The organism is Aliivibrio sifiae, assembly GCF_002954705.1.
GTDB lineage: Bacteria > Pseudomonadota > Gammaproteobacteria > Enterobacterales > Vibrionaceae > Aliivibrio > Aliivibrio sifiae_A.
In genome coordinates this window covers 698,257-755,927 of record NZ_MSCO01000001.1, presented here as the reverse complement: position 1 = coordinate 755,927, position 57,671 = coordinate 698,257, and the positions used below count along the sequence as shown (strand labels likewise).

Sequence of the window (57,671 nt, the reverse complement as noted above, 5' to 3'; positions counted from 1 at the left end):
TTGCGATTAGTATTTGTATTAGTGATAACCCAAAATGGAGTGCCGTTAATTTCACGGGGCTTGGTTGTTTTACCACTTGCAATCAACGTTTCTTGATTGTCTGCAAAATAAACTCGAGTTCTTCCTTTTACTTCAGTCGCTTCAGAGAACGCCTTTGAGTCAATTTTATATAATTCTGATAGCACAGTTAAAAAACGATCAATCGCTTTATCTAATGCGGAAAATTCATCAGAGATTAATAAGGTACGTACCGCTTTAACGCGATCTACAGATGCCTCTTTACCAGCATCTTTACTGACTACTATGCCCTTTTTCTGAACTTCAACAGGTGTTGAAACAGAAATAACAGAGTCTAAAGGTGATGACTGCATTAAGAGACGACGTAAAATATCAGAGGCACTTTCACCGATGTGTTGAGTTTGGCTCGCAATAAAGCGGTATAGTTCTTCGTCTACTTCAATTGTCTTCATTATATGGTTCGTATTCTATAATCTATTTATGAAGGCACGATTATACATTGTATAATCGTGATACTCTACGACAAACCTAACACAACGCAGAAAAATGAAGCTACTTAACTATAAAGAACAAGGAAATGGGGATCCTTTGATCCTAATTCATGGCTTATTTGGGAATTTAGATAATCTAGGTCTTCTAGCACGCCAATTAGAATCATCTTATCGAGTGATCAGTATTGATCTTCGAAATCATGGCCATTCTTTTCATTCAGAAGATCATAATTATCAAACGCTCGCATTTGATATTATAACGCTTCTTGAACACTTATCGATTTCATCTGCGCATCTCATTGGCCACTCAATGGGAGGTAAAGTTGTCATGGCAATATCTGGTCAAAAACCAGAAATCGTCTCTTCATTAGTTGTTTTAGACATGGCTCCAGTTGCTTATCCTGAACATAGACACGATGCTGTTTTTTCAGGTCTTCAACGCATTATAGATACTCCGCCAACAACTCGAAAAGAAGCAAACCAATTACTTGCAACGTCAATCGTAGACCCTGGTGTACGACAATTTCTAAGCAAGTCATTATATAAAGAAAACGAACACTTAAATTTACGCTTTAATGTCCCAGCATTATTAAACAATTATCATCATATTATAGGTTGGGAGCCAATCTCACCATTTACGGGAGATGTTCTGTTTATAAAAGGGGAAAACTCCGATTACATCCAAGCTTCACATCAAAAAGAAATTATGCTGCAATTTCCAAAAGCTAAAGCACATATTGTAAATGGCACAGGTCATTGGCTCCATGCAGAAAAGCCTGAAGTCATTTATCGGGTCATAAGTCGATTTTTAGCCAAAGTTGGTAATAGATAATCCATACCAACAATGTCAAAGCTATGATATAGTTTTGCCAAATTATTCGTTCAGATTTAGGTCACTTACCTAAGATAAGGCTAATTCATGCTATATGAACATTTTGATCTCATTGAATCTATTGGTTTAGATTTATTGTTTGCCTCGATATTCTTTTTTATCGGTATGGCTATTAAAGATGTCTTAAAGCAAGCAAACGTACCTGCTTTTGGCCGAAAAATTGTTTGGCTAGTACTCTTTTTAGGATGTACAGGTTTCATTGCTAAAGGGATTATTCAGCTAAGCTGGGAAGGTGCAGGTCTAGGCTAATCACTGATCTAATAACATCTATTTTTAATTAATACAGACAAATACAGGTATTCATCATATGGCAAGTGTAGGACTCTTCTTTGGTAGCGACACAGGTAATACTGAAGCTATTGGCAAGATGATTCAAAAACAGCTTGGTAAAAAGCTCGTTCATGTTCAAGACATTGCAAAAAGCAGCAAAGAAGATATCGATAACTTCGATCTTCTTCTTTTAGGTATCCCTACATGGTACTACGGTGAAGCTCAATGTGATTGGGATGATTTCTTCCCAGAATTAGAAGGCATTGATTTTTCGACTAAGCTTGTTGCCATCTTTGGCTGTGGTGATCAAGAAGATTACGCTGAATACTTCTGTGATGCGATGGGTAACATCCGTGATATCGTTGAAGCTAAAGGCGGCACAGTTATTGGCTACTGGCCAACTGAAGGCTATGAATTTGAAGCTTCTAAAGCACTCGTTGATGAAAATAACTTTGTAGGTCTTTGTATTGATGAAGATCGTCAACCAGAGCTTACAGAAGAGCGCGTAACTGCATGGGTTAAACAAATCCATGAAGAAATGTGCCTTGCAGAATTAGAAGACTAATTTTGATTCATGATGCTCTTTACTTATCTCTTAAATTAAGAGAGTAGAGAGCATCATCTAAACTCTGGTTTCTTCCTCACATATAATGTTCTATTCACCCTCGCAACGACCTTCCCTTTTTTATCATAAATATACACTTCAAATTTTGGAAAACACTTATCCCCACCTTCAGTAAGCTGCTTAATTTCTTGAATTTTTTCGTTTGAGATAGAAAAGTGTGCATTCAAATCACTAGTTCCAGGGGAAATAAAATCTATTTCAGACTGCTTATCCCAGACGAAATACTCTTCTCTCAAGATCCCCATTAACATTAGCGAAAATACGGGATCTGTCATAGAAAAGATACTGCCTCCATATTGGCTTCTATTCGCATTGCGATTCCAAAATCGATCTTTTAATATCACTCGCACTTCTTGAAAGTCTGGTGCAATTTTTTGGATAGAGATCCCAGCGCCCCAAAATGGAGGCCAAATATTCAATGCCCTTCTGACTATTTTTGGGGTAAAGTATTTATACATATTTATCATCCTTGATTCTGGTCTGACCTCATGATAATAGTTTTATTAACAAAAGATCAACATCTATTTTTTTGTAAGAGATCGTGCAGATAAGGTATCAACTCGATTGAATGTTCCCTATAATTAACTTATTAAAACTGCACAAAAAATCGATGCAGAATGTCAATACAGGAAAAGTCGATGTCAGATAACAACCAAGCACTAAAAAAAGCCGGTTTAAAGGTTACTCTTCCACGCCTGAAAATTTTAGAGGTGTTGCAACAACCAGATTGCCAACACATCAGTGCAGAAGATTTATATAAAAAATTAATCGATATTGGTGAAGAAATTGGTCTTGCTACCGTATACCGTGTATTAAACCAATTTGATGATGCTGGCATTGTGACCCGTCACCATTTTGAAGGCGGTAAATCTGTTTTTGAACTAGCAACTCAGCACCACCATGATCATCTTGTTTGTTTAGATTGCGGCAAAGTAATTGAATTCTCTGATGAAATGATTGAAGAACGTCAAAAAGAGATCGCTAAAAAATACAATGTTCGATTAACAAACCACAGTTTATATCTATACGGCCACTGCATTACTGGTGACTGCATTGATAATGATGACGCTCATAACGGTTAATCGTCAATACCATAAATTTTAGTTATAAAAAAACCAGCATTTCTGCTGGTTTTTTATTATCGATTATTTGAACTCTTAGTCAGGATTAACCTTCCCAAGTATCACGTAATCCTACAGTACGGTTGAATACAAGAGCCCCTGGTGTAGAGTCTTTGTTATCAATACAGAAATAACCTGTACGCTCAAACTGGTAACCTGCTTCTGCTTCTGCTGTTGCTAAACTTGGTTCTACAAAACCATTTTTAACAATCAATGACTCAGGGTTAATACTCTCTGAGAAATCTTCTAAAGCTGCTGGATTTGGCACTGTAAATAGACGATCGTATAAACGGATCTCAGCAGGAACAGCTTTATCTGCAGATACCCAGTGAATAACACCTTTAACTTTACGACCATCTGCTGGGTTTTTACCTAGTGTTTCTGCATCATAGCTACAGAAAATAGTGGTAATGTTACCCGCTTCGTCTTTTTCAATGCGGTCTGCTTGAATAACATAAGCACCACGTAGACGAACTTCTTTACCAAGAACCAAACGCTTGTACTTTTTGTTTGCTTCTTCACGGAAGTCATCTTGTTCAATGTATACTTCACGAGTAAATGGTACATCGCGCTTACCCATTTCAGGTTTGTTAGGATGATTAGCTACGCTAAGTGTCTCAACTTTACCTTCTTCGTAGTTTTCAATTACGATTTTAACAGGTTCAAGAACCGCCATTGCACGAGGTGCATTTTCATTTAAGTCATCACGAATACAAGATTCTAATGAACCAAACTCGATCATGTTTTCTTGCTTAGTCACACCAATACGTTTACAGAATTCACGAATAGAGCCAGCAGTAAAGCCACGACGACGTAAACCAGAAACAGTAGGCATACGTGGATCATCCCAACCATTTACCAACTTCTCAGTCACAAGCTCATTAAGCTTACGCTTAGACATGATAGTGTATTCTAAATTTAGACGGCTGAACTCATATTGATGCGGTTGACAGTCAATCGTAATATTTTCCAACACCCAATCGTATAAACGACGGTTATCTTGGAATTCTAATGTACAAATAGAATGTGTAATACCTTCCAACGCATCCGAAATACAGTGTGTAAAATCGTACATTGGGTAGATACACCACTTATCACCAGTTTGGTGATGAGAAGCGAAACGAATACGATAAATTACTGGATCACGCATTACGATAAAAGAAGAAGCCATGTCGATTTTTGCACGGAGACAAATTGTCCCTTCTTTGAATTTACCATCACGCATTTGTTCAAATAGCGCAAGGTTATCTTCAATGCTACGATCACGGTAAGGGCTGTTTTTGCCTGGCTCTTTAAGTGAACCACGGTATTCGCGAATTTGATCCGACGTTAGCTCATCAACATAAGCTAAGCCTTTTTCAATCAGTTCAACTGCGTAACCGTACAGTTTATCGAAATAGTTTGAAGAATAATGAATATCACCACTCCAATCAAAACCTAACCATTTAACGTCATTTTTGATTGATTCAACGTATTCAATATCTTCTTTTTCAGGGTTAGTATCATCAAAACGTAGATTACACTGTCCCTGATAATCTTGAGCAATACCAAAATTCAAACAGATAGATTTTGCGTGTCCGATATGCAGATAACCGTTTGGCTCTGGCGGGAAACGAGTATGGACACTGGAATGTTTACCTGACTTTAGGTCTTCATCAATAATTTGACGGATAAAGTTGGTAGGACGAGTTTCAGTTTCACTCATCTAAAGCACCTCATTGGTATTAGTAGAAAGAACAGATTGTTCATATCTCCCTATGATCCACAATTATGGACCAATACTCAATATATAGAATCAAATAGTTGCTTTATTTCCATAAAAAAAGCCGCTCTAATTAGAGCGGCTTATTAATTTGAGTTAATTTACTCAATAATTATGGTAATGCAACTGCTGTTAGGTCTTCAGACGCTGGGATTTTTTTCATTTCACCAGCTACGATTTCAGCAAGAGGACCAAGGATAACTTGAACATTGTTAGAACCAAGTTTAACCACACCCATTGCACCTAATGCTTTAAGTTGTTTCTCGCTAATTACGCTAGTGTCTTTAAGAGTTAGACGTAAACGAGTGATACAAGCATCGATGTTTTCTAGATTTTCGTGACCACCTAGAGCTTTAAGGTATTGCTTAGCTAGTTCACCAGTTTCTTTAGAACCACGAACTGAACTTTCTTCTTCGTCGTCGTCTTCACGGCCTGGAGTCTTAAGATTAAACTTAACGATTACAGCGCGGAATACGAAGTAGTAAACTGCGAAGAATACGATACCTTGGATAATTAGCATGTACCAGTTAACAGCTAGTGGGTTACGAGTAGAAAGAACCATATCTACTAGACCTGCTGAGAAGCCGAAACCTGCAATCCATTGCATAGACGCTGCGATGAATACTGAAATACCTGTTAATGCTGCGTGAACTACGTATAGCGCAGGAGCAAGGAACATGAATGAGAATTCTAGTGGCTCTGTAACACCAGTAAAGAATGATGCGAAACCAGCAGCAATCATAATAGATGCAACTTTTTCTTTGTTCTCAACTTTAGCCGTGTGGTAGATAGCTAGTGCTGCACCTGGTAGACCAAACATCATGATTGGGAAGAAACCAGCTTGGTACATACCTGTAACACCAACTGTTGCTGTACCGTTAGCGATAGATTGAGCACCACCTAAGAAATTAGGGATATCATTAATACCAGCAACGTCGAACCAGAACACTGAGTTAAGTGCATGGTGAAGACCTACAGGAATAAGTAGACGGTTGAAGAATGCGTAAATACCAGCACCAACAGAACCCATACCTTGGATTGACTCACCGAAGTGTACAAGGCCACCGTAAATTGCAGGCCAGATGTACATAAGTACGAACGCAATTAAAATACCTGCAAAAGAAGTTAAGATAGGTACAAGACGCTTACCTGAGAAGAATGCAAGTGCTTTATGCAGTTCAACAGTAGAGAAACGGTTGTAGATCTCAGCAGATACGATACCAACTAGGATACCAACAAATTGGTTATTGATTTTACCAAATGCAGCAGGAACTGCAGCAGGATCAATACCTTGAATTTGAGCTACCGCTCCTGGTGAAAGAAGAGTAGTTACAACAAGGAAACCAACAAAACCAGAAAGTGCCGCTGCACCATCTTTATCTTTAGACATACCATAAGCAACACCGACCGCGAACAGTACTGACATGTTATCGATGATAGCCGCACCAGCTTTGATTAAAAACGCTGCTAGTGCACTGTTGCCGCCCCAAGCCACTGGGTCAATCCAGTAACCAATACCCATTAAAATTGCTGCTGCAGGTAATGTAGCAACTGGTACCATCAGTGCTTTACCTACTTTTTGAAAATATCCTAAAATATTCACCTTTAGATTCCCCCTATAAGGATTTTAGATTTTTTTGAATAGCTTAATTTGTCCATTATAAACTTATTTCGCTACTCGTTATTAACAGGGTCAGTGTAAGGGATTAATTTCGCCCCGCAAATTAAAAGCAAGCTAATTGTGATCATTATCACCTGTGGAGGGAATATTTAAGGTATTTTGCTAGCGAGATCATAAAACTTATTTTATCATTCGAAAGAATAAAACATCAGGAATAAAATTTGGTCTATAAAAGACCAAACTTTGTCATTACTGAACGTAACATTTAGGTAACTGAGTGTACCGCTCAGTAAGCAGTTCTATTTTCACTTGCTTAAAAATTTCAACGAAAAAAGTTTATATTTTTTTCGTACCATAAATTATAACTTAAGGATTCAAGCTATGTATGCGCTAACTAACTGTAAGGTTTATACTGGTAACGATGTTCTTGTTAACCATTCTGTAATCATTAATGGAACAGAAATCGAGGCCGTTTGCCCAACATCAGAACTACCAGAAGGTATTGAGCTAAAGGATTTAGATGGCGCAATTCTAAGCCCAGGTTTTATTGATCTTCAACTAAACGGCTGTGGTGGCGTAATGTTGAATGATGAAATTACGGCAGAAACAATGCAAACGATGCATGAAGCGAACCTAAAATCAGGTTGTACTAGCTTCTTACCTACTTTAATTACCTCTTCAGATGAAGACATGCGTACTTCTATTGAAGCAGCTCGTGAATACCACAATAAATATCAAAACCAATCTTTAGGTCTACACCTTGAAGGCCCGTACCTGAATGTAATGAAAAAAGGCATTCATAGCGTTGATCATATCCGTCACTCTGATTCAGATATGATTCAACTTATGTGTGATAACGCTGATTTAATTGCAAAAGTAACGCTTGCTCCAGAACAAAATGATCCAGAGCATATTGAACGTTTATGTAAAGCAGGTATTGTCGTGTCAATTGGTCATACGAACGCTACCTATGCAGAAGCTCGCCAAGGGTTTGAATCTGGTATTACTTTCGCAACTCACCTATTTAATGCGATGACGCCAATGGTTGGTCGTGAACCAGGTGTTGTTGGTGCTATCTACGATACTCCAGATGTTTATGCTGGCATCATTGCGGATGGCTTCCATGTTGACTATGCAAACATCCGTATTGCACACAAAATAAAGAAAGAAAAGCTAGTATTAGTGACGGATGCCACAGCTCCTGCAGGTGCTGACATGGAATACTTTATTTTTGTTGGTAAGAAAGTATATTACAAGGATGGTAAATGTGTTGATGAGAATGGCACATTAGGCGGCTCAGCTCTGACTATGATTGAAGCAGTTCAGAATACAGTTGAGCACGTTGGAATCGCTTTAAATGAAGCATTACGTATGGCTACGTTATATCCAGCTCAAGCAATTGGTGTAGATAATAAACTTGGCCGAATCAAAAAGAACATGGTTGCTAACCTTGCTATTTTTGATCGTGACTTCAATGTAAAAGCGACTGTTGTTAACGGACAATACGAGCAAAGTTAATATGACTGACGGACAAATTGGTAATGTAGACCTAGTAAAACAATTAAACAGTGCGGCTGTTTATCGTTTAATCGACCAAAAAGGCCCGATTTCTCGAATTCAAATCGCAGACGTTAGTCAGCTTGCTCCTGCAAGTGTTACCAAGATTACCCGTCAACTATTAGAGCGCGGCTTAATTAAAGAAGTCGCGCAACAAGCATCAACAGGCGGTCGAAGAGCTATTTCTTTGACCACTGAAACCGCCCCCTTCCACTCTATTGCAGTGCGTTTAGGTCGAGACTATATCCAATTAAGTCTTTTTGACCTTTCAACAAAAGAATTAGCTTCTGAGTATCATGAGTTTAATTACTCACATCAACAAGAGCTATTGGATGGATTACGTCAATTAGTTCAAATGTTCATCACTCGTAACCAAGATACAATTAAACAATTAATTGCTATCGGTATCACCCTCCCTGGTTTAGTTAATCCAGAGACGGGCGTTGTAGAGTACATGCCGAATACCGACATAGATAAATTAGCCTTAGCTGATTTTATTAAAGATACTTTCAATACCCAATGTTTCGTAGGTAACGATGTACGTGGTTTAGCTCTAGCCGAACACTACTTTGGTGCATCTAAAGATTGCTATGACTCTATACTCGTCAGTGTTCACCGCGGTACCGGTGCCGGCATCATTGTTAACGGAAAGGTTTTCTTAGGTCATAATCGAAATGTAGGTGAGATCGGCCACATTCAAATCGATCCAATTGGTGATAAATGTCAATGTGGCAATTTTGGTTGTTTAGAAACCGTAGCCGCAAACCCTGCAATTATTTCACGAATTAAAACACTGCTTGCACAAGGCTACCCTTCAAGTCTTTCGCAGTTAGATAACATAACAATGGCTGATATTTGTCATGCTGCAAATCATGGTGATGAGCTTGCAACGCAAACATTATTACGCGTTGGTAATCAATTGGGTAAAGCGATAGCAATGACGATTAATCTATTTAATCCACAAAAAATTGTTATTTCAGGTGCAATTACTCAATCTGATAAAATTCTTTTTGCTGCTATCCACAACTGTATTAAAAATCAATCATTAACCGCGTTCCACAAAGATCTACCAATTGTTGCATCCGAGCTTCATGAACAACCGACCATTGGTGCTTTTTCAATGGTCAAACGCGCAATGCTTAATGGTGTATTGTTACAAAAATTATTAGATGAATAATCATAAATAATTTCTAACATGTTACTCTAGGGCTGCTTTTGCGGCCCTTTTTTTCGACCACTTTTAGGAATAGTAGTATATGGAGTTACTTTTTATCATTGCAGTATTTGTAATGGGGTTTATAGCACTAAAAATTAATTTACCTCCATTAGTTGGTTTTTTATTAGCTGGATTTGGATTGCATGCACTTGGTTTTCAATCTAATGAAGCGCTATCTACCTTTGCTGATCTTGGTGTCACACTTCTTCTGTTCTCAATTGGCTTAAAGTTAGATATCAAAACCTTACTAGCTAAAGAAATTTGGTTAGGAGCAACACTTCATAATCTATTTTCAACATTATTCTTCACCTTTGCTCTTCTTGGTCTCAAGCTTCTTGGGATCACGATGCTGGCAGATATAGATACAGCACAACTTGTCTTATTTGGCTTTGCTCTCTCTTTCTCTAGTACCGTATTTGCAGTTAAAGCGTTACAAGAAAAAGGCGAAATGAATGCAACTTACGGAACCTTAGCAATCGGTATTCTTGTTATGCAAGATATCTTCGCGGTTGTATTCTTAACGGCTTCCACAGGAAAGATCCCAGAAATAACAGCACTCGCTTTATTTGCTCTCCCCCTCCTAAGGCCTTTATTCTTTAAATTGTTAGATTGGGCTGGACATGGTGAAATGCTGGTACTTTACGGTATTTTCTTAGCACTTGTCGCAGGAGCAGGAACTTTTGAACTGGTTGGAATGAAACCTGACCTCGGTGCCCTTATCTTGGGAATGTTACTGGCTGGTCACTCTAAGGCCTCTGAATTATCAAAATCCTTATTTAATTTGAAAGAAATTTTATTGATTTGTTTTTTCTTAAACATAGGATTATCTGCCGCACCGACATTTGCAGGATTAACGCTTGCTCTACTTTTAATTCTACTTCTCCCTGTAAAAGGGCTCTTATACTTCATTATCATTAACAAGTTTAAGTTTCGAGTAAGAACCTCTCTCCTCGCCTCTCTAACTTTATTCAACTACAGTGAATTTGGCCTAATTGTCGGTGGGTTAGCATTCAAAATGGGCTGGTTGCCGGGTGATACTCTTGTTGCCATAGCTATTGCTGTATCGATTTCCTTTATTATTTCAGCTCCTTTAAATAATTTTGGCCACTCTATTTACCAGCGCTCACGCCATTGGTTAAAAGAACACACCGCAGAACGTTTAAATCCAATGGATAAATTAATTAATCCAGGCAGAGCCCAAATTTTAATTCTTGGCATGGGTCGTATTGGTAGTGGTGCTTATGATGAACTAAAAGAAAAGTACGGTGATATTATTTTAGGTATTGAGCTTCGAGAAGAATCAGCAAAGCAACATCAAGATCTTGGTCGTAATGTGATATCCGGAGATGCAACCGACCCTGATTTTTGGGAACGTATACTTTCAACTTCTCATGTGAAATTAGTATTATTAGCCATGCCAAACCACCAAGGTAATCAGTTTGCATTAGAGCAATTACAATCAAGAAATTACCAAGGTCAAACAGCAGCAATTGCGGCTTATAATGATCAAATAGAAGGATTGGTTGAACAAGGCGTGGATGCCGCTTTTAATATTTATCATGAAGCCGGTAGTGGTTTTGCTCGGCATGTAAGTGAACAATTAAGCCCTCAATTTAATCAACAAAAAGAGTATATGAAACATTGATTCTTTTATTAACAACTTAGTCACTTTAAAAATCAGATTAGAGATTATTTAAATTCTAATCTGATTTTTTATTTATATTCCCTAACTCTCCATTCTTTTTGTTCAAAAAACCACCTCCAATTAACGATTCAAAACCAAAATGGATGAAATATTAAATATTATCTAATTAGGTTGCCTATTTGTAATTTTATTTGTATTTCTTGGTTGCTTTTTTTATCGATCGTGGCAAATTGTAGTTAAGAGAATAATTTATGATAAAAATTAAGAAGAGATTAGAGGGAACTTATGTGCTCAATTTTTGGAATACTGGACATTAAAACCGATTCAACGCCACTACGTAAAGCTGCACTTGAAATGTCAAAAAAACTTCGCCATCGTGGACCTGATTGGTCAGGCATTTATTCATCAGACAAAGCAATTTTAGCGCATGAGCGTCTTGCGATTGTTGGTGTAAATAGTGGTGCACAACCCCTTTATAGCGAAGATAAAAAGCATATTTTAGCAGTGAATGGGGAGATCTATAACCATAAAGAATTACGAGAAAAATACGCTGACGATTACGCATTCCAAACAGATTCTGATTGTGAAGTTATTTTAGCGCTATACCGCGAAAAAGGCACAGATCTGCTAGAAGATTTGAACGGTATTTTCGCATTTATTCTTTATGATGAAGAAAAAGATGAATATTTAATCGGTCGTGACCATATTGGCATTATCCCTATGTACCACGGTTATGATGAACATGGTAACTATTACGTTGCTTCTGAAATGAAAGCTTTGGTTCCAGTGTGTAAATCAATCAGTGAATTTCCTCCTGGCCACTTCTACTCATCAAAAGATGTTGAGCCAACTCGTTACTATTTACGTGATTGGATGGAATATGACGCAGTTAAAGATAATCCAACAAGTAAAGATGACCTTAAGCAAGCATTGGAAGATGCGGTTAAACGTCAATTAATGACAGATGTTCCTTATGGTGTCCTTCTTTCTGGTGGTCTTGATTCATCAATTACATCAGCGGTTGCGAAAAAATTTGCAGCAATGCGTATTGAAGATGACCAACAATCTCAAGCATGGTGGCCACAATTACACTCGTTTGCAGTTGGCTTAGAAGGCGCTCCCGATTTAAAAGCAGCTCGTGAAGTAGCCGATCAAATCGGTACTGTGCATCATGAAATGACTTATACAATTCAAGAAGGTCTTGATGCTATCCGTGATGTTATTTATCACATTGAAACGTATGACGTAACCACCATTCGCGCCTCTACACCAATGTATTTATTAGGCCGTAAGATCAAGGCAATGGGCATTAAAATGGTACTTTCAGGTGAAGGTGCTGATGAAATTTTTGGTGGCTACTTATACTTCCATAAAGCGCCAAACAAAAAAGAATTCCATGAAGAAACAGTTCGTAAACTACTTGCTCTAAACATGTTTGATTGTGCTCGTGCTAACAAATCACTTGCAGCTTGGGGTGTAGAAGGTCGAGTACCTTTCTTAGACAAAGAATTTATTGATGTTGCAATGCGACTAAACCCACAAGATAAAATGTGTGGTAACGGTAAAATGGAAAAACACATTCTTCGAGAATGTTTTGAAGACGATTTGCCTGCTGCGATTGCATGGCGACAAAAAGAGCAATTCTCTGATGGTGTAGGTTATAGCTGGATTGATACATTACGTGAAACAGCAGAAGCAAAAGTAACTGATCAGCAAATGGAGTCTGCAAAATTCCGTTTCCCTTACAATACCCCGGTAACCAAAGAAGGTTACGTGTATCGTGAAATCTTTGAAGAGTTATTTCCTCTTGAAGATGCTGCTAAATGTGTTCCTGGTGGTCCATCAGTTGCGTGCTCTTCAGCAAAAGCGATAGAGTGGGATGAATCATTCAAAAACTGTGTTGACCCTTCTGGTCGAGCTGTTCAAGCCGTTCACAATGAAGCTTATGATTAATTAAAGAGTTAATCACAAAAAAAGCGCCTAATGGCGCTTTTTTTATTTCGAATAATCGATATCGCAATTCTCTACTTTAATTTCAACATTTTTATTAATAAGGGTAATTAATAAAATCGAACGTTTTTCCCCATCCGCTTCTTTATAAATAGCATCAACACCAACGAAGGGGCCTTCTTTTATCGAAACTTTTTGCCCCGCTTCTGGCAAAGTCTCAATTACCTCTTTATTTTGAATGTTATCGTGGTCTAGTAATTTTAATGAATAAATTAAATCACCTGACAATACTTTCGGTTGCCCACCAAAACGAATAAAGTCACTCACTCCACGAGTTGAACGAACGGTCGTAAACGTCGGGCCATCCTTAAAATCAAAACGAACAAACATATAACAAGGGAATAAAGGTTCTTTAACTGCCTTTTTTTTACCTCTCGTTATTTTCTCAACTTCAATCTCAGGGTAAAAGCACTCTACATTTTGATTCTCTAAATGTGCTTTTGCTCGCTGTTGTTCCCCACGTTTACAGTAGAGTAAATACCATTCTTTCATTATTTATATACCTAGCTAACCAGCTAAAGATCATAGCACGCCATAAACAACAACTAAATAAATAGGTTCAATAACTCGACAACTATCTTGTTTCAGATGTTAAATGACAAAAAACAGACAAAAGAAACAAATAATATTAAAAAAACACCAAAAATAAAAATTAAAAACCATAAAATTGAAATTATTTAGAATTTAAAATTAAAAAATAGAAGCAAAACAGAGAGGTAATATGTAACAGTAAATACTTGTTTCTAAACATTTCAATCATTTAAAATGTTAAGCAAATCACATTAATATGTACAACATTGCAGTTGAATCATTCGAGGGGTATAAATTTGTCTTATATAAAGAGAATAAAATTCTATTAAACAGAGAGCATTATGCCAAATAACAACAAAACACTCATGGGACACCCTCAAGGATTGTTCTTACTTTTTGGAACAGAATTATGGGAACGCTTCTCTTATTACGCCATGAGGGCAATTTTAGTCTTATATTTAACAGACAGAACCATTAATGGTGGTTTAGGCTGGACAGTTAAAGACGCCCTTAGCTTATATGGCACTTATACCGCTTTGATGTACATCACCCCTCTTATTGGTGGATGGTTGGCAGATAACTACCTAGGACAACGAAAGTCGCTGCTTATTGGTGGATCTCTCATGGTTGTAGGCCAATTTACACTCGCACTTCCTCATGATTTATTGCCATTCTCTGTTGAGGCTCTTTTTTATGTCGGTTTAGGCTTCCTAATTGCTGGTAATGGTTTATTCAAACCAAACGTATCAACCATGGTTGGTGATTTATACCAAGATGGTGATAATCGCCGTGACGGTGCATTTACCATTTTTTATATGGGCATTAATTTAGGCTCCTTGCTTGCTGGCGTAGTTTCTGGTTCTGTAACAGGCATATGGGGTTGGAAAGCAGGATTTGCTGCGGCCGGTATTGGTATGGTTATTAGTTTAATCATTCAAACTTTATTTGCTCAACGCTTCTTAGGTGATATTGGGGTTCGCCCTGCTGCTCATATAGCAAAAGAAAATGCAAAAGGTAAATCCCATAATGTATTAAGTAAAATTGAAATTGATCGCCTAAAAGTAATTATGGTTATGGGTCTATTCGTTATTGTATTTTGGGCAGGCTTTGAGCAAGCTGGCGGCTTAATGAATATCTATTCTCAACAATACACAGATAGAATGATTGGTTCCTTTGAAGTGCCTGCCGCTTGGTTTCAATCATTGAATCCTTTCTTCATTATTGTATGCGCGCCGTTAATCGCTATGTTATGGGTTAAATTAGGGCCAAAAGAACCAAGCTCACCAATTAAGTTCGCTTTGGCTCTCTTTTTCTTAGCCATTGGTTTTCTTTGTATGGTCGGAGCGGTCATGGAACAAGGTGGCGACTTAACAGTTAAAACATCTATGTACTGGCTTGTGGGAGCTTACTTCTTCCATACGTTAGGTGAGCTATGTTTATCTCCGATTGGGTTGTCATTAGTGACTAAACTCGCACCACTCCGTTTGGCTTCTCTTATGATGGGGACATGGTTTGGGTTCAATGCCATCTCTAATTATATTGCAGGTATCGTTGGTTCACATGTTGAAAGTCTTGGCGCATTAGATATTTTTGCAGGTATCGCTATTGCAGCAACCATCTCTGGAATTTTATTGCTAACAATTTCAGGAACTCTTATTCGCTGGATGCATGGTGCTGAAAAAGCACATTAAACTGAACATATCGAAATAAAAAGGGAGTCTTATATTCTAAGGCTCCCTTTTTTATAAAGAGTAAATTATAATATAATTCTACTGCGATTCTTCTCAACTAATTTAGCGCCAATCCCTTTCACATTAGATAAGTCATCTACCGCTGCAAACTTTCCATTCACTTTACGATAATCAACAATAGCTTGTGCTTTTGAGTTGCCAACACCAATCAGCAATGTTTTAAGCTCCTCAGCTCCAGCCTCGTTGATATTAACGACCACTTCAATACCATCGTGTTTATTTACGCTTTCTTCTTTAGCATGAGCGATACTGCTCGAAAATAAAATAAGAGCAAATAAAAAAGAACTGATTAAGTTTGTTATACGAGTCATTACTATTCCTTGTTCAAGATTTAAATAATAATGTCAGATACTTCAGAAATTCACTCTCTATCTGTCATCCCAAAAAATAGTAAATAAACCAAAGAAGAAATCCCACCGATAGATTTATACTTACCCTAAAAACACGACGGGCCCCAACTAGGGGCCCGTCTATCTTATTTATCAATTACAAATAAATTGATTATTGTTCTAATAATGGATAACTAATATCAGAGTTTGCTTTAAGCGTATCTAATGTTGCCGTTAGATCTTGTTGAGTTTGAGTTCTAAGTAAACGCGTTGACACTTGCTGAGCCATTGCATCATTGCTTAGTTCTAATACACCATCAAGTGCAACTATTACATTGTTTCCCTGACGATCCATCACTTGAGCGTAAGTTGATGCGCCCTTTTCTGGTTTTTGCAAACGATACACATCATTTGCCAACTCATCAGCTCTAGTAATCATTCGTGCTTCAGTAAAGCTTAAACCATTATCTGCTAGGTAATTCGTCTGACCTTTATCCAGTGCATTAATAACACCTTGAGCTAGTTCGACTGCTTTTTGTTCACCTTTTGTTTGAGATAAGCGATCAGTCACTGCTGGTTTAACATCTTCTAAAGGTAATACGGTTTCATCTCGAACATCTTCAACACGAACAACAACAATATGCTCTGGTGCAATTTCAATAACGTCTGAATTTAAACCATCTTCTTTTACTTCAGGGCTATAGATAGCTTGTAAAACTGCAGGATTTGATAGCAGTTCAGGAGCATCTTCTTGAGAGAAGAAGTCAGATGTCATTACTTTAACATTAACGCTTTCAGCTGCGTCATCTAAAGAATCAGGTGATTCAAATGCTTTTTCTGCTAGCTCTGTTTGTAGGCTATAAAATGCATCAGCGGCATGTTCATCGACTAAGAAAGATTTAATTTCTGTACTTACTTCAGCAAGAGGTTTTGTTTTTGGAGCTTCAACACCGTCAAGTTGAATAATATGATAACCAAACTCAGATTTAACTAAACCTGAATGATCACCGACATTAACCAATTGGAAAGCCGCATCTTCAAAAGCAGGATCAATAACACCACGCTCAATCCAACCTAAAGAACCACCTTCTTTTGCTGTTGGGATATCTTGTGAACTTTCTTTTGCTACCGTTGCAAAGTCATCACCAGCATCTAAACGAGCAAGAACAGCTTTAGCATCAGCTTCATCACCTTTAATCAGGATATGGCTTACTTCGCGTTTTTCTTGCGTAGAATACTTATCTTGATTTTCATTATAATACGTTTGAATCTCTTCATCCGTAATTGGTGCTTGTGCTTTTAAAGAGTCGCCAGATAATTCAACATAAGAAACTTTCACTTGTTCTGGACGAACAAATTGTTGTTTATTTGCATTGTAATATTCAGAAACTTCTTCATCTGTCACTGTTGCTTGTTTTGCAAATTCAGCAGTATTAAGAGTAATAGTACGAATTTCACGCTGTTGAGCTTCTAAAGCACCTTGTGCTTTTACTTCGTTATCCAACGTAAATTCTGTTGATTCAAGAGCAAGAACCAATTGATTTCGAACTAAATCTTGACGTAAATATTCTGCAAAGCTATCTGAACTGAAACCCGCACGACGAAGTGAAATATTGAAAATCTCTTCATCGAATTTACCGTCTTTTTGAAATTGAGGCATAGATAAAATAGCTTGACGAATTTGTTCGTCACCAACACGAAGACCTAAATCTTGAGCTTGATTATCTAATAGCGCATCATTAACCATACGGTCTAAAACAGATTTACGAAATTGTTCTACGTATGCTGGGTCGCCAAGTAATGTTGAAAAATACTCACCAAGTTGAGATTGCATACGATTACGTTCATTTTGATACACTTGTTCAAAATCATTGCGCGTAATCTCACGTTCACCAACTTTTGCAGCTAGTGGTTGACCCCCACCGACTAAATAACTACCTACACCTGCAAATACAAATGAGAAAATAATTAGACCGAGAATGATCTTAACTACGAGGCCTGTTGAACCTTCGCGAATTCGATCCATCATAATATGTTTTAACTCCTAATCACCAAGTGGAATACACTATTTATACAAGTAGCGTGTCAATTTCTATTGATAGTGAAAATGTAAAATAGTTCAACAAAAGAAAATTTTAACAATAAAAAAGCGCATCATTGGATGCGCCTATGACTCATTACTCTAGTCTACTAGCCTTACGCTAGCTTGTGTAGAGTTTTATCTATATTTCGCTTAGTTACACGCATCTTTAAGTGCTTTACCAGCTTTAAATGCAGGTACTTTTGCAGCAGAAATCTCAATCGCTTCGCCTGTTTTAGGGTTACGACCTGTACGAGCAGCACGCTCACGAACAACAAATGAACCGAAACCAACAAGCGTTACTTGATCACCACTTTTTAGTGTCTCTGTTACTGTTTCAACTAATGCATCTAGAGCGCGGCCAGCAGCTGCTTTTGAGATATCTGCATTTTCAGCAATTTGATCGACTAATTGAGATTTATTCACGGTATTCCCCTTTAAATTATTCATTCAATGATTAATGAACGAGTCCATATTTTGATTATAAATGTGTGAAGTTATGATCACGCAATAAGGTTTAACTTAGCTGCATCAATATAAAGTGACAAGTCATTTCGACCTGTCAGCCCTGTTATATCAACGTTTTTTGCTACACGTCACTTTTTAGATTGCTCAAGACTAAAACCTTGAGGGTCATTTTGAAGTGCTAAGGTTAAGACTTCATCAATCCATTTAACTGGATGAACCGATAGATCAGCAATTACATTTGCTGGGATCTCTTCTAGGTCGCGTTCATTATCCTTTGGAATGATGACAGTTTTAATACCACCACGATGCGCTGCTAATAATTTTTCTTTTAGACCACCAATTGGTAAGACTTCACCACGCAAAGTAATCTCACCTGTCATAGCAACATCTGAACGAACAGGATTACCAGTTAGGCTTGATACCAAAGCGGTACACATACCAATACCAGCACTAGGGCCATCTTTTGGTGTTGCACCTTCTGGTACGTGAACGTGAATATCACGTTTTTCATAGAAGTCAGGATTAATACCTAATTTATCTGCACGTGTACGCACAACGGTCATCGCAGCTTGAATTGACTCTTTCATTACATCACCAAGAGAACCGGTATAAGCTAACTTGCCTTTACCAATCATTGATTCAGCTTCAATCGTCAATAAGTCACCACCAACTTCAGTCCATGCTAAACCAACAACCTGGCCTACACGGTTTTCGTCATCCGCTTTACCATAATCACAGCGTTGAACTCCTAAGAAATCTTTTAGGTTATCTTGATTAATGGTTACTTTCTTAATCGATTTATCTAATAAGATTTGTTTAACTGCCTTACGACATAATTTAGAAATTTCACGCTCTAAGCTACGTACACCCGCTTCACGAGTATAATAACGAATGATGCCCATAATAGCTGAGTCATCAATTTCAATTTCATGATCTTTAAGGCCATTGCGTTTTACTTGCTTCATCAACAAGTGATTCTTAGCAATATTCAGTTTTTCGTCTTCGGTATAACCAGATAAACGAATCACCTCCATACGGTCAAGCAATGGACCTGGGATATTCATTGAGTTAGACGTTGCAACGAACATGACATCAGAAAGATCGTAATCAACTTCTAAGTAATGATCGCTAAATTTATTATTCTGCTCTGGGTCTAATACTTCAAGAAGTGCCGATGCTGGGTCACCACGCATATCAGATGACATTTTATCAATTTCATCTAATAGGAAAAGTGGGTTCTTTACCTCAACTTTTGATAACTTTTGAATTAATTTACCAGGCAAAGAGCCAATATAAGTACGTCTGTGACCACGAATTTCAGCTTCATCACGTACGCCACCTAGTGCCATACGTGTGTATTTACGACCTGTTGCCTTAGCGATAGATTGACCTAACGACGTCTTACCAACACCAGGAGGACCAACTAAACAAAGGATTGGACCTTTTAGCTTTGTCACTCGGCTTTGAACCGCTAAATACTCAAGAATACGCTCTTTTACACGCTCTAAGCCATAATGGTCAGAGTTTAAAATCTCTTCTGCTTTGGCTAAATCTTTTTTCACTTTAGAGCGTTTATACCAAGGCACAGCAACCATACAATCAATATAGCTACGAACAACTGTTGCTTCTGCTGACATCGGAGACATCATTTTTAGCTTTTGCAATTCTTGTTCTGCTTTTTCTTGTGCTTCTGTTGGCATTTTTGCATCTGCAATTTTCTTTTGCAGTGCTTCAAATTCATCTGGAGCATCATCTAAGTCACCAAGCTCTTTTTGAATAGCTTTCATTTGCTCATTCAAATAATATTCACGCTGACTTTTTTCCATTTGTTTTTTAACACGGCCACGAATGCGTTTTTCGATTTGCAATAAATCGATTTCCGACTCCATCATGCCCATTAAGAATTCTAAGCGTGCAATAACATCCGTAAGCTCTAAAACTTCTTGCTTATCAACCAGTTTAAGTGGCATATGAGCAGCAATAGTGTCAGCTAGACGTGCAGCGTCTTCAATTCCGTTAAGTGACGTTAGCACTTCTGGTGGGATTTTTTTATTTAATTTAATAAAGCCTTCGAATTGATTAATTGCAGAGCGCATAATCACTTCTTGCTCGGCATCATCAATAATTGGAGTCAGCAAAAACTCAGCATCTGCTGTAAAGAAATCAGCCTCTAAAAACTGATGAATTTTTGCACGTTGTTGACCTTCAACTAATACTTTAACTGTGCCATCAGGCAATTTTAATAATTGTAAAATTGTCGCAATTGTACCAACACCGTGTAAATCATCTAATTGTGGCTCTTCTTTAGCTGCTTCTTTTTGTGCCACAAGTAGGACTTGTTTATTCTGCTCCATTGCCGCTTCTAGACAACGAATCGATTTTTCACGGCCCACAAACAGTGGAATTACCATATGCGGATACACCACTACATCACGTAATGGTAGAACTGGTATCTCAATGCGCTCGGAACGCTCCAGGTTCATATTCTTCTCTCTTTCCGTCAGTATCTATAGAAATAATATGGGGGCAAGTCGCTAAGAATCAACATTATTTTCAATTAAAAATAAAAAAGGAGGCCAATGCCTCCTTTTTGTCTATTTATTAGCTAAATACACTATTCTGCAGATATTGCTTTTGATTCTGTATTTTCAAACATTAATAGCGGTTCTGATTCGCCATTAATTACAGATTCGTCGATAACTACTTTAGAAACGCCTTCTTTTGATGGCAATTCATACATAGTATCTAATAATATCGCTTCTAAAATTGAACGAAGACCACGAGCACCCGTTTTACGATTCATTGCTTTTTTCGCAATCGCTCTCAACGCATCTTCACGGAATTCTAGTTCTGCACCTTCTAAATCAAATAACGCAGCATATTGCTTAGTTAATGCATTTTTAGGCTTACTTAGAATTTGAATCAACGCTTCTTCATCTAATTCAGTTAATGTTGTTGTTACTGGTAAACGACCAATAAACTCAGGGATCAAACCAAATTTAACTAAATCTTCAGGTTCAATTTGCTTCAATAAGTCACCGACAGTTGCTTTATCATCTTGAGAACGAACATCAGCAGCAAAGCCGATACCAGTTCCTGTTGCAACACGTTGCTCGATTACTTTATCTAAGCCTGCAAACGCACCACCACAGATAAATAAGATCTTAGAAGTATCTACTTGTAAAAACTCTTGTTGTGGGTGTTTGCGACCACCTTGAGGTGGTACTGAGGCAATTGTACCTTCAATCAATTTCAGTAGTGCTTGCTGAACACCTTCACCAGAGACATCACGTGTGATTGATGGGTTTTCAGACTTACGAGAAATCTTGTCAATTTCATCGATATATACAATGCCACGCTCCGCTTTCGCTGGATCGTAATCGCATTTTTGTAGTAGCTTTTGAATGATGTTTTCTACATCTTCACCTACATAGCCCGCTTCTGTCAAAGTGGTTGCATCCGCCATAGTAAACGGAACATCCAAGAAACGAGCTAGCGTTTCAGCAAGTAATGTTTTACCACTACCTGTTGGACCGATAAGTAGAATATTACTCTTACCTAATTCAACGCCATCTTTTGTAGTATCGCCATTACGTAAACGCTTGTAGTGATTATATACCGCTACTGCTAATACTTTTTTCGCGTGCTCTTGGCCGATAACATAGTCATCTAAGTGCTCACGAATATTTTGCGGTGTTGGTAATGCTTCACTACTCTCTTTTGGAGACAGAGTATTATCTTTTAGCTCTTCGCGAATAATGTCGTTACATAAATCAACGCACTCATCACAAACATAAACAGAAGGACCTGCAATTAGTTTACGAACTTCATGCTGGCTTTTTCCGCAAAAAGAGCAATATAGTAACTTTCCACTATTTTCGTCTTTACGCTTGTCTGTCATTTGCTAACCTCTTAAACGTTGCCTTTATGCTGTAAGTTTATACTAACTTACCTTCTTTGCTGTAAACGTTACTGCTTTTTTCTTAATTAGTCACGCTTATTTAACACAGCATCTACAAGACCGTATTTCACTGCATCATCTGCTGCCATGAAGTTATCACGATCTGTATCTTTTTCGATCACTTCTAAAGGCTGGCCTGTATGTTCAGCAAGTAGCGTATTCAACTTCTTCTTAATCGTTAAGATTTCTTGAGCATGAATTTGAATATCTGATGCTTGACCTTGGAAGCCGCCAAGTGGTTGGTGAATCATCACACGAGAGTTAGGCAGAACATAACGTTTGCCTGGTGCGCCACCTGCAAGTAAGAAAGCGCCCATTGAACATGCTTGACCCATACATACTGTGCTCACATTTGGCTTAATAAACTGCATTGTGTCGTAAATTGACATACCTGCAGTCACAGAGCCACCTGGAGAATTAATGTATAGGAAGATATCCTTATCTGGGTTTTCAGACTCAAGGAAAAGCAACTGAGCCACAACTAAGTTGGCCATGTGATCTTCAACTTGACCTGTTAAAAAGATAACACGCTCTTTTAACAGACGGGAATAAATATCATACGAACGCTCACCACGTGAAGTTTGCTCAACAACCATAGGAACAAGTGCATCCATAATAGAAGGCATTGCATTGTTTTCTTGATAGCTCATAACCGTATCCCTTATAAAATAAATGGTCCGAATGACGCTTCATTCGGACCATTATTAGCAGATCTTGTGAAACTAAGTCAACTAACTACTTAATTAATTTAGAAATTAAGCAGGTTGTTGATTCATTAGTTCGTTAAAGCCTACTGCTTTTTCAGAAACTTGTGCTTTAGCAAGGATTGCTTCAACTGCTTGTTCTTCTAGAGCAACATTACGCATGTTGTTCATCATTTGCTCATTACCTTCGTAGTAAGCAACAACTTCAGTTGGATCTTCGTAAGCAGAAGCCATTTCATTGATAAGTGCTTTTACTTTTTCATCATCAGCTTTTAGTTCTTCAGTCTTGATTACTTCACCAAGAAGAAGACCAACAACTACGCGACGTTTAGCTTGCTCTTCGAACAATTCACGTGGAAGTTCTGGCGCAGTATCAGCGTTGCCGCCAAAACGTTGAACAGCTTGTTGACGTAAAACTTGAACTTCTTGATCGATAAGAGCAGAGGGTACGTCAATGTCATTTTGCTCAACTAGACCGTTGATAGCTTGTTCTTTGATCTTGTTTTTAACAGCTTGAGCTAATTCACGCTCCATGTTCTTACGAACTTCAGCTTTAAGACCTTCAACACCACCTTCAGCGCCGAACTTAGTAACGAACTCGTCGTTTAATTCTGGAAGCTCACGAGCTTCAACTTTAACTACTGTGATAGCGAATTGTGCAGCTTTACCTTTTAGGTTTTCAGCATGGTAATCTTCAGGGAAGTTAACATCAATAGTTAGTTCGTCACCTGCTTTTTTACCTTTGATACCGTCTTCGAAACCAGGGATCATACGACCTTGGCCCATTTCTAGAGGGAAGTTATCCGCTTTTCCACCTTCAAATAGCTCACCGTCGATAGAACCAACAAAGTTGATTGTAGCGCGAGTGCCGTCTTCAGCAGCAACGTCTGCATCAGTCCAAGTAGATTGTTGCTTACGTAGCGTTTCTAGCATCTCTGCAACGTCTTCGTCTTTAACTTCAACTTGTGGTTTTTCAACAACAACTTTGTCTAAACCTTGAAGTGCTACTTCTGGGTAGATTTCAAATGTTGCTGTGAATACTAAATCTTGACCTTCAGCAAATTCTACTGGAGTAAATGTTGGTGCGCCTGCTGGGTTGATTTTGTCTTTAACGATCGCTTCAATGAAGTGACGTTGCATAACTTCACCCATTTTATCGTGACGAACTGCGCTGCCGTACATTTTAGCAACCATCTTCATTGGCACTTTACCTTTACGGAAGCCATCGAAGCGACGATTTTTAGCGATATTGCGAAGCTCAGCATTTACAGCATCTTCAATGTTTGCAGCTGGAACAGTAATAGTTAGAACGCGCTCTAGGCCTTCTTTAGTTTCAACAGTAACTTGCATGTTTATATAAACCTCAAAATCGACTCAGGTTCTCTGAGTTTGCGACAAAAAATACGTGTCGCATCCTTGTGTTACAGGCCTAATAAGATAGAAACCGTAACCCCTATGATTCGTGGTACCAAATGGGCACCTTCTTTTATCTACTCATTTGAAATCAACAAGCAGATCGCGTATTTCATTGAATAAAATACGACATTTAGCCAAGTGGCAAAATAAGACGCGATATTGTAGCGATCTGACCCATCTATGTCGAGGCTCACTACACACGTTGATAATCTTTAATAAGAAATTGGGCAATGAGTAGTACTTTTCAACCCTAATAAATACTTTTTTTCTAAAAAATACGTTTAATTAATGAGAAATCTTCTGACTCACAATATCTGCCATCATTTCAATATGTAGAGCATCATCATTTAAACATGGAATAAAGGTGTATTTTTGACCACCTGCTTCCATAAATATTTCTTTGCACTCTTCTGATAACTCTTCTAGTGTTTCTAAACAATCAGAAGAAAATGCAGGGCTAATGATGTCTAATGACTTAATCCCTTTTGGTGTAAGTTCAGTTAACGTCTCAGAAGTATAAGGTTGTAGCCATGCCTCTCGCCCAAAACGAGATTGATAGCTCATGCCTATTTGTTCAGGAGTTAGTCCTAATTCTTGAGCAAGCAATTCCGTTGTTCGCTCACAATGCAGTGCATAAATATCACCATTATCAACAAAGCGCTGTGGTATCCCATGATATGAACACAAAACATAATCACCTTTCCCCTTCTTCTCCCATGAAAGACGGATAGACTCAGCAAGCGCTTTTATATAGAGAGGGTGATCATGATAATTATGAACAAACGAAAAATTTGGTAACACAGGAGTGCTTTTATATTGCTTTGCAATTTGATCAAAAACAGCGGCGGTTGTCGTTCTAGAATATTGAGGGTATAGAGGAAGGATAATAATCTCATCACAACCTTGTTGCTCTAATAACTCAATACCTGATTTAATTCTTGGCTCACCATAAGTCATTCCCAATGCCACTGGCATTGAAAGACGCTTTTGTAAGGCAACCACCTGTCGCTGTGAATAAACCATCAAAGGGGATCCATCATCCATCCAGACACTTTGATATAATTTAGCCACTTTAGGTGCTCGAATAGGAAGAATTACACCATGAAGCAAGGGACACCAGATAAAACGATTTAGATCGACCACTCGCTTATCATGTAAAAATTCAGATAAAAATGTTTTTACTGCTGACGCTGTTGGAGCAGTCGGCGTTCCTAGGTTAACAAGTAGCACCCCTGCTTTTTTATTATTCACTATCATCGTCCATATTTTCTATAAAAAAAGGCGACCAATAAGGTCGCCTTCAATATAACAATAAATTACTGACTGCGTAAGATTACGCTAGTGCTTTTTCGATCTCAGCGCTAACTTCAGCAACCAACTTAGTACCATCAAATTTAAGGTACTGAGTTTTACCCGCTTCCGCTTCTTTATTGTAGTAAGCGATAAGTGGTGCTGTTTGCTCATGGTAGATACCTAGACGAGCAAGAACAGTTTCAGGCTTATCATCTTCACGGATAACAAGAGGTTCACCAGTTACATCATCTTGGCCTTCAACTTTAGAAGGATTAAACGTAACGTGATAAGTACGACCTGAAGGAAGGTGTGCACGACGACCAGACATACGTTCAACAATTACTTCATCAGCAACGTCAAACTCAAGAACGTAATCGATTGATACACCATTCTCTTTTAGGCCATCAGCTTGAGGAATTGTGCGCGGGAAACCATCTAGTAGAAAACCTTTAGCGCAATCTTCTTGAGCAATACGCTCTTTAACAAGACCAAGGATGATCTCATCAGATACAAGTTGGCCAGCATCAATTACAGATTTAGCTTGTTTGCCTAGCTCTGTACCCGCCTTAATAGCAGCACGTAGCATGTCACCTGTAGAGATTTGTGGAATACCATATTTATCCATGATGAACTGAGCTTGAGTACCTTTACCCGCACCAGGTGCACCTAAAAGGATGATACGCATTGTTTTCCCCTTAAAAAATAATCTTGGAATTTATACCAAACCTTACAAGTAGATTATGACAACTACTTATAAACTTAGGTATAAGTTTTATTTCGAAAAATAAGCCGTGAAAGATACACGGAACTGATAAAGCTATCAAGTTTGCGATGAAAAAAGCAAAAATAAGCGCTAAATAGAGTCTATTTGATAACAATAAAAAAACAATGAGACCTTAGTGTAAAACACATCGGCCTCATTATACTTATCTTGTTACTGCATTATCCATTATTTAGATAATAATTGATTCATTGCACTTAAGAATTGCGATGGATCATCTAAAGAACCACGTTCGGCTAACATTGCTTGACCAAGCAGCATTTCAACCCAGCGGCCAAATGCCTCTTCATCAGCTTCATCTGCCATTTGCTTAATTAGCGCATGCTCTGGGTTAATTTCAAAAATGTATTTCACTTCAGGAGCAGCCTGACCCGCCGCTTCTAGAAGTTTCGCCATTTGTGTACCCATTTCAAAATCATCAGTCACTACAACTGCCGGTGTCGATGCTAACTTAAAGGTAGTACGAACCTCTTTAACACGATCACCTAAATAAGCTTTTGTACGCTCAACAACAGATTTAAATTCTTCTACTGTCTCTTTTTGCTTCTCTTTTTCAGCATCATCTTCAAACTTACTTAAGTCTAAACCAGCTTTAGTGATAGATTGAAATTGCTTACCATCAAACTCTGTTAGGTAGCTCATTAGCCACTCATCGATACGGTCATACATTAGAACGACTTCAATGCCTTTTGCTTTAAATTGCTCTAGGTGCGGACTGTTCTTCGCCGCAGCATAGCTGTCTGCCGTTAGATAGAAGATCTTATCTTGTTCTTCTTTCATACGTTCAATATACCCAGCTAAGCTCATCGATTGCTCTGAACTATCTTTATCCGTGGTAGCAAAACGCAATAAACCGGCAATTTTATCTTTATTCGCAAAATCTTCAGCCAAGCCTTCTTTTAGTACTTGTCCAAATTCTTTCCAGAAAGTTTGATATTTTTCATCATCTTTCTTCGCTGTTTTCTCAAGCATACCTAGTACACGTTTAGTACACGCGCTACGTAATGACTGAGTCACTTTATTATCTTGAAGAATTTCACGAGATACGTTTAGCGGAAGATCATTTGAGTCAATCAAACCCTTAACAAAACGTAGGTAACTCGGCATAAATTGTTCAGCGTCATCCATAATAAATACGCGTTGAACATACAGCTTCAAGCCACTTTTATGATCACGGTTCATCATATCAAACGGTGCTTTGGCTGGAATATATAGAAGGCTCGTGTAATCGTTTTTACCTTCTACTTTATTATGGCTCCACGTCAGTGGATCAGCAAAATCATGAGATACGTGCTTATAAAACTCTTGATACTCAGCATCTTCAATCTCTGATTTACTGCGAGTCCAAAGCGCTTGAGCCTTGTTTACTTGCTCCCACTTTCCTTCTTTATCTTTGCCTTCTTCGTCTTTTTCTACAGACCAAAGGGAAACAGGAATACCGATGTGATCAGAGTATTTACCAATCACTTCTTTTAGGCGCCACTCACTTAAGAACTCTTTACCTTCTTCACGCATATGAAGAATAATATCCGTACCGCGAGTTTCTTTAGTAATGTCTTCAATTGTATAGTCACCCTCACCTTCTGAGTGCCACTGAACCGCTTGATCTTTCGCTACACCCGCTTCACGAGTACGAACTGTTACAGCATCAGCAACAATGAACGCAGAATAGAAACCAACACCAAACTGACCAATCAATTGAGAGTCTTTACTTTGATCATCCGATAGTTTTGAAAAGAAATCAGCAGTGCCTGATTTAGCAATTGTACCTAAATGCTCAATCACATCTTCGCGGCTCATACCAATACCATTATCAGAAATGGTTAAGGTGTTTGCTTCTTCGTTAAAAGAAAGTTTTACACCAAGATCTGCATTGCCTTCATATAAATCACCATTTGATAATGCTTTGAAACGCAATTTATCTGAGGCATCAGAGGCGTTTGATATTAATTCACGTAAAAAGATCTCTTTATTTGAATATAAAGAGTGGATCATTAGATGAAGTAATTGTTTCACTTCAGACTGAAAGCCGCGTGTTTCTTTATTATTAATTGTTTGCTCGCTCATCAATAAACTCCAAAATTGTACAATGTATTTAACTTATTAATTAAAATGAGGTCTTAAAATGGCAATTCAAGGTAAAGCAATGTAAAAAACACTGTTTTTTTGCTTTTTTTATACTATAAAATGCGTAATGATAAATTTTGACATAAAATAGACATTCTAAAAATGATACTTGGATATCATAAATAAGAATCACCATTACTGAGTTAGCAACCAATGAATATAGAAAATAACAAAATTATTATTGGCAACCGGTTTCTATTCGATCCAAACGATAATAGCCTCATCGATACATTAAATGATGAAGAAATTATCCGCTTAGGTGGTAATGAAAGTCGCGTATTAAGCCTACTTATTCAAGAACCAGGGAAGGTTGTTAGTCGCCATGAACTACATGAATACGTATGGAGAGATCAAGGATTTGAAGTTGATGATTCGAGCTTAACTCAAGCGATCTCTACGTTACGAAAAATGCTACAAGATCCAACAAAACTACCTGTTTATGTAAAAACAGTGCCTAAGCGTGGGTATCAATTCATTTCAACAGCAGTAGCTCAAGAGTCAGACTCAGAAACAGAGCTTGCGACGAACCCAATGGAAGATCTCTCAACTGTTTCAATGGAGAGTCATGAAGACATAACTTCTGACGAATCTGTGGATACCGTTAAAACAGAAAGCGTGCAACCAAGTAAAATCACAGAAGCATCAAGTATAAATAAACCTCAAGCACACCTATCTCTGCTTGGAACAATAACCTTGATTATTGCGTTTATCTTGCCTGTCATTGCATACTTTAATCATACTCCAAAATCAGATGCATTTACTCAAGTCGCTATTTACGATGAAATACCTGTATTGATTCCTATTAATCATCCTAATATCGACCAATGGCAACCTCTTATTGAACAATGCACCATTTTTTATAATTCAAAGCATACTGATACATTAAAGCCAATTGAAGTTATCGCTACTAGTGGACAACCAAATCAAATTACATTGAATTATATTCATAATGAAGAACATAGCGATCAAAGCATTAGCGTTCGTTTGCTAATAAATCAAAAAGAGGTAGATAAAGTATGTGGTTAAACGACGAGCAGTTACCTCTAATGAAACGCTTTTCACCTATTATTCTTCTTCTCATTTCAATGATAGGGAGTGGTTGGTTTTACTGGGAAAGCGACAGTAAAGTTGAACAATTACTGACGTCTAAAGAATGGCAAAGTATGAGTACAGTTCGTATCGATAGCAATATTGATTACGAAGATATGGGACCGTTAAAACGAGCTGACATTAAATCAAATGTAGTTTACTTACCAAATAAAACTTACTCTAAATCATCAAAACTGACTATTTATAGTGTCCTAGATACAGAAACGCATCCACTAACCATTAACGTGATGGAAACCGGTAATTGGGAATATAGCGGTGATTACCTTCTTATTGACCCTATTGAATTTAAAGATGTGGCATCAAGCGATAATAAAGAATTCACTGGCGCACAGAAAAAGTTAATCATGCGAGTATTTAGAATTGATGCCCAACAAAGCAAGCGTGTTGATGTGATTAATGATAAAACATTATTATTGACTAGCCTTAACTATGGCTCAGGGATTTTATTTTCTCATTAAATTAACGGCATAGTTCTTAATATAAAAAATCCGAGGCGATTATCTTCTCGGATTTTTTTATACCTGTTCTAAAATTAAGTAAGACCAACCCAATACAAATTTAGATTAGTATGATTACAACTTAATAGAATTCAAAATATTCCCATCAAAATCAAGAACGGATAGATTAGTTCCATCCAGTAAACCGTAACTTGGTTTCCCACTATCATTACGTGGGAAGGTCGTTGAGCCCGGATTAAAAATAATCTGCTCACCTTGCCATTCAGCAACGGTTATATGAGTGTGTCCATGCGCAATAACATCTCCTTTCTTTAATAAAGGACGTTTATCTGCATTAAAAATATGCCCATGAGTTAAAAAGATTTTTTTCCCTGTTGGCAATAATACAATATTGTAATCAGACATTATTGGAAAAGAGAGCAGCATTTGATCAACTTCACTGTCACAATTACCTCTTACTGCAATGATAGACTCAGCATATTGATTCAATAATTCAGCAACCCCAATAGGATTATGGCCTTCAGGTATTGGGTTTCTTGGACCAAAATTAATTAAGTCTCCAAGCAGAATTAAATGATCCGCTTTAGAGGCAAGAAACGTATCAATAACACGCTGAGTTGCAGGCAATGAGCCATGCAGATCTGAGGCAAAAAATAACTTCACAAAGAATCCTTAAATTTAAAGAGGTGCTTCAAACCAGAAGTATAAAGGAAAATTGCATGAAAGTTGCCAATCAGTGAAGTCAATTTATACTTAGTTCATTAGATATTAGGAATATCTTGCAGGAGACGAGATGAAAATACTTATTACAGGCAGTACTGGATTAATCGGAAAAAAGTTATTAGATCACCTGAAAGGTCACCATTTAATACTTTTAACTCGTGATACAAAACAAGCAGAGTCCACACTGAGTCACCTTGCTTTACCTCACGCTGAATTTATTTCAGATCTCAGTTCTTTTCAGAATTTTAACGAGATTGATGTAGTCATCAATCTTGCAGGTGAGCCGATTGCTGAAAAAAAATGGACTAAAAAACAAAAAAAAATTATTACCGATAGTCGATGCAACCTTACTGATAATCTAGCTCAACTCAGCCTTAAATCAACTAATCCACCACCTTGTTTTATTTCTGGATCCGCGATTGGCTATTACGGCGATAACGGTAATCAAGATATAGATGAGACAACGCAAATTTTATCATCTGATTTTGCACACCAAATCTGCCAGCGTTGGGAAAATAAAGCCTTACAAGCCCAAAGTGAGCAAACTCGCGTTTGTATCTTACGTACAGGTGTTGTTTTATCTCCTCTAGGAGGCGCTCTTAAAAAAATGCAACTACCCTATCAGTGTGGGCTAGGTGGCCCCATAGGAAATGGTAAACAATATATGTCGTGGATTCATATCGATGACATGGTACTCGCTATATTACACCTGATAGAAAATAACGATAGTTGTGGTATTTATAATCTAACTGCCCCTCATCCTGTGACCAATGCTATTTTTAGTCAAACATTAGCAAAAACACTAAAACGCCCTCACTTTCTGTTTACACCCACAATAATCATTAAGGCAATTCTTGGCGAAGCAGCCGTTTTGCTTACAGATAGCCAAAGAATCCGTCCAAAACGTTTAGTTCATGAAGGATTTAAGTTTCGTTATTCCCGTATTGAATCAGCATTAAAACAATTGCTGAGCTAAGTAGCTCTAGTTGCAATGGATTTAGTTTAGATTCATTATAAAATGACATTCATAAACAGAAGTGTAAGTTAAGCTATGCAACGTTCAATCTTTATTACAGGCTGCTCTACGGGCATTGGTTATACCGCTGCCCATCAATTACAACATTACGGGTTTCAGGTCATTGCATCATGCAGACAAATTAAAGATGTGGAACGACTGCAAAAAGAGGGCTTAACTTGCTTACATTTGGATTACAGTGCTCCTCAAACGGTGACTCAAGCTATTCAGGAGTTACTCGCTCTTACTGATGGGAAATTATACGCATTGTTCAATAATGGGGCATATGGACAAGCTGGAGCACTAGAAGACTTACCAAGAGATGCATTAAAAGAGCAGTTTGAATCAAACTTCTTTGGATGGCACCAATTAGTCACAGAACTTCTTCCTGTCATGAGAAACCAAGGAGAAGGTAGAATTATTCAAAACAGCTCCGTTTTAGGTATTGTTGCAATGAAATATCGCGGGGCTTATAACGCATCAAAGTTTGCTATCGAAGGTTGGACTGATACTCTGCGTTTAGAATTATCAGATACCAATATTAAAATAAGCTTAATCGAACCAGGGCCAATTGAAACTGAATTTAGATCTAATGCATTGAAAGCATTTAAAAAATGGGTCGATATAGAAAAAAGTCCGCATAAAGAAAAGTATCTTATTCAACAAAAACGACTTGAAAAAGAAAACTCTGCCAGTGCATTTGTTTTGCCTTCGGAATCTATTATCCCCCCATTATTACATGCACTTAATTCATCTAGACCCAAAGCACGCTATCGAGTCACCTTTCCGACTCACCTCTTTGCTATTCTAAAACGATTATTACCAACAAAGTACCTAGATAAAATCTTAAATAAGAGCGATTAACTTATCTTTATCATGCCGATTAAGTGTAATAATTAAGAAATATGAGAAAAGACTAAAAATGTAATATTAGTGTCATATTGCATAAGTATATTCGTTCATATCCGGTAGAAAGTGTTTTAGGAGAGAATATGACACTAGGTAAAATCAACTGGATCTGTGTGAGTGTCGCGGTTGCAGTCTTCATACTGATCTAACAGTTGTCTTCGCTTACGATAGTAAAGCCATTATGTTACGCATAGTGGCTTTCTTCGTATCTGGCTCCTTGAAAATCAATGCAATACCCCATATAACTGTATATATCTAGCAACAATACTGATTTTAGGAAAAGCCCATGCAGCCAGAACATAGCGTTGAACTGAACGAACAAAACTTCCAACAAATTCTCGAAGGCTCAATGCAGATCCCTGTGTTAATTCATTTCTGGACCCCAATGAGTCAAGAAAGCCTTGCTGTCATTCCTGCATTACAACAATTGGCGCAACAATACGGTGATGCAGTAACTCTCGCCCTACTTAACTGTGAAGAACAACAAAGTCTTGCACAGCAATTTGGCGTTCAAACCTTACCTACAATTGCTTTATTTAAAAATGGCCAAGCGGTTGATGGGATGGGCGGCCCTCAAACGATCGAAGCCATTCAAGGAATGCTAAGCAAACATTTACCTAGCCAAGAAGAACTTCAGTTATGCCAAGCATTTAAATTAGTTGAAGAAGGTGAATTTCAAGCAGCACTTCCTACCCTTCTCGCTTTACTTGAGCACTTTGGTGGTAATGGCCAAATTAAACTTCATATCGCCCAATGCTATATTGAAACTCAAGCTTATGATCAGGCAGAAGCAATGTTGTCTGAAATATTAATGCAGGATCAAGACAGCAAATACAAAGAATTAATAGCAAAACTAGAACTTCACAAGCAAGCAGGAAATACACCAGAAATCCAAGCATTAGAAGATAAGTATAATGCCGAACAAAGCAATACGGACCTGGCTTTAGAGCTTGCGATTCAATACAGCCAAGTAAATCGCCAAGAAGAAGCATTAGACATTTTAATGATCATTTTATTAAAAGATCTTAACGCTCAAGATGGGCAGGTAAAGAAGACAATGATGGATATCCTCTCTGCTCTTGGCCAAGGAAATCCAGTTGCAGGTAAATACCGTCGCCAACTGTATTCTCTACTTTACTGATTGACGAATTAATCCTGTTGCTACTTTTTATCGTGGCAACAGGTAAGCCCTTTAATAATAGGACAGTCATTACTTTCATCTCCAGGACAAGCACTCGCTAGCTCTAATAATGTTTGCTTCATTCCTTCTAACTCTTGAATTTTAGCTTCTATTTCCATTACTTTTTCTAGCGTTTTCTTTTTCACATCCGCACTACGGCGGTTTGGGTTATTTGATAAGCTTAAAAGATCTTGGCACTCTTCTAGACTAAACCCAACCAATCTTGAACGTCTAATCAGCTGCAATTCTTCAACTTGGGTTGCAGTGTATTGACGATAACCATTAGCACTTCTATTTGCCTCTCTGATGATGCCTTTACTTTCATAAAAACGAATCGCTTTCGACGTTAATCCGGTTAACTTCGCTACTTGACTAATATTCATTTCATTTACTCATTTAACTGCTTGACCTTCCATTTACTGTAAGGTTTATTCTTAGCAATATCAAGAATAGTTAATGAGGTTATTATGAGTCAGGAATTCACTCTTCCTTTATCAGGATTAAATTGCGGCAAATGTATCGCTAAGGTAGAGCATGCACTTTCTACCAACACTGGTATCTCTCAATATTCTGTTACCAAAACAGAACTGACTCTTACCACTAGCCTTTCTAAACAACATATTATTGAGATAATTTCTCAGCTTGGTTATTCTGTACCTGAAGAAAAAGTAATAACGCTTTATTTAGCAGGATTAAATTGCGGTAAGTGCGTAAAAAAAACCACAGAGGCATTAGAAACCTTATCTCATTCCACTATTCTTTCTATTTCAAAAGCAGAACTTAATCTCAATACCATACACTCAACAGGAAATGTGGTATCGCTGATTAAATCTATTGGTTTTCACGCCTCTACAATTCCACTTGCTCTTGAAGATAAATCATCAGAAGAATCAGATAACAAAGCCATCACTAGCAAACCAGAAATACTAGAACCTAATACAACCAAAACAACTCAACTCATTTTATCCGGAATGACTTGCGCTAGCTGCATCGCTTCTGTTCAGAAAATCATTTCAAACATTCATAGCGTTCAATCTGTTCAAGTGAATTTAGCAGAACGTACCGCTCTAATTATTGGTGATATTAACGAAACTGACGTAATTCACGCGATAGAAAAAGGCGGTTATGGGGCAGAAATTAGTCTAAATGAAGAGCAACGCCGTAAAAGACAAAAAGAGCTGTACCTAAAAACAACCGCTACACATAAAAAAAACACCACCATCTCATTAGCGATTGGGGCGCCATTAATGTTATGGGGAGTGTTTGGTGGCAATATGCAAATCAACACCATAAATGATCAACTTTCATGGGCTGTAGTTGGATTAATTTGTTTAGGTTTATTATTAACTTCAGGTAAACATTTTTTTGTTAATGCATGGAAAGCTTTCTCCCACCACAGAGCAACAATGGATACGCTTGTGGCTCTGGGAACAGGCTCCGCTTGGCTTTATTCCATGGCTTTGGTTATTTCACCTGAGTTTTTCCCTGAACAAGCACGTCATGTTTACTTTGAAGCAACAGCAATGATCTTAGGTTTAATAACGCTTGGTAATTTAATTGAAACCAAAGCACGGAATCGAACGTCTAATGCAATTGAAAATCTATTAAATCTTCAGCCACAAACCGCCGTGGTTATTCAGGATGGTCAAGAGGTTGAATTACCCGTATCTCAAGTGCTTCAAGGAATGATAATCAAAATTAAACCTGGTGAAAAAATCCCAGTTGATGGTGTTTTAATTAGCGGTGAAAGCTACCTTGATGAAGCGATGTTAACTGGAGAACCTCTCCCTAACTTAAAAACCATCAACGAGACTGTGCATGCCGGAACAATTAATCAACAAGGCAGCTTTACTTTTAAAGCAACCAACGTTGGTGAACACACTATGCTGGCGCGAATTATTACTATGGTACGTAATGCACAAAGCAGCAAACCTAATATTGCCAAGTTGGCCGATAAAATATCATCTGTATTTGTACCAAGTGTCATGATTATTGCTATTTTCTCAGCACTCATTTGGTATAACTTTGGTCCCGAGCCAACATCAAGTTATATGTTGGTCGTTGCCACAACGGTACTCATCATTGCGTGTCCTTGTGCACTCGGTCTTGCAACACCAATGTCTGTGACTGTTGGAATAGGCAAAGCCGCTGAATTTGGCGCTCTAATAAAGGATGCCGATGTACTCCAAACAGCAAGTACCATAGATACCGTTGTTGTTGATAAAACAGGGACACTGACTGAAGGCAAACCTACCGTCAATAAAGTCACTACCTTTAATGATTATACCGAACAACAAGTAATGACGTTGGCTGCCGCGGTTGAAAGCCATTCAGAACACCCGCTTGCTTTGGCTGTAATGGCTTATTTAAAACAACAGTCATGGACTCCTATTACTAGTCTTGGGTTTACCGCTCAGCTAGGTCTTGGGGCTTCAGCAAAAATAGATAGCGATACCGTACTTATCGGCAATATGGCTTATTTATTACAAAATGAAATAGCAGTACCTCACGTTGAGCTTTCACCTTCATCAACACCTCTGTTTGTTGCAAGAAACACCCAATGCATTGGCGTCATTGAGGTCAGTGACGCAATTCGTGTTGATTCCGCCCTTGCAGTTAAACAATTAACTCAATTAGGCATTACTGTCGTGATGCTCACAGGTGATCGCAAAGAAACTGCAGAACATGTAGCTAAACAACTAGGCATTACTCAAGTAATTTCAGGTGTACTACCTGACGGAAAAGCACAAGCAATAAAAGATCTTCAATCACAAAGTAAAAAAGTCGCCATGATTGGAGACGGTATTAATGATGCACCTGCGCTCGCTCAAGCAGAGGTAGGAATTGCCATGGATAATGGCAGTGATGTAGCCATTGAAAGTGCGCACCTAACCTTAATGAATCATTCATTACTTACCGCGGTAAGCGCGATTGAATTATCTAAAGTCACAATGAAAAATATGAAACAAAATTTATTCGGCGCATTTGTTTATAACATCATAGGTATTCCTATTGCCGCTGGGATTTTATTTCCATTTACGGGCATGTTACTAAGCCCTGTAGTTGCGGGAGCTGCAATGGCCTTGTCTTCAATTACTGTTGTTACTAATGCAAATCGATTACGACTTTTTACCCCTCGTTCTCAACGAGATATTCACCAACAAACACAAGGAGCATCACATGATTAATCTATTTGGTCTCGCTCTAATTATTGCCATTATCTACTGGTTTTGGCTATCACCTAATTCAAAATAACCTTTGGGAAAACCCACTATGAAAAACCTTCAATTTGCTTTTTTTTCTTTCGTTTTATTTAGCTCTTCAGCGTTCGCATCTACTGAGGTAATGACTTACAAATCACCTTACTGCGGTTGTTGTAGCGAATGGGTTGAACATATGGAAGAAAATGGATTTACAGTCAAAATAGAAGATCATGAAGACATGAATCCAATTAAAGAAAAACTAGGTGTCGAACCCCGCCTTGCTTCTTGTCATACCGCTGTTATTGATGGTTATGTATTTGAAGGACATATCCCTGCTGCTGATATCAAGAAATTTTTAGCGGACCCACGTGATTTTAAAGGCCTAGCTGTTCCAGGCATGCCAATGGGTTCTCCGGGTATGGAATATGGCGATAAGAAAGATAAATACCAAGTTGTGGCATTTAAAGAAAATGGAAAGCTAGCACTATTTAATACACATAATTAGGGTCTAGGGTCTAGGGTCTTTAAAGCATAATAGGTGTTGATAGCTATCAATACCTATTCATTTCTCAAATAAAATGGTTATACCAATCGTAGTAAATAACTAATCGTCCTAGCTGGTTAAAATGCTCGATAACTGTGTTGAAATACTATTACTTACTGTGATTAGCATTTACATTACAGACGCAAAAAAGCCGCATCATTTCTGATGCGGCTTTTTTAAAAGTGGTCGGTGAAGAGGGATTCGAACCCCCGACCCTCTGGTCCCAAACCAGATGCGCTACCAAGCTGCGCTATTCACCGAGCTGTTAAACAAAGAACTTGTCCGTGTCAACGGGGGCTATAATACTGTCTGAGAATTTTTTGACAAGTATTATTTTGTTTTTTCTTTCCGTTCGCTTACAAAAACAACAAACTGTTGAATTGATAAACAAAAGCCCCTAAAAATATAACGATTTAGGGGCTTATCTTCTTTTAATAATTACTTATAAGTAATTTCACCACGAGGTGCAAATTTGTTCACATCGATTGGGCTGTTTGTTTCTAAGAACTCTTTAAGAACTTCAGCATCAACAAAGCCAGTATTCACATAGCCTGGGTGATCCGAGATTTTCGGGTAACCATCACCACCAGCAGCGTTGTAGCTTGGTACTGTAAAGCGATACGTATTATCTAAACGTAATTGTTTACCACCGATAAATACATTTGATACTTTACCATTCTCAACTGTCATTTTAATGCCAGCAAATTGTGCGTAAGCACCAGAATCAATCGGTTTTGTTGCAACAACGTTCAAGTAATCTAATACTTCTTTACCTGTCATATCAGCGTAAGTCACGATGTTACCAAATGGCTGAACCGTTAATACGTCTTTATAAGTTACATCACCACCTTCAATAGAGTCACGTACCCCACCAGAATTCATAACAGCGAAATCTGCTTTAGCGCGCTCCATATGTGATTGAGCGATTAAACGACCTAAGTTTGTTTGTTCAAAACGAACCACATTACGGTCACCTTCTAACTTACCGTTAGTGGATGCTATTTTCACATTCAACTGGCCTTGACCTTTTTCTTGGTAAGGTGTTAAGAATGCAAGTAGCTCAGGATCTTGTGCAATTTCGTCTTGAATAAAGACGCGCTGTTTTTTACCGTCGATCTTCACTTTCTTTTTCAAGTTAACAGGAATTAAATTGTAGCTAACCATTTCTAATTCACCATTACGGAATTCAAAATCGGCTTTACCTACGTATTTACCCCATTCGTGCGCTTGAACGATCCAAGTACCATTTTGTTGGTCTGGTTGACATTCATCACCCGGAGTGAAATTTTTCTTCGCAACATTAGGCCCTTCCATACAAACAGGCTCTTGTGAGTGCCCCCCCACAATCATGTCTAGCTCACCTAGCTCAAGTGAACGAGCTAAAGCCACATCGCCTGGCGCATTAATGCCACGTTGACCATTCTCATAGTGACCCATATGAGTTACTGCAAAAATAAGATCTGGTTTTTCATTTGCTTCTAATTCTGCAATCACAAGCTTCGCTTCAGATTTAGGATCTCTGAACTCCAAATCACCAATGTATTCTGGGTTACCAATTTTTGCTGTGTCTTCAGTTGTAAAACCAACAACGGCGATTTTTAGACCTTGTTTTTCAAAAATCTCATAAGCTTGGTATTTACGCTCGCCCGTCTCTTTATCATAGATATTTGCAGACAACATTGGGAACTCAGCCCAATCAATTTGCTTTTGAAGAACATCTAATGGGTTATCAAATTCATGGTTACCTAATGCGATTGCATCGTATCCAATTTTATTCATACCCTTAAAGTCTGGTTCAGCATCTTGAAGATCTGATTCTGGAACACCCGTATTGATATCACCGCCAGAAAGAAGAAGCACACTGCCACCTTCTGCTTGAACTTCAGCACGTAATTCATCGATCAGCGTTTTACGTGCTGCCATGCCATATTCGCCGTATTTATTTTGCCAAAAACGACCATGGTTATCGTTCGTGTGTAATACCGTTAGCTTATATGTTGTATCTTCTTGCCACGCATGTTCAGTTGTTGTAGCACAACCAGCAAGAGTCGTTACCAATGCCGCAGCAATCGCTGTTTTTAGAGAAAGACGTTCCATCATGTTTCACCATTAATTCAAAAGAGAATGATCTAGACCAAATAAATCAATTGTTGATTAATCCTGTCAAATAACCTGACCAAGTTTAAAAGAATTACGTAGGACTCTCACATTGATCTCATAAATATGTCTATTAGATCACTAAAAATTACGGATAAATAAAAAAAGTAAATCACAAACAATTAAATATTTTACAGAAAAAGCAAACGTTTACCTATCAATCACGGCTTAATAAAAACAAAATTCATTAATGCAAAAATAATAAAAATTCAATTTTTAATTAAGTTTTGTAGGTTATTTCCGATAACCAGAGCAGTGCTTAGTAAAGCAATCCATATTACAAACTAATATAATGGCAACATGAATCCACGGACTTAGGTAAACTATGAAACTAAAACATAAGCTAATAGGCGCAAGTGTACTCGCTGTTGTTATTACTGCATCAGCCTTAACTTGGCTTTCTTCAAACCAACTTTTTGAACAGACCCGCAACGGTGTATACTCTCGAGCAGAAAGTGTTACTTCAGCGGCAACAACTGGGATTTCAAATTGGATCTCTATTAAAGCTGAAATCGCTCATGCGACTAATGAACACACCCAAGAAAATGACATTGTTTCTTTCTTACAGCTTAGCCGTAAAGCTGGTGGGTTTGATGATATTTTCTTTGGAACTCCTCAAGGTGATATGTACCGCTCTCATCCAGAAAGAAATCGTGCCGATTATGACCCTCGTCAACGCCCTTGGTATCAAGAAGCACAGCGTGAAAACAAACAAATCATTACCTCATCATATCAAGATGCGATTACTCAATCTCTCCTCGTAACCATCGCAGAACCAATATATAAAAACGGAACTTTTTTAGGCGTAATTGGTGCCGATGTTCTTATTGACCAATTAATTGCTGATGTAATTAGCCTTGATGCAGGTAAAGATACTATTACTATGCTGATTGACAGTGATGGGACTTTTTTAGCTCATCCAAATAAATCACTGATCAAAAAAGAGGTAAACCGCTACTTCTCTGATATGACACCACAAAGTATCCAAGAATCTATCTCTCTAAAACGCATCGATGTTGCCGAAATCAATGGTGACACTAAGCTGATTTACTTCGCAAAAGTACCGAACACCAATTGGACATTTGCTGTTGAGATGACGCAAGCAACAGAAGAAGCCGCTCACGCAGCTCTGCTTCGTGAAATTATTCTACTTAGTATTGTACTAACCGTGGTGGTTGCTATTGGTGTCACTATTCTGGTGAATATTCTATTCCGAGATTTACTTCGAGTATCAGATGCGCTTGCTGAAATATCTTCAGGCGAAGGCGATTTAACTCAGCGCTTAGAACCAAACAGTAATGATGAAGTGGGTCAATTAGCAACTAATTTCAATACTTTTGTGGGTAACATGCACTCAATGGTATGTCGCCTACGTAGCATTTCTATCACTCTTGCCAACCAAGCTAACTCAACAGCAGAAAGTGCTGAAGAGCGTAATGTTCGCATCCAACATCAAATGGATGAGATTAACATGGTAGCAACTGCAATTAATGAAATGGCAGCTGCTACACAAGAAATCGCTGGTAATGCTGACAATACAGCTCAAACTGCAGAGCAAACTGTAAGTGCATCAAACCACGGTGCCGAACAAGTAAGCCAAAGCCAACACTCTATTGATAACCTAGCAAAAGAAGTTGAAACCGCAACTGGTGTAATTGAAGAGCTCCACCACAACGCACAAAACATTAACACTATCCTTTCAACGATTCAGAACATCGCCGAACAAACTAACTTATTGGCATTAAACGCAGCAATCGAAGCCGCTCGTGCTGGTGAACAAGGCCGTGGTTTTGCTGTCGTTGCTGATGAAGTTCGTATCTTAAGTCAACGAACTCACGCTTCAACTCAGGAAATTCAACAAATGATTGAGGCACTACAAGGCACGACTCAAAAAGCGGTAGGTATAATGGAAGATAGCCAGAATTTGGCAAACACCAGTGTAGAAGATGCTCAATCGGCATCAGCTAGCCTACTTCAAATTACAAACTCGGTAACTCAAATCAGCGACATGGCTGCACAAATTGCAGCCGCTGCTGAAGAGCAATCATCAGTAACTGAAGAAATTACTCGTAATACAGAAGCAGTTCGCAATGTGTCAAATGAGCTAACGGAAGAAACGAAACAATCAGTAATTCAAGCCTCTGAACTTTCAGAGTTATCTAATGAACTAAAACAAGAGATCGATAGATTTAAACTATAATTATTTTATTTCATTAATTAACAAAAAAAGACAGTATGTGAACTTCATATTCTGTCTTTTTTTTTCAGATTTTTATCCATAAACAGCTTAAATTTCCGGATATCCTTTCAAACTTTGTAAAAAACCACAAACAAAAGCTACGTGCTACAAATAACTCATTGAATTATTAGATATAAAGTCTAATACCACCTTAGAACTACCTCTTTGGAGTAGTTTCATTTCGTAATTGATCCACATCATATCGACATATTCATTCATAATTCATCATATATACATATCAATGATAATAGGAATTCTTATGAGCAAGATGAAGTTAGTCATCATCGGTAATGGCATGGTTGGTCATCGCTATATCGAAGATTTAGTCGATAAAACCGATGTTCAAAATATGGATGTTACTGTATTTTGTGAAGAGCCACGTATCGCATATGATCGTGTTCACCTTTCTTCATACTTCTCTCATCATACTGCTGATGAACTTTCTCTTGTAAAAGAAGGTTTCTACGAAAAACACGGTATTAATGTATTACTTGGCGAACGCGCTATTAATATCAATCGTGAAAAACAAGTCGTTTACTCAAGTACTGGTCGTGAAATTCAATACGACAAACTGGTTCTTGCAACCGGATCTTTCCCATTTGTTCCACCGATTAAAGGTAACGAAAGTAAAGACTGCTTTGTGTATCGTACTATTGAAGATCTTAAATCTATCGAAGCGACGGCTAAAAACAGTAAAAGCGGTGTTGTAATTGGTGGTGGCTTACTTGGCCTTGAAGCTGCTGGTGCGCTTAAAGCATTAGGCGTAACGACTCACGTTGTTGAGTTTGCGCCAGTACTAATGGCTGAGCAGTTGGATCAACAAGGCGGTTTGCAACTACGCAATAAAATTGAGCGCATGGGTGTTCAAGTTCATACCAGTAAAAACACACTTGAAATCGCTCCTGAAGGTAAAGACGCTCGTAATGTAATGCGCTTTGCTGATGGTACTGAACTTGAAACTGATTTCATCGTATTTTCTGCTGGTATTCGTCCTCAAGACAAATTAGCTCATCAAATGGGTTTAGGTGTTGCACCTCGCGGTGGCGTTGAAATCAACAATAACTGCCAAACAACAGATAGTAATATCTATGCTATTGGTGAGTGTGCTTCTTGGAATCGTGCTTTCTATGGTTTGGTTGCTCCTGGCTATAAAATGGCGACGGTTGCTGTTGACCATTTATTAGGTAACGACAGTGTATTTGAAGGCGCTGACATGAGTGCTAAGTTGAAACTGCTTGGCGTAAAAGTAGGTTCCATTGGTGACGCAAATGGTCGAACTCCTGGCTGTAAAAGCTACGTTTACCAAAACGAAGAGCAAGAAGTCTACAAGCGCATTATCGTTTCTGAAGACGGAAAAAAACTGCTTGGTGCAGTAATGGTCGGAGATACGTCTGATTATGGCGATTTACTTCAACTTAAACTTAATGACATTGATCTTCCTGAACACCCTGATCTATTAATTCTTCCTGCTCATGCTGGCGCAGAAAAGCCATCATTAGGTGCTGACTCATTACCTGAAACAGCAGTTATCTGTTCATGTTTCGATGTAACTAAAGGCAAAATTGCTCAAGCAGTTGCAGATGGCCATCACACAATGGCAGACATTAAGGCGGTTACTGGAGCGGGTACGGGCTGTGGGGGTTGTATCCCTCTGGTAACTTCCGTTCTTAATGCAGAGTTAGCTAAATCTGGTATCGAAGTGAAAAGCGATGTATGTGAGCACTTTGCTTACTCTCGCCAAGAGCTTTTCCACCTGATCCGCATCGAAGAAATCAAAACATTCGATGAGTTACTAGAGAAATACGGTAAAGGCTACGGCTGTGAAGTATGCAAGCCTCTAGCGGGTTCTATTCTTGCTTCATGCTGGGGTGAACACATCCTTAAGCCAGAGTTAGTAAAACTGCACGACACCAACGATAACTTCCTAGGTAACATCCAAAAAGACGGCACTTACTCTGTTATTCCTCGTATGGCGGGCGGTGAAGTAACACCTCAAGCACTTAGCGTTCTTGCTGATGTTGCGGCTGAATACAACTTGTATACCAAAATTACAGGGGCACAACGTATCGGTCTGTTTGGTGCTCAAAAAGATGACTTACCAGCAATCTGGAAGAAGTTAATCGCTGCAGGTTACGAAACGGGTCAAGCCTACGCAAAAGCACTTCGTATGGCTAAGACATGTGTTGGTTCAACTTGGTGTCGTTACGGCGTTCAAGACTCTGTTGGTCTAGGCGTAATGATCGAGAATCGTTACAAAGGTATTCGGACTCCTCATAAAATGAAGTTTGGTGTATCTGGCTGTACGCGTGAATGTGCTGAAGCACAAGGTAAAGATTTAGGTATTATCGCAACAGATGCTGGTTGGAACATGTATGTATGTGGTAACGGTGGTATGAAACCTCGTCACGCAGACCTATTAGCAAGCGACTTAGACCAAGAAACATTAATCAAATACATCGACCGCTTCATGATGTTCTACATTCGTACTGCAGCACCACTACAACGTACGTCTGTATGGATGGATAACCTTGAAGGTGGTGTTGACTACCTACGTGAAGTAATTGTTGATAACAAACTAGGTATTAATGAGCAGCTTGAAAGCGATGTTGCTAGCTTAGTAAATAACTTCGCATGTGAATGGACAGACACAATCAATGATGAAGCTCAACTAAAACGTTTTGCTCACTTCATTAATGCGGATGACCGTGATAACAACGTTATGTTCGTTACGGATGGTCGTCAACAACACCGTCCAGCAAGCTTTACGGAAAAACACCCTGAAGCAAAGGGTAACATCCTACACGTAGCAGCAACTGAGTAAGAGCGAGAGAATTAATCATGGCTTCTAAATTCGTAAAAATCTGTCAGCTAGAAGATATTGTTCCGGGTACTGGTGTTTGTGCTCTAGTTAATGGTGAACAAGTTGCAGTATTTCGCCCAACTCAAGGCGAAGAAGTACTCGCAATCAGCAATACAGATCCTTACTTCCAAGCAAATGTATTATCACGAGGTTTGATTGTTGAGCACCAAGGTGAACTTTGGGTAGCAAGCCCACTGAAAAAACAGCGTTTCAATCTAACAACTGGTGTCTGCATGGAAAACGAGCAATTTAATATAAAAACATATAACGCTCGTGTAATAAAAGGCTCAGTAGAGATCGCTGTATAAGATTTGATAGTTCAAGGGTTCTAGTTTCATATTGTTGATAATAAATAATGATTAGAGCCCTTTCCTATCCAATTTTAACTTTTAACTTTTAACTTTTTGTAAGGGCACATTTATGTCTGCTTTAAAACCTGTAGAAATTGTTCAAACTATGATCGATGTTGGTGAAGCGAAAATCAAAACAGGAACTCGAGACCTGATATTGCGCGGCACTATGGCTGGTATTATCCTTTCTTTAGCCGTTGTTGTTGCAATTACAGCAATAACACAAACAGGCATTGGACTTGTAGGTGCTCTAGTCTTCCCTGTTGGTTTTTGTATTCTTAGTTTAATGGGCTACGACCTATTAACCGGTGTATTTGGTCTTGCTCCACTAGCAAAATTTGATAATCGTCCAGGAGTAACTTGGGGCCGAATCCTACGTTGTTGGGGCTATGTTGGTCTTGGCAATCTTCTAGGCTCTCTACTTGTTGCTTTTCTTGTTGCACTAACATTTACGATGAATTTTAGTATTGAACCTGGAGCGGTAGGTCAAAAGTTCATTGCTGCGGCAACTGCTCGAACTTCAGGTTATGAAGCACATGGCATGAATGGTTGGATCACTGTTTTTGTTAAAGGTATTCTTTGTAACCTAATGGTTTGCTTGGGTGTAATTGGTAACATGTCAGCTCGTACTGTTGCTGGCAAGATTGCTGCAATGTGGCTTCCAATCTTCATTTTCTTTGCATTAGTTTTTGAACATGCTGTTGTAAACATGTTCCTATTCCCACTAGGTATGATGCTAGGTGCTGACTTTACTATTGCAACTTGGTTGAACTTCAACCTTATCCCAACCATTCTAGGTAACCTAGTTGGTGGCCTTATCTTTACGTGTGTTCCTTTATATCTAACACACGCAAAAACAGCACCATCTCTAAGCTCTAACTAAAAACAAATAACGAAGAGTTAGTTATAACTCATTCAAATTAAATCACTCTTAATCAAGTATTAAGGGTGATTTTTTTTATCACCTCTTACATACTAGAGTGAAATAAAAACATGATGCAGGAATCTATTATGCCAAGTATTCAAGCTCAGTCTGAGCAGAAAAAACAAAACGGACTTGTTTCTCTTGTTGGCGCAGGTCCTGGCGATGCAGACCTATTAACGGTAAAAGGTTACCGCCTTATACAGCAAGCTGATGTTGTTGTTTATGACCGTCTTGTTTCCAAAGAAATTTTAGCGCTTGCCAATGACAATGCTGAAATGATTTATGTCGGGAAAAAGCTCGATTTTCATTTCGTACCACAAGACAAAATTAATCAACTCTTAGTGGATAAAGCACAAGAAGGTAAGCACGTTGTCCGTCTTAAAGGCGGGGATTCATTTATTTTTGGTCGTGGTGGCGAAGAATTAGAAACTCTCGCTGAGAATGGCGTTCAATTTGAAGTAGTTCCAGGTATTACTGCAGCTGCAGGAGCAACCTCTTATGCTGGTATTCCCCTAACCCATCGAGATCATGCTCAAAGCGTTCAATTTATTACTGCTCACGTACAAAAAAATGGGGCTGAGATTGAATGGGATGCTTTAGTGCGTTCAAACAATACATTAGTGTTTTATATGGGGTTAAAACAATCACCTCATATATCAACTCAATTAATTGAACACGGTTTAGCAGCTAATACGCCTTGTGCCATTATTGAACGTGGAACGACAGCAAAACAAAAAGTATTCACAGGTACTATTTCAGAATTAGCTCAAATGGCAGAAAAAGCCATTAGCCCGTCTCTTATCGTTGTGGGCAGTGTAACAACATTACATAAGAAGTTAGATTGGTTTTCACCAAGCTCAGCAGATACTGAATAAGCATTTAAACCAAACACAAAAAAGCCCAAGAAAGTTATCTCTCTTGGGCTTTGTCTTATTTATCTTTGTAGCATTCGATTATTTAATATCGATATGCTCAAAACCTTTAATTAGATCATCTAACGCTTTCATTTGTTTCAAGAAAGGCTCCAGTTGATCTAATGGTAATGCAGAAGGCCCATCACATAACGCTTTATCAGGGTTTGGATGCGCTTCAATAAATAAACCCGCAATACCAGTTGCTAAACCTGCTTTAGCAAGTTCAACTGTTTGTGAACGACGACCGCCAGAAGCTTTACCACTTGGATCACGATTCTGTAGAGAATGTGTTACATCAAAAATGATTGGGCTACCGTTTGATGCTTTTTTCATTACACCAAAACCTAGCATATCAACCACTAGATTGTCGTAACCCATGCACGAACCACGCTCACATAGAATGATATTTTCGTTACCACACTCTGCAAACTTATCAACGATATTACCCACTTGATCAGGGCTCATAAATTGTGGTTTTTTCACATTAATCACAGCGCCTGTTTTTGCCATTGTCTCAACTAAATCTGTTTGGCGAGCAAGAAAAGCTGGAAGTTGAATAACGTCCACCACATCAGCAACAGGTTGAGCTTGTGCTTCTGTATGAACATCAGTGATAATTTTCACGCCAAAAGTATCTTTTAGTTCTTGGAAGATCTTTAGACCCTCTTCCATACCTGGACCACGGTATGAATGAACAGATGAGCGGTTTGCTTTATCAAAAGAGGCTTTAAATACGTACGGAATGCCTAGACGGTCAGTGATCTCTACGTAAGTCTCACACATTCTCATCGCTAAATCACGAGATTCTAATACGTTCATACCTGCAAATAAGGTAAACGGCTTATCATTTGCTACATCGATATTGCCAATTTTTACTGTTTTTTGATTTTGCATTATCTTCACTCTTAATGGAGAACGGTAGGTTGCTGTTCTAATAATAGTTGAACTTGCTCTTTCATCAGCATAGCTGAAGGATCATTAGGGCACTGTTCAATAAAATACGTTAAGTCATTTTTAGCGACATTATTACAGTGTAGTTGCTGATAGATCAAACCTCTATCACGGATCTCAAAAGGATCATCAGGCACCATATGCAATGCAAGATTACTACAGGTTAAAGCAAACGAGAACTTTCGCTCTCTAATACATGCCGTTTTAATTACTGCTAATAAACGTCCAATCAATGTTGGGTTGTCTATTGATTCTAAATGTACGGGTAATATCTTTGCTAATGGTCCACCATAACCAATAAGCCACGCAGTCATCAAATGGGTACTAACATATTGCCCATCAAATGGATTCAAATAAAGAGGCTCTTGGTTTGGCAGCTCTACTTTTAACACTAATTGAGTAGGGAAATTAATCGCACTCACAGGTAAATCTACATATTCACACAGATGCAAGAAAATAGCGCCCAACGTAACAGGAATACCTCTTTTACTCTCAAGCACATGATCAATAAATGCGTTTTCAGAATTAAAATAAGTATAAGTATCCCCTTGATAGCCCCATTCCCCATAAAAAAGTTGAATCAACCGCTCCAAACGCTGCTCATCATTGGTTTCATGAGCGAGTGTTTGCTCTGCCTCAATACACATTTCTCGCAGTTTGATGTCAACTCGTAGTCTTTGTATCTCAGGATTAATCGCTAAGTTAAGCGCTAATGCTCCTTCAACAAGATTAAGGTCTTCTAAATTTTCATCAAGCAACTGAAACATAGTTACCCCAGAAACGTTGGTACTTTAGTTACCGCAATTTTAGCAGCAACCATTAACCATCCTAATGCACCAAGAAAGGCAAAGGTTTTAAATACTTTATTCTTGCCATTGTTCAACGTAACAAAAGCCAAAGCGATATATACCATTACACATGTCAATTTCTCAGTTAACCAAGGAGCTGCCCCTGTAAATGGAATAAAACCTGTAATAAAGATAAGTGCAATACCACTTAACAACATAGCTGAATCAACAACGTGAGGAACTCGTTTTAAAAATGCTTTATTACGAAGATCTGAATCAACCATCATCAATACATAGCGAACAACAAATAGCAGTACGCTACAAGCAATCATAAATAAGTGAATATGTTTAACAGCGGTATACATGAATTATCCTTTATTCTCTGTTTTTGTTGACCATTGACCTAATGTAACACGGTCATTGCCAGCATAATCTTGTTCTGTTTTGACATTAACAAAGCCGTGCGCTTCAAAATAAGTACGCAATTGCCTACCTTGCTCAAAGCCATGCTCCATTAGTAACCAACCATTCTCAACTAAATAAGTACGGCTGTGTTCCATAATGTGAATTAAATCCGCAAAACCTTCTTGTTCTGCAACTAATGCCGTTTGAGGTTCGAACCGTACATCACCTTGAGATAAATGAGGATCATTACCATCAATATAAGGTGGATTGCTCACAATAATAGAAAACTGCTCATCAGGCTGAATTGGGTCAAACCAACTTCCCTGACGAAATTCAGTATTCATAATACAATTATCTTTCGCATTACCTTGTGCTAACTCAACCGCATCTTGTTGATAATCGACACCAATAACACTAAGCGTTGGTATCTCAGAAGCAATGGCTAATGCTATCGCTCCTGTTCCTGTTCCTAAGTCCAGGACTTTTGTTGATGACACATCAAGATGATCGAGAGCAATCTCAACAAGACGTTCTGTATCAGGGCGAGGAATTAGCGTAGTGGGTGACACTTTTAGCGGTAATGACCAAAATTCGCGATAACCAATAATATAAGCGATTGGCTCACCAGAGAGGCGACGAGAAAGCAATGATTCAAAAGCCATAAGTTCTGAATCAGTCAATTCTTTTTCAGGCCAAGTAAGCAAGTAGCTTCTTGGTTTATCTAAAATATAACAAAGCAGAACAGATGCATCAATTTGAGGAGAATCACTCCCCTCAAGTTGCAGCAATTGAATTGAACGCTTTAATAGCGCATCAATAGATTGGTTCATTAGTTATTTTCAGCTAATGCAGCTAGTTGATCTGCTTGGTATTCTAATACAACAGGTTCAATCAACGCAGCTAGATCACCTTCTAATACTTCGTTTAAACGGTAAATAGTTAAGTTAATACGGTGATCAGAAACACGGCCTTGTGGGTAGTTGTATGTACGAATACGGTCAGAACGATCACCCGAACCTAGTAAGTTACGACGCGTGTCAGATACAGCTTCTGCACGACGAGCTTGTTCAGCTTGAATAATTCGAGCTGCAAGTACAGACATCGCTTTTGCTTTGTTTTTATGCTGTGAACGTTCATCTTGACACTCAACAACAGTACCTGTTGGTAAGTGAGTGATACGAATTGCTGAATCGGTGGTGTTAACGTGCTGACCACCCGCGCCAGATGCACGGAAGGTATCGATTTTTAAATCTGCCGCTTTAATTTCTGGAAGATCCGCCTCTGGGATCTCAGCCATTACTGCAACAGTACACGCAGACGTATGTACACGACCTTGTGATTCAGTTTCAGGTACACGTTGTACACGGTGACCGCCTGATTCAAACTTCAATACGCCATAAGCGCCATCGCCACTTACTTTTGCAATCATTTCTTTGAAGCCACCTTGCTCAGAAACATTCGAGCTCATGACTTCAATACGCCAACCTTTTTTCTCTGCAAAACGAGAATACATACGGAAAAGGTTACCTGCAAAGATACCCGCTTCATCACCACCAGCACCGGCACGGATCTCTAAGAAACAGTTACGCTCATCATTTGGATCTTTTGGAATAAGCAAGACTTGTAGCTCATCAGCAAGACGCTCAATCGCTTCTTTTGCTTCTTTAATTTCATCTTGCGCCATTTCGCGCATTTCAGCATCATCTTCTTGAGCCATTTCTTCCGCAGCGATCAAGTCTTCTTGAGCTTGTTCGTATGCTTGGAAACATTGTGTCACTTCTTCCAGTTGAGAGTATTCACGAGATAAAGCTCGGAATTTATTTTGATCACCAATAACTCCAGGATCACCTAATAAATGTTGAACTTCTTCATAACGCTCAACCAGCGTCTCCAGTTTTACTCGAATTGATGCTTTCATATAATATTTATTCTTTATGTTGGTAGCGAACGCTACACTTAGTTGTCTAGACCAATACTGGTACGGATCACAGCAAGTTTGTCTGGCTCACCATTTTTGGCAGCCTGCTGCATCGCAAGTGTTGGTGCATGAATGAGTTTATTGGTTAATTTATTGCTTAATTCTGCTAATACTTTTTCTGCATTTTGACCAGAAGCTAATGCTTGAATACTTTTTTGTAATAATTCAGTTCTGATCGCTTCTGAATTATTACGATATTGGCGAATACTATTCACTGCTTGTCGAGAACGAATCCACGTCATAAAGCTTGCACTTTCTTCACTGACAATAGCCTCAGCTTGAATTGCTTCAATTTTTCTCTGTTCGATATTGTGATCAATAATCGATTTAAGATCATCTACCGAATACAAATACGCATCATTCAATTCAGCAACTTCTCCCTCAATATCTCTAGGGACAGCAATATCAACAAACAACATTGGCTGATGTCTACGTTGCTTTAATGCACTTTCAACCATCCCTTTACCAATAATAGGTAATGGGCTAGCAGTCGAACTAATAATGATATCGGCTTTTGGTAGATATTCTGGAATTTCAGGAAGGCTAATAACGTCCGCATTAAATTGCTCAGCAAGCCCCATTGCTCTTTCACGAGTACGGTTAGCAACGATTAATCGCTTACAGCCTGCCACATCTAAATGCTTAGCAACCAATTCAATCGTTTCGCCAGCTCCAACAAGAAGAACAGTGGAGTCAGCAAGAGACTCAAAAATTTGACGAGCAAGAATACAAGCAGCATAAGCAACCGACACAGCATTACCGCCGATATTTGTCTCAGTACGAACTCGTTTAGCGACAGAGAAATCACTCTGGAATAGCTTCTCTATTGTCCCTTCAACAGCATTATGCTCTCTTGCATCTGCAAAGGCTTTTTTTACTTGGCCTAAAATTTGCGGCTCGCCTAGCACTAATGAATCTAATCCACATGATACGCGCATTAAGTGTTTTACCGCTGCCTGTTCTTCATACACATAAATACTTGGCATTAATATGTCTAAAGAAACACGATGAAATTCAGCTAGCCAATTGAGCACATAACCACTGCTAATCCCTGCTTTCACTTCACAATAAATCTCAGTTCGGTTGCAAGTTGATAGAATTACGCCGCTTTGAATAGAATCACTATTTTTTAATTCATCTAACGCCTTAGTTAATTTATCAGGTGAGAAAGCAACTTTCTCCCGCAAATCAACAGAGGCTGACGTATGATTGATTCCAATAACAAGCAATGACATTCGGCAAACAGACCAATAAAAAAACAACAAGGGCGAATTTTACTTGATGCGACCGAATTTTAAAAGGCATCAGGACGTTCAGTCCGAAAATTAGTGACGAATAAACACTATTTAACTCCAAATGTACTAACAATTTGCTACAATCTGAAAATCTACTTCGAATTATGCATGAGATTTCTAATGAAGTGTTCTCGTTTTACTCGTTCTCCTTTTGCTATTTTCATCATCACTATTTTTCTTAATGCCTGTTCTAGCGTTCCATTAACGCCACAACAATCGACCAATTGGGACAAGCATACAACTCAATTAGAAAACATTGTCAATTACCAAGTCACCGGTAAAATCGGCTACCAATCTCCAGAAGAACGTCATAGCTTAAATTTCCAATGGATACAAAAATCCGAAAGTAGCCAATTATTACTCACCACATTTTTAGGCCAAACGGTTATTAAAGCTTCAATGTCCAATGGACGAACTATAATTGAAACTGGTGATGGCCAAACATTTGAAGGACAAGATCCTGGTCGATTAATGTATGGACTTACTGGATTAAACCTTCCTATTGGCTATCTAGGGGATTGGATAAAAGGATTACCTACCGCTGCTGATAGCTTCCAGCTTAATGAACTAAACACAGTTGAACATCTAGTAAAACAAATTGGCCAGACTAATTGGCACCTACGTTACAATAGTTATATTGAAAAAGGACAAGTACTCTTACCAAATTCAATGAAACTAACCCAACAAAAGACAACAATTAAAATCATTGCTTCAAATTGGACTGTTTCTCAATGATAAAAAGTTACTCAATGATTACAACAACTACGCGTTGGCCCTCCCCAGCCAAATTAAACTTATTTCTTTATATCAATGGACAACAAGCCAATGGTTACCATGAATTGCAAACCTTATTTCAATTCATAGACCTATGCGACTACCTCACCATCACTGCAAATCCATCAAATAAAATTACCCTTTCTCCTGATATTCCGGGAGTTAAAACAGAAGACAACTTAATATGGAAAGCTGCAACACTACTTCAACAGCACACTCAAAGCTCTTTTGGTGCGCATATTGAAGTAGACAAAATATTACCTATGGGTGGTGGTATTGGTGGTGGTTCATCAAATGCAGCAACCGTATTAGTTGCCCTCAACTTTCTTTGGGGTCTTAATTTAAGTAATGAGATATTAGCTGATTTAGGGGTAAAACTTGGTGCAGATGTACCAATTTTTGTCCATGGCTTTGCCGCCTTTGCCGAGGGGATTGGTGAAAAACTACAACCAGTTACTCCTAAAGAATTATGGTATCTACTGATCAAGCCAGAAGTGAGCATTTCTACTGTTGATGTATTCACTCACCCAGAGTTGATTAGAAATACGCCAAAACAGCCACTTAACGTACTTTTAGACGCTCCGTACGAAAACGATTGCGAAAAAATTGTCAGAAGTGTGTATCCAGAGGTTGATTACCAACTTTCATGGCTGTTAGAATATGCGCCATCAAGATTAACTGGAACAGGTGCTTGTGTTTTTGCTGAATTTAACAGTGAAAAAGAAGCTAAGTACGTCTACTCCTTAATCTCTGATAATGCAACAGGATTTATCGCCCGAGGTATGAATACTTCGCCACTCAACCACCAACTGGAAGAGTATAAATCATTATGCAAAATATAAAATTCTCACAATTTGGACGCAACCCTGAGGTTTCCACCGTGCCTGACATGAAGCTATTTGCTGGTAATGCAACTCCTGAACTAGCGCAACGTATCGCTGATCGACTATACATTTCACTTGGTGACGCTACTGTCGATCGTTTTTCTGACGGCGAAGTAGCTGTTCAAATTAACGAGAATGTACGTGGTAGTGATGTTTTCATCATTCAATCTACATGTGCTCCTACTAATGACAATATCATGGAATTAGTAGTAATGATCGATGCACTTCGTCGTGCTTCTGCTGGCCGTATCACTGCGGTAATCCCATACTTTGGTTACGCTCGTCAAGATCGTCGTGTACGTTCTGCTCGTGTGCCTATCACTGCTAAAGTAATTGCTGATATGCTTTCAAACGTTGGTGTTGACCGCGTTTTAACTATCGACCTACACGCAGAACAAATTCAAGGTTTCTTCGACGTACCCGTAGATAACATTTTCGGTACTCCTGTGCTGCTTGATGATATGCGTACTCGTGGTCTAGAAAATCCTGTTGTAGTTTCTCCTGACTTAGGTGGTGTTGTTCGTGCTCGTGCAACAGCTAAAGCACTAGGTGATGTAGACATCGCTATCGTTGATAAGCGTCGTCCACGCGCTAACGTTTCTGAAGTAATGAACCTTATTGGTGATGTTGACGGTCGCGATTGTGTTATCGTTGATGACATGATTGATACGGGCGGTACATTATGTAAAGCAGCTGAAGCTCTTAAAGAACGCGGCGCTAAACGTGTATTTGCTTACGCAACTCACGCTGTATTCTCTGGTTCTGCAGCAGAAAACATTGCCAACTCAGTATTAGACCAAGTCGTGGTTACTGACTCGATTACTCTATCTAAAGAAATGGCAGCAACAGGCAAAGTAACTGAACTTAGCCTTTCTCGCATGCTAGCTGAGGCGATTCGTCGCATTAGCAATGAAGAGTCTATCTCTGCAATGTTTGATCACTAATCAAACAAAAATCTATTCAAACGCCCTGCTTATGCGGGGCGTTTTTGTATTTGGAATTCTTGTGTTAATATGGCGCGCCTTTTTAATGGGACATACTAATACCATTAATTGTCTTTAGTTCGATTACGCTCTAGATAAGTGTATTAATGATATTAGTATCCAAATAGAGAGATAAGTCTTTGAGCAATCAAATCAAACTTCTTGTTGGACTAGCAAACCCTGGTCTTGAATATAAAAGAACTCGCCATAACGCAGGCGCGTGGGTTGTTGAAGAACTCGCTCGTGTACATAACGTATCCCTGCGAGAAGAAACGAAATTCTTCGGGTTAACTGGTCGAATTCAAACTAATGGTCAAGATCTTCGTTTATTGATCCCAACAACATTTATGAATTTATCAGGTAAAGCAATTGCTGCTGTCGCTAAGTTTTACCAAATAAAGCCAGAAGAGATCTTAGTCGCTCACGATGAACTAGATCTTCCTCCTGGTGTTGCCAAATTCAAAAAAGGTGGTGGGCACGGCGGTCATAATGGCTTACGTGACACTATTAGCAAATTAGCGAATACGAAAGAGTTTTATCGACTTCGTATTGGTATTGGTCATCCTGGCCATAAAGACAAAGTTGCCGGTTTTGTTTTAGGAAAAGCGCCTACCAAAGAGCAAGAGTTAATCGATGCTGCTGTAGATGAATCTACACGCAGTCTAGATATCTTGCTTAAAGACGGATTAAGTAAAGCACAAAATCGTTTACATACATTCAAAGCTGAATAATACCAATCTGTTTTTATTTAGCTTGGTATAACTAAAGATAAGGTTTACATCATGGGTTTTAAATGCGGAATCGTTGGTCTTCCAAACGTTGGTAAATCAACACTGTTTAACGCACTAACTAAAGCAGGAATCGAAGCGGCAAACTTCCCTTTCTGTACTATTGAACCAAACACAGGTGTGGTTCCAGTTCCTGATCTACGTTTAGACGCATTAGCTAAAATCGTAAATCCAGAACGCATTCTTCCAACTACTATGGAATTTGTTGATATTGCAGGTCTTGTAGCTGGCGCATCTAAAGGTGAAGGTCTAGGTAACAAGTTCCTTGCTAATATCCGTGAAACAGACGCTATCGGCCATGTTGTTCGTTGTTTTGAAAATGAAAACATCATTCACGTTGCTGGTAAAATCTCACCGATTGAAGATATCGAAATCATCAACCTTGAGCTTGCTCTTGCGGATCTAGATTCTTGTGAACGTGCTATCTTCCGTCAAACGAAGAAAGCAAAAGGTGGCGATAAAGACGCTAAGTTTGAAATCTCAGTTCTTGAGAAACTGCTTCCTGTATTTACAGAAGGTGGAATGGCTCGTACTGTTGAACTAGCAAAAGAAGAAATTGCGGCAGTTTCTTACCTTAACTTCTTAACACTAAAACCAACAATGTATATTGCCAACGTTAGTGAAGAAGGTTTTGAGAACAACCCATTCTTAGACATGGTTCGTGAATACGCAGAAAAAGAAAACAACGTTGTTGTTCCTGTATGTGCAGCTATCGAATCTGAGCTTTCTGAACTTGATGATGAAGATCGTGAAGAATTCCTTGCTGACATGGGTATCGAAGAACCAGGTCTAAATCGAGTGATCCGCTCAGGTTACGAACTACTAACTCTACAAACGTATTTTACTGCGGGTGTAAAAGAAGTTCGTGCTTGGACTATCCCAGTAGGAGCAACTGCACCACAGGCTGCTGGTAAGATCCATACTGACTTCGAAAAAGGCTTTATCCGTGCAGAAGTTGTTGGTTACGACAACTTTATCGAATTTAACGGAGAAAGTGGTGCTAAAGAAGCAGGTAAATGGCGCCTTGAAGGAAAAGATTACATCGTTAAAGATGGTGATGTAGTACATTTCCGCTTCAACGTATAATAAAAAAGGCCAGCATATTTGCTGGCCTTTTTATTACTTGCCTACATTTCAATCAGTTAAAACACATTCCCTCTCCATATCTGCCTAACTGCTACATCCTGTTTTCGACTCTTATTCTTATTCTTTTTCCTTGATTCACTCTAATTTGCATATAAAAAGTACGCTTTGATTAAAATCCGTTCGAACAAACAAAGAATTCATATTTTTTTCAAAAAAGTGTTGACGCATAGGGCTCAGAAAAGCATAATGCGCTCCGTCCTCACAGCTAAGGCGAAAGAGAGACGAGTTAGAAAGTAAGAAACAATTTGGCTACTTAGCTCAGCTGGTTAGAGCACATCACTCATAATGATGGGGTCACAGGTTCAAATCCCGTAGTAGCCACCATACAATTTTTAATTGATTTACCAATCGTCGATTAAAATATAGAATAACTACTCTTTGTAGATTAAGTAACGAATGTTCTTAATAATCAAACAGTAGAAC

At 38.5% G+C, this 57,671-nt stretch carries 50 protein-coding genes and 2 tRNA genes (1 of these 52 running past the window's edge); 27 read left to right on the top strand and 25 right to left on the bottom strand.

Annotated features, from left to right (window positions below; genetic code table 11):
- Positions 1-470 carry the 5' portion of a replication initiation negative regulator SeqA gene (gene seqA, locus BTO22_RS03465; RefSeq protein ID WP_061028308.1) on the bottom strand. It extends 79 nt beyond the left edge of the window, so 470 of the gene's 549 nt are visible here — the first part of the coding sequence; the start codon lies at positions 468-470; its stop codon lies beyond the left edge, outside the window.
- A 94-nt stretch (positions 471-564) separates the two neighbouring features.
- On the opposite strand from seqA, the gene BTO22_RS03460 reads away from it, so the two are divergent.
- The 3 genes from BTO22_RS03460 to fldA all read left to right on the top strand — a co-directional run bounded on the left by BTO22_RS03460 (position 565) and on the right by fldA (position 2,236).
- Positions 565-1,341: an alpha/beta fold hydrolase gene (locus tag BTO22_RS03460; RefSeq protein WP_105054283.1), complete on the top strand. Its 777-nt coding sequence runs from the start codon at positions 565-567 to the stop codon at positions 1,339-1,341.
- 87 nt (positions 1,342-1,428) lie between these two features.
- Positions 1,429-1,650, top strand: coding sequence for a DUF2788 domain-containing protein (locus BTO22_RS03455; RefSeq protein ID WP_060990435.1), 222 nt, complete (start codon positions 1,429-1,431; stop codon positions 1,648-1,650).
- Positions 1,651-1,708: 58 nt separating this feature from the next.
- Positions 1,709-2,236, top strand: a complete 528-nt coding sequence (gene fldA, locus BTO22_RS03450; RefSeq protein WP_012549622.1) for a flavodoxin FldA — start codon at positions 1,709-1,711, stop codon at positions 2,234-2,236.
- Positions 2,237-2,289: 53 nt separating this feature from the next.
- On the opposite strand, the gene BTO22_RS03445 is transcribed toward fldA, so the two are convergent.
- Complete coding sequence (locus BTO22_RS03445; protein ID WP_105054282.1) at positions 2,290-2,754, bottom strand: hotdog fold domain-containing protein; 465 nt, start codon at positions 2,752-2,754, stop codon at positions 2,290-2,292.
- 180 nt (positions 2,755-2,934) lie between these two features.
- On the opposite strand from BTO22_RS03445, the gene fcrX reads away from it, so the two are divergent.
- Positions 2,935-3,378 carry a ferric iron uptake transcriptional regulator FcrX gene (gene fcrX, locus BTO22_RS03440; protein ID WP_060990432.1) on the top strand — a complete coding sequence of 148 codons (444 nt, stop codon included), beginning with the start codon at positions 2,935-2,937 and terminating at the stop codon, positions 3,376-3,378.
- Between the two features lie 85 nt (positions 3,379-3,463).
- Here fcrX and glnS read toward each other — a convergent pair whose 3' ends face one another.
- Both glnS and nagE read right to left on the bottom strand, forming a co-directional pair.
- A complete protein-coding gene (gene glnS / locus BTO22_RS03435; RefSeq protein ID WP_105054281.1) occupies positions 3,464-5,122 on the bottom strand; it encodes a glutamine--tRNA ligase in 1,659 nt (552 codons plus the stop codon).
- 169 nt (positions 5,123-5,291) lie between these two features.
- The gene (gene nagE, locus BTO22_RS03430) at positions 5,292-6,782 is read right to left on the bottom strand and encodes an N-acetylglucosamine-specific PTS transporter subunit IIBC (RefSeq protein ID WP_105054280.1); all 1,491 of its coding nucleotides are present in this window, start codon (positions 6,780-6,782) and stop codon (positions 5,292-5,294) included.
- Positions 6,783-7,181: 399 nt separating this feature from the next.
- On the opposite strand from nagE, the gene nagA reads away from it, so the two are divergent.
- The 4 genes from nagA (at position 7,182) to asnB (ending at position 13,171) form a co-directional block, all read left to right on the top strand.
- The gene (gene nagA, locus BTO22_RS03425; protein ID WP_105054279.1) at positions 7,182-8,318 is read left to right on the top strand and encodes an N-acetylglucosamine-6-phosphate deacetylase; all 1,137 of its coding nucleotides are present in this window, start codon (positions 7,182-7,184) and stop codon (positions 8,316-8,318) included.
- Position 8,319: 1 nt separating this feature from the next.
- A complete protein-coding gene (gene nagC / locus BTO22_RS03420) occupies positions 8,320-9,534 on the top strand; it encodes a DNA-binding transcriptional regulator NagC (protein WP_105054278.1) in 1,215 nt (404 codons plus the stop codon).
- Positions 9,535-9,613: 79 nt separating this feature from the next.
- Positions 9,614-11,218 carry a cation:proton antiporter family protein gene (locus BTO22_RS03415; RefSeq protein ID WP_105054277.1) on the top strand — a complete coding sequence of 535 codons (1,605 nt, stop codon included), beginning with the start codon at positions 9,614-9,616 and terminating at the stop codon, positions 11,216-11,218.
- Between the two features lie 285 nt (positions 11,219-11,503).
- Positions 11,504-13,171, top strand: coding sequence for an asparagine synthase B (asnB, locus tag BTO22_RS03410; protein WP_105054276.1), 1,668 nt, complete (start codon positions 11,504-11,506; stop codon positions 13,169-13,171).
- 42 nt (positions 13,172-13,213) lie between these two features.
- On the opposite strand, the gene rfaH is transcribed toward asnB, so the two are convergent.
- The gene (rfaH, locus tag BTO22_RS03405; RefSeq protein ID WP_105054275.1) at positions 13,214-13,720 is read right to left on the bottom strand and encodes a transcription/translation regulatory transformer protein RfaH; all 507 of its coding nucleotides are present in this window, start codon (positions 13,718-13,720) and stop codon (positions 13,214-13,216) included.
- 380 nt (positions 13,721-14,100) lie between these two features.
- On the opposite strand from rfaH, the gene BTO22_RS03400 reads away from it, so the two are divergent.
- A complete protein-coding gene (locus tag BTO22_RS03400; RefSeq protein WP_105054274.1) occupies positions 14,101-15,450 on the top strand; it encodes a peptide MFS transporter in 1,350 nt (449 codons plus the stop codon).
- Positions 15,451-15,515: 65 nt separating this feature from the next.
- Here BTO22_RS03400 and BTO22_RS03395 read toward each other — a convergent pair whose 3' ends face one another.
- The 10 genes from BTO22_RS03395 to htpG all read right to left on the bottom strand — a co-directional run bounded on the left by BTO22_RS03395 (position 15,516) and on the right by htpG (position 28,609).
- Entirely contained in the window at positions 15,516-15,821 is a 306-nt protein-coding gene (locus BTO22_RS03395; protein ID WP_105054273.1) for a ComEA family DNA-binding protein, read from the bottom strand.
- 190 nt (positions 15,822-16,011) lie between these two features.
- Entirely contained in the window at positions 16,012-17,868 is a 1,857-nt protein-coding gene (ppiD, locus tag BTO22_RS03390; protein ID WP_105054272.1) for a peptidylprolyl isomerase, read from the bottom strand.
- Between the two features lie 204 nt (positions 17,869-18,072).
- A complete protein-coding gene (locus BTO22_RS03385) occupies positions 18,073-18,345 on the bottom strand; it encodes an HU family DNA-binding protein (protein ID WP_065591422.1) in 273 nt (90 codons plus the stop codon).
- 170 nt (positions 18,346-18,515) lie between these two features.
- Positions 18,516-20,870 (bottom strand): endopeptidase La, encoded by a 2,355-nt coding sequence (lon, locus tag BTO22_RS03380; RefSeq protein ID WP_105054270.1) that lies wholly within the window; start codon positions 20,868-20,870, stop codon positions 18,516-18,518.
- A 131-nt stretch (positions 20,871-21,001) separates the two neighbouring features.
- Entirely contained in the window at positions 21,002-22,288 is a 1,287-nt protein-coding gene (gene clpX, locus BTO22_RS03375) for an ATP-dependent protease ATP-binding subunit ClpX (protein ID WP_105054269.1), read from the bottom strand.
- Positions 22,289-22,374: 86 nt separating this feature from the next.
- Complete coding sequence (gene clpP / locus BTO22_RS03370; protein ID WP_012549607.1) at positions 22,375-22,998, bottom strand: ATP-dependent Clp endopeptidase proteolytic subunit ClpP; 624 nt, start codon at positions 22,996-22,998, stop codon at positions 22,375-22,377.
- Between the two features lie 105 nt (positions 22,999-23,103).
- A complete protein-coding gene (tig, locus tag BTO22_RS03365; RefSeq protein WP_105054268.1) occupies positions 23,104-24,402 on the bottom strand; it encodes a trigger factor in 1,299 nt (432 codons plus the stop codon).
- A gap of 351 nt (positions 24,403-24,753) precedes the next feature.
- Complete coding sequence (gene hemH, locus BTO22_RS03360; protein WP_105054267.1) at positions 24,754-25,719, bottom strand: ferrochelatase; 966 nt, start codon at positions 25,717-25,719, stop codon at positions 24,754-24,756.
- Between the two features lie 82 nt (positions 25,720-25,801).
- Complete coding sequence (adk, locus tag BTO22_RS03355; protein WP_060990416.1) at positions 25,802-26,446, bottom strand: adenylate kinase; 645 nt, start codon at positions 26,444-26,446, stop codon at positions 25,802-25,804.
- Positions 26,447-26,710: 264 nt separating this feature from the next.
- Positions 26,711-28,609: a molecular chaperone HtpG gene (htpG, locus tag BTO22_RS03350; protein ID WP_105054266.1), complete on the bottom strand. Its 1,899-nt coding sequence runs from the start codon at positions 28,607-28,609 to the stop codon at positions 26,711-26,713.
- 213 nt (positions 28,610-28,822) lie between these two features.
- On the opposite strand from htpG, the gene BTO22_RS03345 reads away from it, so the two are divergent.
- Complete coding sequence (locus BTO22_RS03345; protein WP_105054265.1) at positions 28,823-29,695, top strand: transcriptional regulator; 873 nt, start codon at positions 28,823-28,825, stop codon at positions 29,693-29,695.
- A complete protein-coding gene (locus BTO22_RS03340) occupies positions 29,686-30,237 on the top strand; it encodes a regulatory protein ToxS (RefSeq protein WP_105054264.1) in 552 nt (183 codons plus the stop codon). The genes BTO22_RS03345 and BTO22_RS03340 overlap by 10 nt, the downstream gene beginning before the upstream one ends.
- Before the next feature lie 114 nt (positions 30,238-30,351).
- Here BTO22_RS03340 and yfcE read toward each other — a convergent pair whose 3' ends face one another.
- A complete protein-coding gene (gene yfcE / locus BTO22_RS03335) occupies positions 30,352-30,900 on the bottom strand; it encodes a phosphodiesterase (protein WP_105054263.1) in 549 nt (182 codons plus the stop codon).
- A 130-nt stretch (positions 30,901-31,030) separates the two neighbouring features.
- Between yfcE and BTO22_RS03330 the strand changes: the two genes are divergently transcribed.
- The 3 genes from BTO22_RS03330 (at position 31,031) to BTO22_RS03320 (ending at position 34,025) form a co-directional block, all read left to right on the top strand.
- Complete coding sequence (locus BTO22_RS03330; protein WP_105054262.1) at positions 31,031-31,936, top strand: TIGR01777 family oxidoreductase; 906 nt, start codon at positions 31,031-31,033, stop codon at positions 31,934-31,936.
- 75 nt (positions 31,937-32,011) lie between these two features.
- Positions 32,012-32,839, top strand: coding sequence for an SDR family oxidoreductase (locus BTO22_RS03325; protein WP_105054261.1), 828 nt, complete (start codon positions 32,012-32,014; stop codon positions 32,837-32,839).
- Positions 32,840-33,170: 331 nt separating this feature from the next.
- Positions 33,171-34,025, top strand: coding sequence for a co-chaperone YbbN (locus BTO22_RS03320; protein ID WP_105054260.1), 855 nt, complete (start codon positions 33,171-33,173; stop codon positions 34,023-34,025).
- Positions 34,026-34,045: 20 nt separating this feature from the next.
- Here the strand turns inward: BTO22_RS03320 and cueR are convergent, their stop codons facing one another.
- Positions 34,046-34,447, bottom strand: a complete 402-nt coding sequence (gene cueR, locus BTO22_RS03315; protein ID WP_105054259.1) for a Cu(I)-responsive transcriptional regulator — start codon at positions 34,445-34,447, stop codon at positions 34,046-34,048.
- Between the two features lie 84 nt (positions 34,448-34,531).
- Here cueR and BTO22_RS03310 point away from each other — a divergent pair, with 84 nt between their 5' ends.
- Together BTO22_RS03310 and BTO22_RS03305 are read left to right on the top strand one after the other, a co-directional pair.
- Positions 34,532-37,252 (top strand): cation transporter, encoded by a 2,721-nt coding sequence (locus tag BTO22_RS03310; RefSeq protein WP_105054258.1) that lies wholly within the window; start codon positions 34,532-34,534, stop codon positions 37,250-37,252.
- Between the two features lie 85 nt (positions 37,253-37,337).
- Positions 37,338-37,772 carry a DUF411 domain-containing protein gene (locus BTO22_RS03305; RefSeq protein WP_105054257.1) on the top strand — a complete coding sequence of 145 codons (435 nt, stop codon included), beginning with the start codon at positions 37,338-37,340 and terminating at the stop codon, positions 37,770-37,772.
- A gap of 222 nt (positions 37,773-37,994) precedes the next feature.
- Here the strand turns inward: BTO22_RS03305 and BTO22_RS03300 are convergent.
- Both BTO22_RS03300 and ushA read right to left on the bottom strand, forming a co-directional pair.
- Positions 37,995-38,071 (bottom strand) — tRNA-Pro (locus BTO22_RS03300).
- Positions 38,072-38,249: 178 nt separating this feature from the next.
- Positions 38,250-39,911, bottom strand: coding sequence for a bifunctional UDP-sugar hydrolase/5'-nucleotidase UshA (gene ushA, locus BTO22_RS03295; RefSeq protein ID WP_181044552.1), 1,662 nt, complete (start codon positions 39,909-39,911; stop codon positions 38,250-38,252).
- A gap of 382 nt (positions 39,912-40,293) precedes the next feature.
- Here ushA and BTO22_RS03290 point away from each other — a divergent pair, with 382 nt between their 5' ends.
- The 5 genes from BTO22_RS03290 to cobA all read left to right on the top strand — a co-directional run bounded on the left by BTO22_RS03290 (position 40,294) and on the right by cobA (position 47,217).
- Positions 40,294-42,168 (top strand): methyl-accepting chemotaxis protein, encoded by a 1,875-nt coding sequence (locus BTO22_RS03290; protein WP_105054255.1) that lies wholly within the window; start codon positions 40,294-40,296, stop codon positions 42,166-42,168.
- Positions 42,169-42,466: 298 nt separating this feature from the next.
- Complete coding sequence (gene nirB / locus BTO22_RS03285; protein ID WP_105054254.1) at positions 42,467-45,028, top strand: nitrite reductase large subunit NirB; 2,562 nt, start codon at positions 42,467-42,469, stop codon at positions 45,026-45,028.
- Between the two features lie 17 nt (positions 45,029-45,045).
- A complete protein-coding gene (nirD, locus tag BTO22_RS03280) occupies positions 45,046-45,375 on the top strand; it encodes a nitrite reductase small subunit NirD (protein WP_060990402.1) in 330 nt (109 codons plus the stop codon).
- A gap of 112 nt (positions 45,376-45,487) precedes the next feature.
- Entirely contained in the window at positions 45,488-46,300 is an 813-nt protein-coding gene (locus BTO22_RS03275; RefSeq protein ID WP_060990401.1) for a formate/nitrite transporter family protein, read from the top strand.
- 128 nt (positions 46,301-46,428) lie between these two features.
- Positions 46,429-47,217: a uroporphyrinogen-III C-methyltransferase gene (gene cobA, locus BTO22_RS03270; protein ID WP_060990400.1), complete on the top strand. Its 789-nt coding sequence runs from the start codon at positions 46,429-46,431 to the stop codon at positions 47,215-47,217.
- 78 nt (positions 47,218-47,295) lie between these two features.
- On the opposite strand, the gene kdsA is transcribed toward cobA, so the two are convergent.
- From kdsA to hemA, 6 genes are read right to left on the bottom strand one after another with little or no spacing between them, the layout of a single operon-like run.
- Positions 47,296-48,150: a 3-deoxy-8-phosphooctulonate synthase gene (gene kdsA / locus BTO22_RS03265; RefSeq protein ID WP_060990399.1), complete on the bottom strand. Its 855-nt coding sequence runs from the start codon at positions 48,148-48,150 to the stop codon at positions 47,296-47,298.
- Positions 48,151-48,161: 11 nt separating this feature from the next.
- Complete coding sequence (locus tag BTO22_RS03260) at positions 48,162-48,974, bottom strand: SirB1 family protein (RefSeq protein WP_060990398.1); 813 nt, start codon at positions 48,972-48,974, stop codon at positions 48,162-48,164.
- Between the two features lie 2 nt (positions 48,975-48,976).
- Positions 48,977-49,360, bottom strand: coding sequence for a SirB2 family protein (locus BTO22_RS03255; protein WP_060990397.1), 384 nt, complete (start codon positions 49,358-49,360; stop codon positions 48,977-48,979).
- Between the two features lie 3 nt (positions 49,361-49,363).
- Positions 49,364-50,230, bottom strand: a complete 867-nt coding sequence (gene prmC / locus BTO22_RS03250) for a peptide chain release factor N(5)-glutamine methyltransferase (RefSeq protein ID WP_105054253.1) — start codon at positions 50,228-50,230, stop codon at positions 49,364-49,366.
- Positions 50,230-51,318 carry a peptide chain release factor 1 gene (gene prfA, locus BTO22_RS03245; protein WP_105054252.1) on the bottom strand — a complete coding sequence of 363 codons (1,089 nt, stop codon included), beginning with the start codon at positions 51,316-51,318 and terminating at the stop codon, positions 50,230-50,232. Before prfA ends, prmC begins: the two co-directional genes overlap by 1 nt.
- Positions 51,319-51,356: 38 nt before the next feature.
- Positions 51,357-52,613 (bottom strand): glutamyl-tRNA reductase, encoded by a 1,257-nt coding sequence (gene hemA / locus BTO22_RS03240; protein WP_105054251.1) that lies wholly within the window; start codon positions 52,611-52,613, stop codon positions 51,357-51,359.
- A 180-nt stretch (positions 52,614-52,793) separates the two neighbouring features.
- Between hemA and lolB the strand changes: the two genes are divergently transcribed.
- From lolB to BTO22_RS03210, 6 genes are all read left to right on the top strand, one after another.
- On the top strand, positions 52,794-53,408 hold the full coding sequence (gene lolB / locus BTO22_RS03235) for a lipoprotein insertase outer membrane protein LolB (RefSeq protein WP_105054250.1): 615 nt from the start codon (positions 52,794-52,796) through the stop codon (positions 53,406-53,408).
- A 14-nt stretch (positions 53,409-53,422) separates the two neighbouring features.
- Positions 53,423-54,289 carry a 4-(cytidine 5'-diphospho)-2-C-methyl-D-erythritol kinase gene (gene ispE / locus BTO22_RS03230; RefSeq protein ID WP_105055549.1) on the top strand — a complete coding sequence of 289 codons (867 nt, stop codon included), beginning with the start codon at positions 53,423-53,425 and terminating at the stop codon, positions 54,287-54,289.
- A gap of 38 nt (positions 54,290-54,327) precedes the next feature.
- Complete coding sequence (locus BTO22_RS03225; RefSeq protein ID WP_105055548.1) at positions 54,328-55,275, top strand: ribose-phosphate pyrophosphokinase; 948 nt, start codon at positions 54,328-54,330, stop codon at positions 55,273-55,275.
- A gap of 179 nt (positions 55,276-55,454) precedes the next feature.
- Positions 55,455-56,045: an aminoacyl-tRNA hydrolase gene (pth, locus tag BTO22_RS03220; protein ID WP_105054249.1), complete on the top strand. Its 591-nt coding sequence runs from the start codon at positions 55,455-55,457 to the stop codon at positions 56,043-56,045.
- Positions 56,046-56,096: 51 nt separating this feature from the next.
- Positions 56,097-57,188 carry a redox-regulated ATPase YchF gene (gene ychF / locus BTO22_RS03215; RefSeq protein ID WP_105054248.1) on the top strand — a complete coding sequence of 364 codons (1,092 nt, stop codon included), beginning with the start codon at positions 56,097-56,099 and terminating at the stop codon, positions 57,186-57,188.
- Between the two features lie 307 nt (positions 57,189-57,495).
- Positions 57,496-57,572 (top strand) — tRNA-Met (locus tag BTO22_RS03210).
- Positions 57,573-57,671 lie beyond the last annotated feature (99 nt).

What these genes read in the sequence shown, in the direction of transcription:
- BTO22_RS03455 (WP_060990435.1), top strand. Translation starts at nt 1,429, where the DNA reads ATGCTATATGAACATTTTGATCTCATTGAATCTATTGGTTTAGATTTA.
- ushA (WP_181044552.1), bottom strand. Translation starts at nt 39,911, where the DNA reads ATGATGGAACGTCTTTCTCTAAAAACAGCGATTGCTGCGGCATTGGTA.
- nagA (WP_105054279.1), top strand. Translation starts at nt 7,182, where the DNA reads ATGTATGCGCTAACTAACTGTAAGGTTTATACTGGTAACGATGTTCTT.
- BTO22_RS03395 (WP_105054273.1), bottom strand. Translation starts at nt 15,821, where the DNA reads ATGACTCGTATAACAAACTTAATCAGTTCTTTTTTATTTGCTCTTATT.
- BTO22_RS03415 (WP_105054277.1), top strand. Translation starts at nt 9,614, where the DNA reads ATGGAGTTACTTTTTATCATTGCAGTATTTGTAATGGGGTTTATAGCA.
- prmC (WP_105054253.1), bottom strand. Translation starts at nt 50,230, where the DNA reads ATGAACCAATCTATTGATGCGCTATTAAAGCGTTCAATTCAATTGCTG.
- BTO22_RS03305 (WP_105054257.1), top strand. Translation starts at nt 37,338, where the DNA reads ATGAAAAACCTTCAATTTGCTTTTTTTTCTTTCGTTTTATTTAGCTCT.
- ppiD (WP_105054272.1), bottom strand. Translation starts at nt 17,868, where the DNA reads ATGATGGATCGAATTCGCGAAGGTTCAACAGGCCTCGTAGTTAAGATC.
- nagC (WP_105054278.1), top strand. Translation starts at nt 8,320, where the DNA reads ATGACTGACGGACAAATTGGTAATGTAGACCTAGTAAAACAATTAAAC.
- BTO22_RS03445 (WP_105054282.1), bottom strand. Translation starts at nt 2,754, where the DNA reads ATGTATAAATACTTTACCCCAAAAATAGTCAGAAGGGCATTGAATATT.
- ispE (WP_105055549.1), top strand. Translation starts at nt 53,423, where the DNA reads ATGATTACAACAACTACGCGTTGGCCCTCCCCAGCCAAATTAAACTTA.
- BTO22_RS03290 (WP_105054255.1), top strand. Translation starts at nt 40,294, where the DNA reads ATGAAACTAAAACATAAGCTAATAGGCGCAAGTGTACTCGCTGTTGTT.
- lolB (WP_105054250.1), top strand. Translation starts at nt 52,794, where the DNA reads ATGAAGTGTTCTCGTTTTACTCGTTCTCCTTTTGCTATTTTCATCATC.
- BTO22_RS03255 (WP_060990397.1), bottom strand. Translation starts at nt 49,360, where the DNA reads ATGTATACCGCTGTTAAACATATTCACTTATTTATGATTGCTTGTAGC.
- lon (WP_105054270.1), bottom strand. Translation starts at nt 20,870, where the DNA reads ATGAACCTGGAGCGTTCCGAGCGCATTGAGATACCAGTTCTACCATTA.
- BTO22_RS03275 (WP_060990401.1), top strand. Translation starts at nt 45,488, where the DNA reads ATGTCTGCTTTAAAACCTGTAGAAATTGTTCAAACTATGATCGATGTT.
- kdsA (WP_060990399.1), bottom strand. Translation starts at nt 48,150, where the DNA reads ATGCAAAATCAAAAAACAGTAAAAATTGGCAATATCGATGTAGCAAAT.
- BTO22_RS03330 (WP_105054262.1), top strand. Translation starts at nt 31,031, where the DNA reads ATGAAAATACTTATTACAGGCAGTACTGGATTAATCGGAAAAAAGTTA.
- glnS (WP_105054281.1), bottom strand. Translation starts at nt 5,122, where the DNA reads ATGAGTGAAACTGAAACTCGTCCTACCAACTTTATCCGTCAAATTATT.
- BTO22_RS03320 (WP_105054260.1), top strand. Translation starts at nt 33,171, where the DNA reads ATGCAGCCAGAACATAGCGTTGAACTGAACGAACAAAACTTCCAACAA.
- nirB (WP_105054254.1), top strand. Translation starts at nt 42,467, where the DNA reads ATGAGCAAGATGAAGTTAGTCATCATCGGTAATGGCATGGTTGGTCAT.
- BTO22_RS03340 (WP_105054264.1), top strand. Translation starts at nt 29,686, where the DNA reads ATGTGGTTAAACGACGAGCAGTTACCTCTAATGAAACGCTTTTCACCT.
- hemA (WP_105054251.1), bottom strand. Translation starts at nt 52,613, where the DNA reads ATGTCATTGCTTGTTATTGGAATCAATCATACGTCAGCCTCTGTTGAT.
- BTO22_RS03400 (WP_105054274.1), top strand. Translation starts at nt 14,101, where the DNA reads ATGCCAAATAACAACAAAACACTCATGGGACACCCTCAAGGATTGTTC.
- fcrX (WP_060990432.1), top strand. Translation starts at nt 2,935, where the DNA reads ATGTCAGATAACAACCAAGCACTAAAAAAAGCCGGTTTAAAGGTTACT.
- BTO22_RS03310 (WP_105054258.1), top strand. Translation starts at nt 34,532, where the DNA reads ATGAGTCAGGAATTCACTCTTCCTTTATCAGGATTAAATTGCGGCAAA.
- prfA (WP_105054252.1), bottom strand. Translation starts at nt 51,318, where the DNA reads ATGAAAGCATCAATTCGAGTAAAACTGGAGACGCTGGTTGAGCGTTAT.
- BTO22_RS03460 (WP_105054283.1), top strand. Translation starts at nt 565, where the DNA reads ATGAAGCTACTTAACTATAAAGAACAAGGAAATGGGGATCCTTTGATC.
- cobA (WP_060990400.1), top strand. Translation starts at nt 46,429, where the DNA reads ATGCCAAGTATTCAAGCTCAGTCTGAGCAGAAAAAACAAAACGGACTT.
- clpX (WP_105054269.1), bottom strand. Translation starts at nt 22,288, where the DNA reads ATGACAGACAAGCGTAAAGACGAAAATAGTGGAAAGTTACTATATTGC.
- ychF (WP_105054248.1), top strand. Translation starts at nt 56,097, where the DNA reads ATGGGTTTTAAATGCGGAATCGTTGGTCTTCCAAACGTTGGTAAATCA.
- BTO22_RS03260 (WP_060990398.1), bottom strand. Translation starts at nt 48,974, where the DNA reads ATGTTTCAGTTGCTTGATGAAAATTTAGAAGACCTTAATCTTGTTGAA.
- rfaH (WP_105054275.1), bottom strand. Translation starts at nt 13,720, where the DNA reads ATGAAAGAATGGTATTTACTCTACTGTAAACGTGGGGAACAACAGCGA.
- asnB (WP_105054276.1), top strand. Translation starts at nt 11,504, where the DNA reads ATGTGCTCAATTTTTGGAATACTGGACATTAAAACCGATTCAACGCCA.
- clpP (WP_012549607.1), bottom strand. Translation starts at nt 22,998, where the DNA reads ATGAGCTATCAAGAAAACAATGCAATGCCTTCTATTATGGATGCACTT.
- htpG (WP_105054266.1), bottom strand. Translation starts at nt 28,609, where the DNA reads ATGAGCGAGCAAACAATTAATAATAAAGAAACACGCGGCTTTCAGTCT.
- cueR (WP_105054259.1), bottom strand. Translation starts at nt 34,447, where the DNA reads ATGAATATTAGTCAAGTAGCGAAGTTAACCGGATTAACGTCGAAAGCG.
- tig (WP_105054268.1), bottom strand. Translation starts at nt 24,402, where the DNA reads ATGCAAGTTACTGTTGAAACTAAAGAAGGCCTAGAGCGCGTTCTAACT.
- fldA (WP_012549622.1), top strand. Translation starts at nt 1,709, where the DNA reads ATGGCAAGTGTAGGACTCTTCTTTGGTAGCGACACAGGTAATACTGAA.
- BTO22_RS03345 (WP_105054265.1), top strand. Translation starts at nt 28,823, where the DNA reads ATGAATATAGAAAATAACAAAATTATTATTGGCAACCGGTTTCTATTC.
- nirD (WP_060990402.1), top strand. Translation starts at nt 45,046, where the DNA reads ATGGCTTCTAAATTCGTAAAAATCTGTCAGCTAGAAGATATTGTTCCG.
- BTO22_RS03325 (WP_105054261.1), top strand. Translation starts at nt 32,012, where the DNA reads ATGCAACGTTCAATCTTTATTACAGGCTGCTCTACGGGCATTGGTTAT.
- adk (WP_060990416.1), bottom strand. Translation starts at nt 26,446, where the DNA reads ATGCGTATCATCCTTTTAGGTGCACCTGGTGCGGGTAAAGGTACTCAA.